This window comes from Kribbella sp. NBC_01484 (assembly GCF_036227145.1).
Lineage (GTDB): Bacteria > Actinomycetota > Actinomycetes > Propionibacteriales > Kribbellaceae > Kribbella.
This window is the reverse complement of the sequence record NZ_CP109437.1, coordinates 7427829-7483428: the sequence shown is the minus strand read 5'-3', so window position 1 is coordinate 7483428 and position 55600 is coordinate 7427829. Positions and strand designations below refer to the sequence as shown.

At 69.0% G+C, this 55600-nt stretch carries 57 protein-coding genes (2 of these 57 only partly in view); 32 read left to right on the top strand and 25 right to left on the bottom strand.

Annotated features, from left to right (window positions below; translation table 11 throughout):
* Together OG555_RS36125 and OG555_RS36120 are read right to left on the bottom strand one after the other, a co-directional pair.
* Positions 1-246: the 5' portion of a vitamin K epoxide reductase family protein gene (locus OG555_RS36125; RefSeq protein WP_329477438.1), read on the bottom strand. The gene continues 231 nt to the left of window position 1, outside the view; the window shows 246 of its 477 coding nt (coding positions 1-246); its start codon is at positions 244-246; the stop codon falls past the left edge of the window.
* Between the two features lie 3 nt (positions 247-249).
* Positions 250-1152 (bottom strand): DUF929 family protein, encoded by a 903-nt coding sequence (locus OG555_RS36120; protein ID WP_329477436.1) that lies wholly within the window; start codon positions 1150-1152, stop codon positions 250-252.
* A gap of 114 nt (positions 1153-1266) precedes the next feature.
* On the opposite strand from OG555_RS36120, the gene OG555_RS36115 reads away from it, so the two are divergent.
* Together OG555_RS36115 and OG555_RS36110 are read left to right on the top strand one after the other, a co-directional pair.
* Positions 1267-1953: a class I SAM-dependent methyltransferase family protein gene (locus OG555_RS36115; protein ID WP_329477434.1), complete on the top strand. Its 687-nt coding sequence runs from the start codon at positions 1267-1269 to the stop codon at positions 1951-1953.
* A gap of 312 nt (positions 1954-2265) precedes the next feature.
* Positions 2266-3927, top strand: coding sequence for a hypothetical protein (locus tag OG555_RS36110; protein ID WP_329477432.1), 1662 nt, complete (start codon positions 2266-2268; stop codon positions 3925-3927).
* A gap of 517 nt (positions 3928-4444) precedes the next feature.
* On the opposite strand, the gene sigJ is transcribed toward OG555_RS36110, so the two are convergent.
* Positions 4445-5344 (bottom strand): RNA polymerase sigma factor SigJ, encoded by a 900-nt coding sequence (sigJ, locus tag OG555_RS36105; RefSeq protein WP_329477430.1) that lies wholly within the window; start codon positions 5342-5344, stop codon positions 4445-4447.
* 101 nt (positions 5345-5445) lie between these two features.
* On the opposite strand from sigJ, the gene OG555_RS36100 reads away from it, so the two are divergent.
* On the top strand, positions 5446-5886 hold the full coding sequence (locus tag OG555_RS36100) for a YybH family protein (protein WP_329477428.1): 441 nt from the start codon (positions 5446-5448) through the stop codon (positions 5884-5886).
* Here OG555_RS36100 and OG555_RS36095 read toward each other — a convergent pair.
* On the bottom strand, positions 5876-6655 hold the full coding sequence (locus OG555_RS36095) for a serine/threonine protein kinase (protein WP_329477426.1): 780 nt from the start codon (positions 6653-6655) through the stop codon (positions 5876-5878). The genes OG555_RS36100 and OG555_RS36095 overlap by 11 nt on opposite strands.
* A 149-nt stretch (positions 6656-6804) precedes the next feature.
* The gene (locus tag OG555_RS36090; protein WP_329477424.1) at positions 6805-8481 is read right to left on the bottom strand and encodes an ABC transporter ATP-binding protein; all 1677 of its coding nucleotides are present in this window, start codon (positions 8479-8481) and stop codon (positions 6805-6807) included.
* A 105-nt stretch (positions 8482-8586) separates the two neighbouring features.
* Here OG555_RS36090 and OG555_RS36085 point away from each other — a divergent pair, with 105 nt between their 5' ends.
* Genes OG555_RS36085 through OG555_RS36075 form a run of 3 tightly spaced genes read left to right on the top strand, consistent with a single transcriptional unit; the run spans position 8587 to position 11070 of the window.
* On the top strand, positions 8587-9912 hold the full coding sequence (locus OG555_RS36085) for a sensor histidine kinase (RefSeq protein ID WP_329477422.1): 1326 nt from the start codon (positions 8587-8589) through the stop codon (positions 9910-9912).
* Complete coding sequence (locus tag OG555_RS36080) at positions 9909-10532, top strand: response regulator transcription factor (RefSeq protein ID WP_329477420.1); 624 nt, start codon at positions 9909-9911, stop codon at positions 10530-10532. Before OG555_RS36085 ends, OG555_RS36080 begins: the two co-directional genes overlap by 4 nt.
* A gap of 55 nt (positions 10533-10587) precedes the next feature.
* On the top strand, positions 10588-11070 hold the full coding sequence (locus OG555_RS36075; RefSeq protein ID WP_329477419.1) for a hypothetical protein: 483 nt from the start codon (positions 10588-10590) through the stop codon (positions 11068-11070).
* A 2-nt stretch (positions 11071-11072) separates the two neighbouring features.
* Here the strand turns inward: OG555_RS36075 and OG555_RS36070 are convergent, their stop codons facing one another.
* The 3 genes from OG555_RS36070 to OG555_RS36060 form a co-directional block, all read right to left on the bottom strand.
* A complete protein-coding gene (locus OG555_RS36070; RefSeq protein ID WP_329477418.1) occupies positions 11073-11993 on the bottom strand; it encodes a carbamate kinase in 921 nt (306 codons plus the stop codon).
* A 78-nt stretch (positions 11994-12071) separates the two neighbouring features.
* Positions 12072-13154, bottom strand: a complete 1083-nt coding sequence (locus OG555_RS36065; protein WP_329477417.1) for a sensor histidine kinase — start codon at positions 13152-13154, stop codon at positions 12072-12074.
* Positions 13151-13618, bottom strand: a complete 468-nt coding sequence (locus tag OG555_RS36060) for a pyridoxamine 5'-phosphate oxidase family protein (RefSeq protein ID WP_329477415.1) — start codon at positions 13616-13618, stop codon at positions 13151-13153. Before OG555_RS36060 ends, OG555_RS36065 begins: the two co-directional genes overlap by 4 nt.
* A gap of 62 nt (positions 13619-13680) precedes the next feature.
* Here OG555_RS36060 and OG555_RS36055 point away from each other — a divergent pair, with 62 nt between their 5' ends.
* Positions 13681-14337: a response regulator transcription factor gene (locus tag OG555_RS36055; protein ID WP_328520961.1), complete on the top strand. Its 657-nt coding sequence runs from the start codon at positions 13681-13683 to the stop codon at positions 14335-14337.
* A 7-nt stretch (positions 14338-14344) separates the two neighbouring features.
* Here the strand turns inward: OG555_RS36055 and OG555_RS36050 are convergent, their stop codons facing one another.
* Complete coding sequence (locus OG555_RS36050; RefSeq protein WP_329477413.1) at positions 14345-14968, bottom strand: pyridoxamine 5'-phosphate oxidase family protein; 624 nt, start codon at positions 14966-14968, stop codon at positions 14345-14347.
* 189 nt (positions 14969-15157) lie between these two features.
* Here OG555_RS36050 and OG555_RS36045 point away from each other — a divergent pair, with 189 nt between their 5' ends.
* Both OG555_RS36045 and OG555_RS36040 read left to right on the top strand, forming a co-directional pair.
* The gene (locus OG555_RS36045; RefSeq protein WP_329477411.1) at positions 15158-15502 is read left to right on the top strand and encodes a YciI family protein; all 345 of its coding nucleotides are present in this window, start codon (positions 15158-15160) and stop codon (positions 15500-15502) included.
* Positions 15499-16689 (top strand): RNA polymerase sigma factor, encoded by a 1191-nt coding sequence (locus OG555_RS36040; RefSeq protein ID WP_329477409.1) that lies wholly within the window; start codon positions 15499-15501, stop codon positions 16687-16689. The genes OG555_RS36045 and OG555_RS36040 overlap by 4 nt, the downstream gene beginning before the upstream one ends.
* 17 nt (positions 16690-16706) lie before the next feature.
* Here OG555_RS36040 and lexA read toward each other — a convergent pair whose 3' ends face one another.
* A complete protein-coding gene (gene lexA, locus OG555_RS36035) occupies positions 16707-17357 on the bottom strand; it encodes a transcriptional repressor LexA (protein ID WP_329477407.1) in 651 nt (216 codons plus the stop codon).
* Between the two features lie 127 nt (positions 17358-17484).
* Here lexA and OG555_RS36030 point away from each other — a divergent pair, with 127 nt between their 5' ends.
* From OG555_RS36030 to ctaD, 5 genes are all read left to right on the top strand, one after another.
* Positions 17485-18681 carry an MFS transporter gene (locus tag OG555_RS36030; RefSeq protein WP_329477405.1) on the top strand — a complete coding sequence of 399 codons (1197 nt, stop codon included), beginning with the start codon at positions 17485-17487 and terminating at the stop codon, positions 18679-18681.
* Positions 18682-18709: 28 nt separating this feature from the next.
* Positions 18710-19513: a TIGR02569 family protein gene (locus OG555_RS36025; protein WP_329477403.1), complete on the top strand. Its 804-nt coding sequence runs from the start codon at positions 18710-18712 to the stop codon at positions 19511-19513.
* A gap of 100 nt (positions 19514-19613) precedes the next feature.
* Positions 19614-20435, top strand: coding sequence for an alpha/beta fold hydrolase (locus OG555_RS36020; RefSeq protein WP_329477401.1), 822 nt, complete (start codon positions 19614-19616; stop codon positions 20433-20435).
* Positions 20435-21235 carry an LLM class flavin-dependent oxidoreductase gene (locus OG555_RS36015; RefSeq protein WP_329477399.1) on the top strand — a complete coding sequence of 267 codons (801 nt, stop codon included), beginning with the start codon at positions 20435-20437 and terminating at the stop codon, positions 21233-21235. The genes OG555_RS36020 and OG555_RS36015 overlap by 1 nt, the downstream gene beginning before the upstream one ends.
* 88 nt (positions 21236-21323) lie before the next feature.
* A complete protein-coding gene (ctaD, locus tag OG555_RS36010; protein WP_329477397.1) occupies positions 21324-23021 on the top strand; it encodes an aa3-type cytochrome oxidase subunit I in 1698 nt (565 codons plus the stop codon).
* A 269-nt stretch (positions 23022-23290) separates the two neighbouring features.
* Here the strand turns inward: ctaD and OG555_RS36005 are convergent, their stop codons facing one another.
* The 4 genes from OG555_RS36005 to OG555_RS35990 form a co-directional block, all read right to left on the bottom strand.
* On the bottom strand, positions 23291-24160 hold the full coding sequence (locus OG555_RS36005) for a helix-turn-helix domain-containing protein (RefSeq protein WP_328520949.1): 870 nt from the start codon (positions 24158-24160) through the stop codon (positions 23291-23293).
* Between the two features lie 283 nt (positions 24161-24443).
* Positions 24444-25118 carry a class I SAM-dependent methyltransferase gene (locus OG555_RS36000; protein WP_329477395.1) on the bottom strand — a complete coding sequence of 225 codons (675 nt, stop codon included), beginning with the start codon at positions 25116-25118 and terminating at the stop codon, positions 24444-24446.
* Positions 25111-26685: an ATP-dependent DNA ligase gene (locus OG555_RS35995; protein WP_329477393.1), complete on the bottom strand. Its 1575-nt coding sequence runs from the start codon at positions 26683-26685 to the stop codon at positions 25111-25113. The genes OG555_RS36000 and OG555_RS35995 overlap by 8 nt, the downstream gene beginning before the upstream one ends.
* Positions 26686-26738: 53 nt before the next feature.
* Positions 26739-27707, bottom strand: a complete 969-nt coding sequence (locus tag OG555_RS35990; RefSeq protein WP_329477391.1) for a Dyp-type peroxidase — start codon at positions 27705-27707, stop codon at positions 26739-26741.
* Positions 27708-27755: 48 nt separating this feature from the next.
* Between OG555_RS35990 and OG555_RS35985 the strand changes: the two genes are divergently transcribed.
* Positions 27756-28961, top strand: coding sequence for a CPBP family intramembrane glutamic endopeptidase (locus tag OG555_RS35985; RefSeq protein WP_329477389.1), 1206 nt, complete (start codon positions 27756-27758; stop codon positions 28959-28961).
* Positions 28962-29004: 43 nt separating this feature from the next.
* Positions 29005-29721, top strand: coding sequence for an HAD family hydrolase (locus OG555_RS35980; RefSeq protein ID WP_329477387.1), 717 nt, complete (start codon positions 29005-29007; stop codon positions 29719-29721).
* 65 nt (positions 29722-29786) lie between these two features.
* On the opposite strand, the gene OG555_RS35975 is transcribed toward OG555_RS35980, so the two are convergent.
* The 5 genes from OG555_RS35975 to OG555_RS35955 all read right to left on the bottom strand — a co-directional run bounded on the left by OG555_RS35975 (position 29787) and on the right by OG555_RS35955 (position 35526).
* On the bottom strand, positions 29787-30746 hold the full coding sequence (locus tag OG555_RS35975) for a sigma-70 family RNA polymerase sigma factor (RefSeq protein ID WP_328520942.1): 960 nt from the start codon (positions 30744-30746) through the stop codon (positions 29787-29789).
* A gap of 324 nt (positions 30747-31070) precedes the next feature.
* Positions 31071-33155: a S9 family peptidase gene (locus tag OG555_RS35970; RefSeq protein WP_329477385.1), complete on the bottom strand. Its 2085-nt coding sequence runs from the start codon at positions 33153-33155 to the stop codon at positions 31071-31073.
* A gap of 31 nt (positions 33156-33186) precedes the next feature.
* Positions 33187-33900 (bottom strand): alpha/beta hydrolase family protein, encoded by a 714-nt coding sequence (locus OG555_RS35965; protein ID WP_329477383.1) that lies wholly within the window; start codon positions 33898-33900, stop codon positions 33187-33189.
* Positions 33901-33949: 49 nt separating this feature from the next.
* Positions 33950-34753, bottom strand: coding sequence for an exodeoxyribonuclease III (locus OG555_RS35960; RefSeq protein WP_329477381.1), 804 nt, complete (start codon positions 34751-34753; stop codon positions 33950-33952).
* Between the two features lie 182 nt (positions 34754-34935).
* Positions 34936-35526 carry a TetR/AcrR family transcriptional regulator gene (locus tag OG555_RS35955; RefSeq protein WP_329477379.1) on the bottom strand — a complete coding sequence of 197 codons (591 nt, stop codon included), beginning with the start codon at positions 35524-35526 and terminating at the stop codon, positions 34936-34938.
* A 73-nt stretch (positions 35527-35599) separates the two neighbouring features.
* Between OG555_RS35955 and OG555_RS35950 the strand changes: the two genes are divergently transcribed.
* The 4 genes from OG555_RS35950 (at position 35600) to OG555_RS35935 (ending at position 38859) form a co-directional block, all read left to right on the top strand.
* Entirely contained in the window at positions 35600-36493 is an 894-nt protein-coding gene (locus OG555_RS35950; RefSeq protein WP_329477378.1) for an SDR family oxidoreductase, read from the top strand.
* Entirely contained in the window at positions 36490-37626 is a 1137-nt protein-coding gene (locus OG555_RS35945; protein WP_329477377.1) for a saccharopine dehydrogenase family protein, read from the top strand. Before OG555_RS35950 ends, OG555_RS35945 begins: the two co-directional genes overlap by 4 nt.
* A gap of 112 nt (positions 37627-37738) precedes the next feature.
* A complete protein-coding gene (locus tag OG555_RS35940) occupies positions 37739-38131 on the top strand; it encodes a YccF domain-containing protein (protein WP_329477375.1) in 393 nt (130 codons plus the stop codon).
* A complete protein-coding gene (locus OG555_RS35935) occupies positions 38128-38859 on the top strand; it encodes an MBL fold metallo-hydrolase (RefSeq protein ID WP_329477373.1) in 732 nt (243 codons plus the stop codon). Before OG555_RS35940 ends, OG555_RS35935 begins: the two co-directional genes overlap by 4 nt.
* A gap of 55 nt (positions 38860-38914) precedes the next feature.
* On the opposite strand, the gene OG555_RS35930 is transcribed toward OG555_RS35935, so the two are convergent.
* On the bottom strand, positions 38915-39427 hold the full coding sequence (locus OG555_RS35930; RefSeq protein WP_329477371.1) for a hemerythrin domain-containing protein: 513 nt from the start codon (positions 39425-39427) through the stop codon (positions 38915-38917).
* A gap of 48 nt (positions 39428-39475) precedes the next feature.
* On the opposite strand from OG555_RS35930, the gene ddaH reads away from it, so the two are divergent.
* On the top strand, positions 39476-40237 hold the full coding sequence (gene ddaH, locus OG555_RS35925; protein WP_329477369.1) for a dimethylargininase: 762 nt from the start codon (positions 39476-39478) through the stop codon (positions 40235-40237).
* Here the strand turns inward: ddaH and OG555_RS35920 are convergent.
* Positions 40206-41156, bottom strand: a complete 951-nt coding sequence (locus OG555_RS35920; protein ID WP_329477367.1) for a tetratricopeptide repeat protein — start codon at positions 41154-41156, stop codon at positions 40206-40208. The two genes, ddaH and OG555_RS35920, sit on opposite strands and share 32 nt — an antisense overlap.
* Positions 41149-42504 carry a DNA polymerase IV gene (locus tag OG555_RS35915; protein WP_329477365.1) on the bottom strand — a complete coding sequence of 452 codons (1356 nt, stop codon included), beginning with the start codon at positions 42502-42504 and terminating at the stop codon, positions 41149-41151. The genes OG555_RS35920 and OG555_RS35915 overlap by 8 nt, the downstream gene beginning before the upstream one ends.
* 36 nt (positions 42505-42540) lie before the next feature.
* Between OG555_RS35915 and OG555_RS35910 the strand changes: the two genes are divergently transcribed.
* The 10 genes from OG555_RS35910 (at position 42541) to OG555_RS35865 (ending at position 52011) form a co-directional block, all read left to right on the top strand.
* Entirely contained in the window at positions 42541-43302 is a 762-nt protein-coding gene (locus OG555_RS35910) for an MBL fold metallo-hydrolase (protein WP_329477363.1), read from the top strand.
* 87 nt (positions 43303-43389) lie between these two features.
* Positions 43390-44868, top strand: a complete 1479-nt coding sequence (locus OG555_RS35905; protein WP_329477361.1) for a glutamate--cysteine ligase — start codon at positions 43390-43392, stop codon at positions 44866-44868.
* A gap of 422 nt (positions 44869-45290) precedes the next feature.
* Complete coding sequence (locus OG555_RS35900; protein ID WP_329477359.1) at positions 45291-45704, top strand: universal stress protein; 414 nt, start codon at positions 45291-45293, stop codon at positions 45702-45704.
* 1 nt (position 45705) lies between these two features.
* Positions 45706-46326, top strand: coding sequence for an HhH-GPD-type base excision DNA repair protein (locus OG555_RS35895; protein ID WP_328520927.1), 621 nt, complete (start codon positions 45706-45708; stop codon positions 46324-46326).
* A gap of 249 nt (positions 46327-46575) precedes the next feature.
* A complete protein-coding gene (locus OG555_RS35890) occupies positions 46576-47901 on the top strand; it encodes an RNA polymerase sigma factor (RefSeq protein WP_329477357.1) in 1326 nt (441 codons plus the stop codon).
* On the top strand, positions 47901-48161 hold the full coding sequence (locus OG555_RS35885) for a DUF6412 domain-containing protein (RefSeq protein WP_329477355.1): 261 nt from the start codon (positions 47901-47903) through the stop codon (positions 48159-48161). The genes OG555_RS35890 and OG555_RS35885 overlap by 1 nt, the downstream gene beginning before the upstream one ends.
* 45 nt (positions 48162-48206) lie before the next feature.
* Complete coding sequence (locus OG555_RS35880; protein ID WP_329477353.1) at positions 48207-48884, top strand: YidC/Oxa1 family membrane protein insertase; 678 nt, start codon at positions 48207-48209, stop codon at positions 48882-48884.
* 91 nt (positions 48885-48975) lie between these two features.
* Positions 48976-50115: an ROK family transcriptional regulator gene (locus OG555_RS35875; protein WP_329477351.1), complete on the top strand. Its 1140-nt coding sequence runs from the start codon at positions 48976-48978 to the stop codon at positions 50113-50115.
* Positions 50112-50954, top strand: coding sequence for a sugar phosphate isomerase/epimerase family protein (locus tag OG555_RS35870; protein ID WP_329477350.1), 843 nt, complete (start codon positions 50112-50114; stop codon positions 50952-50954). Before OG555_RS35875 ends, OG555_RS35870 begins: the two co-directional genes overlap by 4 nt.
* 1 nt (position 50955) lies before the next feature.
* Positions 50956-52011 (top strand): Gfo/Idh/MocA family protein, encoded by a 1056-nt coding sequence (locus OG555_RS35865; RefSeq protein ID WP_329477348.1) that lies wholly within the window; start codon positions 50956-50958, stop codon positions 52009-52011.
* Between the two features lie 219 nt (positions 52012-52230).
* Here OG555_RS35865 and OG555_RS35860 read toward each other — a convergent pair whose 3' ends face one another.
* Positions 52231-53040 carry a phosphotransferase gene (locus OG555_RS35860; RefSeq protein WP_329477346.1) on the bottom strand — a complete coding sequence of 270 codons (810 nt, stop codon included), beginning with the start codon at positions 53038-53040 and terminating at the stop codon, positions 52231-52233.
* 68 nt (positions 53041-53108) lie between these two features.
* On the opposite strand from OG555_RS35860, the gene ppk2 reads away from it, so the two are divergent.
* The gene (gene ppk2, locus OG555_RS35855) at positions 53109-54017 is read left to right on the top strand and encodes a polyphosphate kinase 2 (protein ID WP_329477344.1); all 909 of its coding nucleotides are present in this window, start codon (positions 53109-53111) and stop codon (positions 54015-54017) included.
* On the opposite strand, the gene OG555_RS35850 is transcribed toward ppk2, so the two are convergent.
* Positions 53992-55527, bottom strand: a complete 1536-nt coding sequence (locus OG555_RS35850) for a sensor histidine kinase (RefSeq protein ID WP_329477342.1) — start codon at positions 55525-55527, stop codon at positions 53992-53994. The genes ppk2 and OG555_RS35850 overlap by 26 nt on opposite strands.
* On the bottom strand, positions 55527-55600 hold the final stretch of the coding sequence (locus OG555_RS35845; protein ID WP_328520914.1) for a response regulator transcription factor. Its footprint extends 628 nt past the window's final position; the window shows 74 of its 702 coding nt (coding positions 629-702); its start codon lies beyond the right edge, outside the window — the gene reads right to left on this strand; the stop codon is at positions 55527-55529. Before OG555_RS35845 ends, OG555_RS35850 begins: the two co-directional genes overlap by 1 nt.

The following is a 55600-nucleotide window of genomic DNA, read 5'->3' as shown; positions in this document are numbered from 1 at the left end:
GGCGAAGAAGGCCAGGCCGAGAAGGGCGACCGGAATGCCGAAGACCTTGGAGTACTGACTGCTGGTGACCTTCGCGCAGTTGACCACCCCGGTGTTGGGGCAGGCCAGCGTGGTGCCGGCGGTGAAGTGCTCATAGGTCAGGTACGACGCGACCGCGAGACCGGCGATCGAGAGGGCCAGGATGGTCCACGGGATCCAGCCGAGCCCGGTCGTCGCCTTCTCGGAGCGCTGTGTGGTGCCGCTCATCGCTCAGCTGCTCCCGAGCTTGGCCGCGGCCGCGGTCACCGGCTCGGTCGAGCAGACGTTGGCCGGCTGATTGTTGGTCATCTTGCAGATCGCGGCGGTGTAGACGTTGGCGGACCCGATGACGGCCTTCGCGATCGGGTTGGACGGGTCCTTGAGCGCGTCCGCGACCTCGGCCTGGGTCTTCCCGGCCAGGATCTCGGGGCTGTACGTCGCGCCCGACGACACGAACTTCCCGCCGAGATCGATGAACGGGATCGAGCCACCGGTCTTCACGTACGGCGGCGCGTTGTAGGTGTCGAACGTCTTCTGATCCTCGGCCGTCGGGGTGTCGAGCGGCGCGTACTGGCCGTTGACCTGCTCGTTCGTGGTGGTTTCGACGCCGGTGAAGGCGAGGTACTGACTGGTGAAGGTGGAGCCGTGGAACGACAGGGTCGGGGTGTTCGGATACACGTCGCTTCCGGAGGAGTGCGTCGTACCGAGCTTGCTGAAGGTGCCGAACCGGGACAGTGCGACCGTGACCGGCCACCGCTCGGCCGCGCAGAACGGGCAGTACTCGGCGCCGATGTAGAGGACCTTCGGCTTGCCGCCCGACGTCAGGGGCGGGGCGGTGATGGGCGACGGTGCGGCCTGGACGCCGGCCGAGCCGACCGCGGCGAAGGTCGACTCCGGGATGGAGGACAGTGCGGTCACGATCTGGCTGTCGGCGGCACCCGACGGTCCGGTCGTGGTCTTCTTGCCGCCACCGGCCAGGCGGACGGCGACCAGGCCGCCGACGATGACGATGACGACCACGACGGCCCCGACCGCCAGCAGAAGCCGCCGGCGTCGCTCCGCCCGCTGCTGAGCGGCCAGTTGCGCCGCGATCCGCTCGCGGGCCTTGGCCTTCTGCTCGACACGCCTACTCATGACACTCCTTCGCTCACCACACCTGGTCGCATTAGGCGCCCATCAAGACAACTGCTGATCGCCCGCGGAAGTTCCTACCTGTCCGTCACCGGGAGATTACAGAACGCGGCTACGATGGCAGGTAGGTGGTCAAGACTGTCCGGACCCACCGCTAGGTTTGCCGCCGTGGATTGGCAGAGATGGCATAACGAGTATGACCGGCCCGGGTCGGGGCTGGCACGGCGGCTCTCAGCGGTTCAGGGGCAGGTGCGGGCCGCTTTGGACCGCGCGCCGGCTGGGGCGGTGCGGGTGATCAGTCTTTGCGCTGGGCAAGGACGGGACGTGCTGGATGTGATGGCCGGGCATCCGCGGCGTGCCGACGTCCGGGCCAGGCTCGTCGAACTGGACCCGCGCCTCTCGTCGTTCGCCGAGGAGAGGGCACGACAGCTCGGGCTGCAGGACCAGGTGGAAGTGGTGACGGGGGACGCCGCGCTGATCGATCAGTACGGCGGGATGGTGCCAGCGGACATGGTGTTGGTGTGCGGCGTGTTCGGCAACATCTCGGACGAGGACATCGCGGCCACGATCGACACCTGTCCACAACTGTGTGAGACCGGCGCAACGCTCATCTGGACCCGCCACCGCGGGGAGCCGGACCTGGTCCCGCAGATCTGCGAGTGGTTCGAGGCGCGCGGCTTCGAGCGGGTCTGGGTGTCCGACCCGGATGCGGGCTTCGGTGTCGGCGTCCATCGCTTCACCGGCGAACCACAACCGCTGATCCCGGGTCGAACCTTGTTCAGCTTCGTCAGCGGCGGAGTCTGACGCTTGACCACGTCGGCGGGCTGGTGCGGTTCGGGGTCGCGCCGGACCATCCGCGGATCGAGCGCATCAGAGCTGCTGGTTGGGGATCCCGGGTGAGGAGGCAGCCTGCACCACGGAGGACTTCGTTGCCTGGTACAACCGCCGGTCCGGCGCGGTACCGCCGGTCGTCCCCGCGGCCAGGCGGGGCCGGCGGCAGGGCTTGATGGCCGCTTGCGTATCTCCAAACGCACCCAGGGTTGTGCGATCGGTGCCCGGGAAGCAGACTGTGAAAGACCGGCGGCCCGGTCCGATGGTCGGGCGGGGGAGAGTCGCATGATCGGTGTCACGGGGTGTGTCTCTTCCTCCACGAAGATCGATATCTTCTGGCTCAACGCGGGAAACGGGATCGGCCACACCACCGGGACCGGGACCGCGTGGGGCGTGCCGGGAGAGGAACTGGGCGGCGAATTTCTCACCGTCCCCGCAGCCGCCGCTACCAACTCCCCTCAGCTCGGCTATCCGGAGCTGGTGGATGTTTTCGCGGTCGGGCCTGACTTCGCCATGTACAACAAGCAGTCCGCCCACGGCACCTGGACGGCCGACTGGCTCGATCTGCAGGGTGACTTCGCGAGCGCTCCCGGTGTGATCAGCCGTGCCGACGGGCGGCTCGACGTCTTTGCCGTCGGTAACGACTACGCCATGTACCACCGCTTTCGGACCGGACTGGGTTCCAAAACTCGCTGGTCGCCAGGCTGGGAGTACCTCGGCGGCCGTTTCAGCAGCACCGCCGGCGTCGTCTCCCGGGACGGGGTCAGCATCGATGTCTTCGCCCGGGGTGCCGACTTCACCTTGCGGCATCGTAGGAACGTCCAGGGCACGTGGTCCAGCGACTGGCAGAACCTCGGTGGCTCGCTCGCCTCTCCGCCCGCCGCCGTGTCATGGGGCCCTGCGCGGATGGACGTCTTTGCGGTCGGCACCGACCGCGCGCTCTGGCACCGCTGGTGGGACGGGGAGATCTGGAGCGACTGGGAGTCGCTCGGTGGTGCCCTGACCGACACGCCGTCGGTGACGTCCTGGGGACCCGGGCGACTGGACGTGTTCGGCCTCGGTCTCGACGGCAGGATCGTCCACTACTGGTTCGACGACCAGGCGTGGAGCGGCAGGGAATCCCTCTCCGGCGTCATAGCCGGAGAACTGTCATCCGGGCCCGTGGCGCTCGCACCCGCATACAACCTGCTCAACATCGCCGTGAGCGGCGCCGGCGCCGCTTGGGGCAAGATCTGGGACGGCGTCGATTGGACGCCAACGAATTTCGACCAGGTCGGCTTCGGGGTGCGGCTGCCGACGACCTACCGCTTCTCGGTCGACCGCGTCCAAGTCACCAACACGCGCTCGTTGAACTCCGACACGGACGCCGCAGTGGCCGCAGTCGCCGCTGGGAACTGGCCGATCCGTACCGCCACGCAGCGGACCGGCGACATCGGAGGCGTGTCGGATCCGCAGGGGATGCAGCTCGACAGACTCTCCTTCGAGCCCGTGACGGTCGAGCTCTGCGAGGCTTCGCTCTTCAACTACCTAATCCTCAACAACGGACATGCGGACGCGAAGGTACTGGACGATGCGCTCGTCAAGGCCGCCGGCAGCATCACGTCTGACGGGGTACAGGGCCTCTCGAAGGGGATCGGGGCTGGTCTGGGCGCGATCGTCGGCATCGAGCTCATCGGCACCGCGATCCTCGCGCCGGTGATAGGCAGCCTTCTTGGCTCGTTGGTCGACTACCTGCTCAGCAAGGTGGGCACGGTGGTATTTGCCGACTGCGACGGCCTCGTCGCGGCAGAAAGCGTTGCGTTGTCCGGGCGGGACTTGTTCCTCAAGACGAAGGACGCCGGGCTCACGGTGACGACGACCCACCACGGTACCGACTCCGCGGACGGCTGCGGCGCGAACTCGGTGTACGACGTGACCTGGACGATCGACAGGATCGCCGCCGGCTGACTCCTCCTGTCGCCGCGGGGCTCGTTCGCTCGCTGGCCAGGGCCGGGCGTGGACCGGAACCCGTGGACCGGAACCCGTGGGCTGGGACAGGTCGTGGTGGGTTGTGACAGGTGGGGTGGGGCCGGAGGCGGTGGGTTGGGACGGGTCGTGGTGGGTTAGGACAAGGAATTGCCTGTCTCAAGCCACCACGACCTGTCCGAGGCCGCCAGATGTGGACCGATCCGTGCACAACACGCGCCAACGGCTACATGCTGATGCTGGCCGCCCTGCCCACCGGAACCGCCTCGCCCAGCCTCGGCACACCCTCCACTCTTGCCCACCCCGGACATCGCCCCCGACCAGCACAGCCGGCCGACGATCACCCATATCGGGCAAGAGAGCTGGAGAACCTCGCGGATGCACCCTTGCCCACTGCATATCCGGAGTGAAGGGCAGGGTTGACCACGCATCAGGCCGCCGGGGCCAGCTTCGGAGGTGGTAACGCCGGATTACGTCGCCAACCTTGCTTGGCGCGGCGCTAGCTCGTCCAGGGGCGCAGCTTCTCCGGGTTGCGGACCGCCCAGATGTTCGTGATCCGGTCCGCGGCGATGTCGAACGCGATCACCGTCTCGGTGACGCCTTCGAACTCGATCACCAGACCCGGCTGGCCGTTGACGGTCCGCTCCACCAGCGTGCGGCCGTAGTCCAGGATCGGCAGGCCGCTGAAGTACTGCGCAACGTTCGCGCCACCATGGACCGGCTCGAGCGCGGCGATCACGACGCCGCCACCATCGGCGACCGCGGTGACGTCGGGGTCGAGCAGATTGACGAGGGTCGCGATGTCGGTGGCCTCCCACGCCTCCTTGAACTGGCGAATGAGCTCGGCGCGCCGGGCCGTCGGCGGTGCGGGGGTCTGCGCCTCACTGATCCGGCGCCGGGCCGAGGACGCCAGCTGACGGCACGCCGCAGGGGTCCGGCCGACGATCTCGGCCACTTCGGGGAACGGGTACCGGAAGACGTCGTGCAGGATGAACGCGACCCGCTCGGCCGGCGTCATCGCGTCGAGGACGACGAGGAACGCCATGCCCACCGACTCGTCCAGCGTGACCCGATCGGCCGGGTCGGTGCCCGCCTGCCAGTCGGCGTTCTCCGGCAGGGGCTCCGGGATCCATTCGCCGACATACCGTTCGCGCCGGACCCGGGCCGAGCGCAGCAGGTCGAGGCAGATCCGGCTGGCGACCTTGGTCAGCCAGGCGCCGGGGGAGTCGATCGCCTCCTGTTCGCGGCTCGGCATCGCGTACCAGCGCGCGTACGTCTCCTGGACGACGTCCTCCGCGTCGGCAAGCGAGCCGAGGAGCCGGTAGGCGAGGTTGATCAGCTGCCGCCGCTCGCTCATGATCGCGCTCAGGCCCGGCTCGACCTGGTCGTCCCCGGTCATGGTGCTTCCCTTCGTCGGTTCCACCTCTCCTCGGTACGACGAGACGCCGTACCGAAGTGTGAGGTCATCACAGTCCGGCCGACCGTTCCGTCGTACTGATCATGACTACTCAACACGCAACAGACGAAGCCGACATCCGGGACCGGATCAACACGCTGGTCGGTGCTATCCGGACCGGTGACATGGGGGCCGTCAAGACGATCTTCGCGCCGCACGTGGTCTCGTTCGACATCGAAGCGCCGCTGCGGCATCTGGGCGCGGAGGCGAAGTGGCGGAACTGGGAGAAGGTCTTCACGATCTATCAGCTGCCGATCGACTACGAGGTCCGCGACCTCACGGTGCTCGTGGACGGCGACCTTGCGGTCGTGTTCGCCGTCAACCGGATCAGCGGCACGGTGGTGAACGGTCCCAAGACCAACCAATGGGTCCGTTGGACCGCGGCCTGGCAGCGGATCGACGGCCAGTGGATGGTCGTCCACGACCAGGTCTCGGTGCCGACCTACTTCCCCGAGGGTCGCGCGGCGCTGGACCTCACGCCCTGAGCCAGGCAGGCCACGGGCGGAGCGCGCCGGCGGTTTCGGCCAGGGCCGTCAGTGCCTCGGCCGTGGTGAGCCGCCGGCCCGCCTGCGGCACGAGCAGTCCCTGGAGGCTCGCGGGCAGCTCGGCGCCCGCCTCGGCGAGGGTCTGGCCGAGGCTGTAGAGATCCATCGCGACGGACACCGGCTCGCACGCCTCCTGCTCGGGGGAGGCGTACCCGACGGTCCCGACCGGGTGACCCGGCGGTTGCTCGCTGCCGATCCGGCGAGCGCTGCCGAAGTCGATCAGGACCGGGCGGGCGTCGCGAAGGACGATGTTGTCCGGCTTGACGTCCAAGTGGGCCAGACCGCGGTTGTGGAGCGCCATCAGGGCCGGGAGCAGTTGCGCGCCGAGCAGCGCGGTCTCTTCGGCGGTCAGTACGCCGTTCTCCTCCAGCTCCTCGGTCAGCGTCGGGCCGTCGACGTACTCGAGCAGGACGTGTGGGATCGGGTCGCCGGTGCCGTCGGCCAGCAGACGTGGGAGAGACGGGTGGCTGTTGCCCGCCAGGGCGACGGTCTCCCGCTGGAGCGACTTCATCGCGCGGGGATGGTGGATCTGATGCGGACGGGCGGCCTTGAGTACGGCGGGGGACCACAACGCGACCGACCAGACCAGCCAGGTCTCGCACCGGTGGCCGACGCCGAGGCGCTCCAGCGCGAGGCTTCCACCCGGCAGCTCGCAACCCTCGGCCCAATCCCAGACGGCCAGTCCGTCCTCGGTGTCGACATTCATCATTCGGCCTCCAAGCGGTGAAGCCTGCCGCCGGCTAGGCCGGCGGCAGGCTGGTGGTCAGCCGCGGGAGCGGCTGCGGCTGCGGGAGCGCGAGCGGCTGCGGGACCGTCCGTGGCCGTGGTGCATGACCGGCTTGATGCGGAGCATGGTGGTCACCTCCTTCCACTGAGTTGGTGTTCGTGCAGGGTGACGACCCGGTCGGCGATGGCCGCCAGGTCGCGATCGTGGGTGACCAGCAGGACCGTGCGCCGCGCGGTCGTGGTCCGGATGGCCTCGATCACCGCGGCGGCCGAGACCGGATCGAGGGACGCGGTCGGCTCGTCCAGCAGGACCATCGGCGCGGATGACACGGCGGCCCGGGCCAGTGCGACCCGGCGGCGCTGACCGCCGGACAGCCGGACACCGCTCTCGCCCAGCGGCGTGTCGTACCCGTACGCCAGCCGTCCGGTGAACTCGTCCACCAGGGCCGCCTGCCCGGCTGCGATGACACCCGCGCGGGTCGCATTCTGGTTGCCGAAGGCAATGTTCTCGGCGACCGTCGCGTCCAGCAGCCACGGGTCCTGCGGGACGAACGCGAACCGGTCCCGCAGGCTGCGCTGGTCGCAGTCCCGGACGTCCACGCCGTCGATCAGGATCCGTCCGGCGTCCACGTCGTACAGGCGGAGCAGGAGGTGCAGCACTGTGCTCTTGCCGATCCCACTCGGTCCGAGCAGGCAGACGGTCTCGCCGGCTGCGATGTCGAGGTCGAAGTGATCGAGCACCGGCTGACCGTTCTCATAGCCGAACGAGACCCGCTCGAACCGTACGCCGGACCGCAGTGCCGGTGCCGACCGAGCGTCGTACCGATCCTCGACCGCCTCGTCGCAGTGCAGGATCTCGCGGACCCGCGCCGCGCTGGCGCCGGCCTTCGCGAGTACGACGGACAGCCGGGTCAGGCCGCGCACCGGAGAGTAAAGGTCTCGCAGGTAGGCGAGTACGACGAGCAACTGACCGACCGTGAGCGCTCCGGACAGCACGTGCCGTCCGCCGATCACCAGCACCAGGGCGGCGCCGATCGCCAGCACGACATCGGCCATCGGGGTCCAGCGCGCGTCCACCTCGATCGCTCGCAGCTCGACATCGAGTACGGCGCGATTCCGGGTGCCGAAGATCGCGGCGGCCCTGTCGATGCGCCCGAAGGCCTGAACGGCGCGGACGTTCCGCAACAGGTCGGTCGTTGCCCCGGCCAACCGTCCCGACTCGGTCCTCGCATCCTGCTGTGCCACTCGGATGAGCCGCCGCTGCCGGACAGCCAGTGCACCGAGGACCGGTGCGACGGCCAGGCCGATCAGGGCGAGCTCGGGGTCGAACGCGAACAACAGCGCGAGGACGCCGGCGAGCATCACCGCATCGGGCAGGAACGACGTGGTCACCGCGACCACCGCGTCGAGGACCCGGCCGACATCCGTGGTCAGGCGGGACACCAGTTCGCCGCTGCGCATGCGGTCGTGCCACCGCAACGACCGCGTCATCGTGCGCTGGAACATCGTCGCGCGGAGTGAGGCGCCGATCCGCTCGGCCGCACCCTCGACGGTGCGCAGACTCGCCATGTCGAGCAATCCGATGATTGCCGACAATCCGACGCTGCCAACGGCCGCCAGTCCGAGGACGACGACCGGATCCGCCGCGGGATCCGGCCCGAGGGCGTGATCGACCGCGAGGGCCAGCGGCCATGGACGGACGAGAACCGCGCCGACTCGCAGTACGACGAACCCGGCCGCGACGGCGAGCGCAGGGAACTGCACTCGGGCGGCGGGCCCGGCGACGGCGAGTGAGAGCGGAAGCTTCATGCCGACAACCGTCGTCGCCGGCCGGTCGGCTTCGGTAGTGCACCTTGGTACTACGACTGTCGTCGGGCTGCCGCGCGGCGCCGGGCAACCCCTACGATCCCAGGCATGGTGAGACTGCGACGCTCGCGCACGGACCGTGGGCCGATCTCGACGGTCGGGCTGCTGGTGCGATTCACCGCGGCCGGACTGATCGTGCTGCTGTCCCTGGCCGCGCTGATCGCGGTCGTGGCCCGCCAGGCGGGCGTCGAGCAGGCAAGGGAGTCGGCTCGGCAGGTGGCCTTTGTGACCGCGCGTGGGGTGGTCGAGCCGCGCCTGGACGCGGGCGTGATCGCCGGACAGCCGCTCGCCTTGCAGTCGTTCGACACGGCGATGCGCAAGTACGTGCTGCAGGGATCGCTTGTACGGGTGAAGGTGTGGAATGCCGACGGCCGGATTGTCTACTCCGACGAGCCCCGCCTGATCGGTCAGCAGTTCCCGCTGGGCCCGGAAGAGGAGGCGGCCCTGCGGCAGCAGGGGAGCAGCGCGTCGGAAGTGAGCGACCTGAGCCGGCCGGAAAACCGGTTCGAGATCCCGTACAAGAAGCTGCTCGAGGTGTACGTCGGGATCCGGGGGCCGCAGGGGGAACCCACGCTGTTCGAGGCGTACTTCCAGTACCAGGCGGTGACTGACGCCGGCAAGGCTGCCTGGCAGCGGTTCGCACCGCCTGCGCTGGGTGCGCTGCTCGTGCTGGAGCTGGTCCAGATTCCGTTCGCCTGGTCGCTGGCCCGGCGGGTGCAGCGGCAACAGCGGGAGCGGGAGCGGCTGCTGCAGCACGCGGTCGACGCCTCGGACGCCGAGCGTCGGCGGATCGCGGGGGAGTTGCACGATGGCGTCGTACAGGAGTTGACCGGGCTGAACTACGCGTTGGATGCGATGCGGCTGGGGAATCCGAGCGAGGGGCAGCGAGCGGACTTGATCGCGGAGAGTGCGGGGAGGTTGCGCGCGAGCATCGGGTCGCTTCGGTCGTTGCTGGTGGACATCTATCCGCCGAACCTCGCCGAGGAAGGGCTCACATCGGCGTTGGCCGAGTTGGCGGCGGGGCTCGAGCGGGCGGGGGTCGACGTACGGCTCGAGACCGATGGGGTGGAGGAGTTGCCGCCGGCGGCCGCGGCGTTGTTGTTCCGGGCGGCGCAGGAAGTCGTGCGCAACGTGGCCGCGCACAGCGGCGCGCGTGAAGTGCTGATCAAGGCGCAGCGGATCGACGGTCGGGGAGTGCTGATCGTCGACGATGACGGCCGCGGGTTCGACGAATCGCGACTCGATGAGCGGAGTAGCAACGGACACCTCGGGCTACGCTCGATCGGCGACCTGCTCGCCGAGTCGGGTGGCACGCTGACGGTCCGGGCCGCTCCCGGGCAGGGGACACGGGTGGAAGCCGAGGTGCCGGTGTGATCCGGGTGCTGATTGTCGACGATCATGCGATCGTCCGGACGGGTCTGTCCCAGCTCCTCGGTACTGCGGACGACATCGAGTTGGTCGGGGCTGCGAGTGACGGTGCCGAGGCAGTGACGATGGCGGCCGAGTTGCGGCCGGACGTCGTACTGATGGATCTGTCGATGCCCGGGACGGACGGGATCTCGGCGACCGGGCAGATCGTCGCGGCCGACCCAGGTGTGCATGTGCTCGTGCTGACGTCGTTCAGCGATCAGGCTCGGATCCTGGACGCGCTGCAGGCGGGGGCTGAGGGGTATCTGCTGAAGCACAGCGAGCCCGAGGTGATCCTGGCCGGGGTGCGGGAGATCGTCGCCGGCGGATCGCCGCTGGATCCGAAAGCGGCGCGTGTCCTGCTGACGAACCGGCGCAGCCCAGGTCCGGAGACGAAGCTGACCGATCGTGAGCAGGAGGTGCTCGATATGGTCGGCGCCGGCCTGCCGAACAAGACGATCGCCCGCCGGCTCGGAATCAGCGAGCGCACGGTGAAGGCGCACCTGACGAACGTGTACCAGCGGCTCGGCGTGACGGACCGCACCCAGGCCGCGCTGTGGGCCCAGCGCCAGCGCCGGGACGACTAGGTACTAGTACCAAGGTCCGATAGCGCCGGCCGGGTAGCTGGGACAGCATCGAGGCATGGACTCGGAAGACCTGCGCCGCCGCCCCGTCGTACTGCGCACCAGTGGAGACGACGCGGAGCCGCAACGCCGCCCGGTGCGCTACCTCCTCTGGGCCGGCACCAGCTTGCTGGGCCTGGTCGCGGCAGCCGGACTGGTCGCTGGAGGTACGGCGGTCTGGTCCGCCTTCGATCCTGGTACACCGGGCCGGTCGCCCGCGCCACTGTGGTTCCCGCCACCGGAGAACATCACTCCCCAGAGCGCAAAGGTCACCCCGACCCCGGACGACCACGCTGGCGACCGCACCCGCACGCCCGGCCCCAGCACGGCGACCACCGAACCCGGAGACGACAAGGGCGGCAACCGGACCGCCACCACCAAGCCGACCTCTGGCAAGTCGAGTTCAGGGTCGCCGACCTCGGGGACGCCGACTTCAGGGAAGAGTGGCTCGGGCAAGTCCGGCTCGGGGGAGTCGTCCGACGACGGCTCCAGCCACCACTGAGGTCAGCTCACCCGTGGACTGCCGGCAACGATCTGGGTCCCCGCGGCCCCCGCGATCACCGCGGCCGCCTCGTCCAGAGAGCCGATGGCGGCCCGGCCCTTGGTCGCTTCCACGTACCGGCCGGCAGCGGTGACCTTCGGCCCCATCGACCCGCTGGGGAAGTGGAGTGCCGCAAGGTCCGCGATCCCGATCTCGTGTAACGGACGCTGGGTCGGCGTCCCGTAGTCGAGATAGACCGTCGGCACATCGGTCAGCATCACCAGCAGATCCGCGCGGAGCTCGGTCGCGATCAGCGCCGCGGTCAGATCCTTGTCCACGACGGCATCGACCCCGGCCAATCTCGCGGCACCTTCGACCACTGGGACGCCTCCGCCGCCGGCCAGGATCACGGTGACGCCGTTGCGGAGGAGGATCTCGGCAGCGTCGAGCTCCACGATCCGGCGCGGCTCGGGTGACGCGACGACGCGGCGCCACTCGACGCCGTCCTGGTGGAAGGTCCAGCCTGTCGTCGATTCGAGCAGGCGCGCGTGGTCCTCGGGATACCCGGTCCCGACGTACTTCGTCGGCGTACCGAACGCTGGATCGTCGGCGGAGACGACGGTCTGCGTCACCAGGGTGACCGCTCGGCCGGGCAGGCCCGCGTTGGTCAGGGCCTGCTGGATCCAGTAGCCGATCACGCCCTGGGTTTCGGCGACCAGGTCGCTGAGCGGATACGGCTTGGTCAGGCCCGGGTCCGCCGTACTCTCCAACGCGAGCAGCCCGACCTGCGGTCCGTTCCCATGCACGATCACCACCTCGTGCTCGGCCGCCACGGTCGCCAGCGCCGGCGCCGCCACGGCCAGATGGGCCACTTGCACCTCTGCGTCCGGCCGTTCCCCGCGCCGCAACAACGCATTCCCCCCGAGCGCGATCACCATCCGCATACCTTCAGCGTGACACGCACACCCAGCGAGCTCGCGCACTCACAGACCGTGTGGGTTGGAATGTGCACGCGAACAGGCTCAGCTGCGCGGCCCGGCGAGTGGCACGCGCAGTTCGAGGACGGTGCCATGCGGCTGGTTCCTCTCCAGCCGCATGGCACCGCCGAGTGCCTCCGCCCGCTCCTGGAGGTTGCGGAGTCCGCTGCGGTGGTCGACCGCGGCCACGCCGACGCCGTTGTCGGCAACCCGGCTGATGACCTCGGTCGCGGTCGCCGTGACGTCGACGGTCACCGCGGTGGCTTCGGCATGGCGTACGACGTTCGAGAGCGACTCGCGGACCGCTGCGAGGATCTCGGGACGGACCTCCAGCGGTACAACGGCATCGAGCGGGCCGGTGCAGGTCAGCTCGGCACGGAAGCCGAGGGGTCCGGTGTACTCGGAGACCAGGGTGTGGAGGTCGGATCGGAGCGAGCGGCGAGCCGGGTGGTGGCGCAGCTCGAAGATCGCCGCGCGCAGGTCGCGGATCGTGGAGTCGATGTCCGCGATGGCGCGATCGATGCGTTCCTGGACCTCGGCGTCCACCATCCGGTGGATGCCCTGCAATTGCAGCCCGGTCGCGAACAGGCGCTGGATCACCAGGTCGTGCAGATCCCGGGCGATCCGGTCGCGGTCCTCCAGGACGGCGATCATCGAGTGTTCCCGCTGTGCCTGCGAGCGATCCAGCGCCAGCCGCGCCTGCGCCGCGAACATCCTGACCAGCTCGTCAGCCTCGTGCACTGCACCACCAGGCTCGGCCGCCACGAAGAACAGCCCGCCCACCGCGGACGACGCCGGCGGCAGCGGAGCGACGAGGGCCGGTCCGAGTGACGCGATCTGGGGTATGTCGACCACACTCACCCGGTCGGCGCGCACCAGGTGATCCAGTCCCGCGACCCGCTTGCCGACGTACTCCTGGAGTTCGGACGGCCCGTCGAGCGCAGCGAACATGAGGTGGTCGTGGTCTGTCAGCAGGACGGCACCGGCGTGCGCGCCGGAGACCTCGCGGGCCCGGCGGGCGATCAGCCGGAGGGCGTCCCGCTCGTCGAAGTCCCCGAGCAGGAACTGTGTGATCTCGGCGGTCACCTCGTACAGGCGCCGCCGGCCGACGTCGTCCTGTTCGCTCACGTGGCCACGGTACGAAGCCCGTGACGGTTTGGGAACGCTTCGGAGCCGTTGCCCTGAGCATCAATAGGCGCGCGCCGGCCGCTGAGCGACTCGACGCCGAGCCGGAACAACGGGCGGCCACCCAGCCCCACCCACGACGGCGCGGTCCGCTCCAGGTCGGCCGCCTCAGCCGCCGGTACGACGGACAGATGGCCGATCGAGGTCACGGTCCACCCGAGTTGCCGGGACGGATCGAGGTCATCCACCTCGAACGCGACCACGTCACCACGATGCGCGGCCTGGAGCCATTCGGGGTCGTCGGACACGAAGACGATCGTGTCCGTGTCGACGAGGAAGTTCACCAGCCGGATGACCGGCAGGCCGCCCTGGGTGAAGACCAGCCGCCCGACCGGGACCGAGCCCAGCAGGCGGAGACATTCGCCGGCGTCGAGAATCTCGCGGGCGGCGCCGTCCTCGCTTCGCATCACAACCTCCGGGGTCGGCTTACTCTGAGCGGGACGGGTGCTGCCGGGGGAAGCGAGACGCGATGACGATCAAGGTGTTCCTGCTCGACGACCACGAGGTCGTCCGGCTCGGGCTGCGGCAACTGCTCGAGAGCGAGCCGGACATCGAGGTGATCGGCGAGGCGTCGACCGCGGCGCACGCCATCGCGCGGATCCCGGCGCTGAGCCCGGATGTCGCCGTCCTGGATGTCCGGCTGGGCGACGGCGACGGGATCACCGTGTGCCGGGAGGTGCGGTCGTCGATGGACACGCCGCCGGCCTGCCTGATGCTGACCTCGTTCTCTGACGAGGAAGCCTTGTTCACCGCGATCATGGCCGGTGCGGCCGGCTACCTGCTCAAGCAGGTCAGCGGCACCGACCTGGTCGGAGCGGTACGGCGTTTGGCCGCGGGGGAGTCGCTGCTCGACCCGGCGATGACCGCCCTGGTCCTGGAGCGCCTGCGGAACCCCGTCGATGTCGAGGACGACCCGCGGTACCAGTCGTTGACGGATCAGGAGCGCCGGATTCTCGACGAGATCGCGGTGGGGAAGACCAACCGGCAGATCGCGCAGAGCATGTTCCTGGCCGAGAAGACCGTGAAGAACTACGTCTCGGCGCTGCTGCGCAAGCTCGACATGGAACGGCGGACCGAGGCGGCCGTGTACGCGGTCGAGCGCGCCAAGCGCCGGCCGAAGACCTGACCCGCCGTCACCAGGCGCGGATGCGGCGGCCACTGATGTGCTCCGGCTCGATCACGACGAGGATCTCCCGTTCGTCGCCCGACTCGTCCGTGAACGGTCGCCACGCGAACATCTCCTGGAGGGAGCCGTGCCGGCAGCGCCCCGATATGAGCACACTCCAGCCATCCCGTGCGACCCCGTCCAGCCGATCGACCTCGAACGCCACCGGACCATCGCCGTACTGCGCGATCGCCGTGGCAGCCCCGGTCCGGAACACGATGAGCCGGTCGTGCAGGGTGTAGGTCACCGTCCGTACCGACAGCCGGCCGGACAGGTCGAACGCGAGCCGGCCACTGCCGCCGGGCGCCAGGAGTGCGAGGCACTCGTCCTCGCGGAGGTGATCGAGGACCGGATGGAGGGCGGCGAGTCCACGGACGGGCGTTGTCCGTGAACCCGTGCGAGCGGAGACGGTGGTGTCCAGCGCACCGGCCAGCCGGATCAGAGCCCCAGCCGTCAGCTGCTGTGGCTCCTCAGACGCGCCGGCATCCGGCCCGGACCGCGCAGACCCCTCCTCCTGCGCTAGTTCGAGCGGGACCATCCGCCGCGACGGGTCTCTCCCCTGCGGAGACCGTGATCGGCCGGACGATGTCATCGAACACTCCTTTCCTGCCGCTTCCTCGATCCAACCGGGGGAGCCCGCCCGACCGGCAGTGCCGGAGGGCCTTTCCGGGCAGGTCCGAAGTCCCCGCCGGGGAAGGCCCCCGCTGTCGGATCCGGCCGGGTCCCGATCGTCCTGGTGGTGTCGAGTGAATGTGAGACTGACCGCAGGAGGTGTGTGCGCGTGAAGTACGTGCTGATGTTCGTGGAGACCAAGGAGTACGCGAAGGAGCTCGAGGCGATGGCGCCGGACGAGCGGGACCGGGCGTATCAGCGGGTGATGCAGTGGTTCGACGACCACCGGGACAAGATCCGGAGCGGGAGCAAGCTGCAGGCGGCGGAGTCCGCGACCACGGTCCGGTTCGGCGGCGGCGTACCGATGACCACCGACGGGCCCTTCATCGAGGGCAAGGAGGTCATCTCCGGGTTCAGCGAGATCGAGGTCGCCGATCTCGACGAGGCGCTGCGGATGGTGAAGACCTGGCCGGCCTGCCCGATCGTCGAGATCCGGCCAGTGCAGCAGCTGTGAACACCGACGACGAGCTGGCCCGCGTGGTGCGTGATCACGCGGGCCGGCTGGCCGGATCGCTGGTGTCGTTGCTCGGCGACTTCTCCGCGGCCGAGGACCTGGTCCAGGACGCTGTCGAGATCGCGCTCCGGCGCTGGCCGGTCGAGGGGATCCCCGAGCGGCCCGACGCGTGGCTGTTCACGGTCGCGCGCCGGCGCGGTCTCGACGTACTGCGAAGGCAGCAGAACTACCGTGCCAAGCTCGCCCAGCTCCAGTGGCCCGTGCAGCCCGCACCGGACGACCGGCTCCGGCTGATCTTCACCTGCTGCCACCCGGCGCTGGCGCGCGAGGCGCAGATCGCCCTCACGTTGCGAGTCGTCTGCGGACTGACGACCGCGCAGATCGCGGCCGCGTTCCTGGCCTCGGAGTCGGCTGTCGCGCAACGGATCACCAGGGCGAAGCGCAAGATCACCGATGCCGGGATCCCGTATCGCATCCCGCGCGACGACGAACTCCAGGAGCGCGTCACAGAGGTGCTGACCGTCATCTACCTGCTGTTCAACGAGGGCTATCTGTCCAGCACGGCCGAGCGCGTCCACTCCCGCGATCTGGTCGACGACGCCGAATGGCTCACCGCGCTCCTGCACGGTCTGCTCCCGAACGAGCCCGAGGTCGCCGGTCTGCTCGCCCTGATCCGTCTCCATCGAGCCCGTACGGCGGCCCGCTTCACCACCACCGGCGACCTTGTCCTGCTCGAGCTCCAGGACCGCGCCCGCTGGGATCACGCCGCCATCGCCGACGCGACGGCCCTGCTGACCCGCACCGCCCGGCGTCACAGAGCTCCCGGTCCCTACCAACTGCAGGCCGCGATCGCCGCCTGCCACAGCGAGGCCCGGACCTGGGCGGCGACGGACTGGGAACAGATCCTCGTGCTCTACGACATGCTCTTGATCGTGCAGCCGACGCCGGTCACTCGCCTGCAGCGCGCGATCGCCTTGTCCTACGTCGAAAACGCCAAGGCCGCGCTCACCGAACTGGATGAGCTCTCGACGGACCTCCAGGCGTATCCGTTGTTCCATGCGACGCACGCCCAGTTCCTCCGCGATCTCGGTCGCGACGCCGAAGCACACGCGGCCGACCGACGGGCCGCCGACCTGACCGCCAATCCCGCCCAACTCGGATTGCTGCAGGAGCGGCTCGCCCAGTAATCGAGTCCTCTTCGGCGTCAAACGCTCCGCAGCACCGACACGACGATCCCGAGGATGACCGCGTTGTCCCCGTCGATGACGTCGTACGCGGGGTTGCGCGGCTCCAGGTACACGTGGCCGTTGCGGCGGCGGTAGACCTTGACGGTCGCCTCGTCGTCGATCATCGCGGCGACGATCTGGCCCGAGTACGCCTCGGACTGCTGCCGGACCACGACGATGTCGCCGTCGCAGATCGCGGCGTCGATCATCGACTCGCCCCGGACCCGCAGGCCGAACACGTTCCCGCGGCCGGTCAGTCCGCGGGGCAGTTGCAGTACGTCGTCCACGTGCTCGACGGCGGAGATCGGCGTACCGGCCGCGATGTCACCGATCACCGGCACCGGCACCGAGTCCTCGGACTCCCGGGCGGTCGGCTCCGGCAGGAACATCCGGACGTCGATCGGCCGCGAGACCGACGGGCTCCGGCGCAGGAAACCCTTGTCCTCCAGGCTGGCCAGGTGCTTCGACACCGACGACGAGGACCGCAGTCCGACCGCGTCACCGATCTGCCGGCTGCTCGGCGGGTACCCGTACCGCGTCACCCAGTCCCGGATCACCACCAGGATGCGCTGCTGCCGCTCGGGGAGCGCGGCGGTGTCGAGGTCCCCGAACAGATCGAGATCAGTCACCACGAGATCCTAGAGCGACCCACCCCAAGGACCTCCGCCCGACCCGCCGCACCGGATCGGCAACATCCGCGGATCGGCTCCGACGTCGCCCCCGAGAGCGTGCAGAGGGCGCGCCGAGGAGGTTGTCATGAACGTCGGACGCGCACGCTGGGCGGTGACCACGGTGTTCTTCGTGAACGGATGCCTGGTGTCCAGCTACCTGTCCCGGATCCCGTCGATCAAGGTCGAGCATCAGCTGACCGAGAGCCAACTCGGCATCGTGCTCACGCTGTTCGGTGCGGCGGCGCTGGTGTCGATGCAGTTCGTGGGCGGTCTGGTCGCCCGAGTGGGCAGCCGGCGCCTGATCACGATCGCGCTCGCGGTCCTTCCTTTGCTGCTGGTCGCCGTCGGCTTGGCACGCAGCGTCGTACAACTCGGCCTTGCGGTGCTGGTGATGGGATTCGTGCACGGTGCGGTCGATGTGGCCATGAACGCCCACGCGGTCGCGGTCGAGCGGCTCCGCGGCCGGCCGATCATGAGTGGTTGCCACGCGGCGTGGAGCGTGAGTGCGGTGCTGACCTCGCTTCTGAGTGCCGTGGCGATCCGTGCGGACGTCGACCTCGGCAATCAGTTCGTGGTCGTGGCTGCCGTGCTGCTCGTGGTGGGACAGGTCGTCACGCGCGGGTTGCTCCCGCCCGCGGCCGACCAGACCGATCGCGTGACGCGATCCGGGTGGACGGTGGGCTGGACCCGGCCGGTGCTGATCTTCGGCGCGATGGGCTTCGTGGTGATGATCGGCGAGGCGGCTGTGATCAGCTGGAGTGGCGTGTTGCTGCACGAGTCGCGCGGCGCGGACCTCGCGACGGCCGGCCTGGCGTTCACCGCCTTCACCGCGTTCCAGGCCGTCGGCCGCTTGATCGGCGATCGGTTGACCGAGCGGTACGGCGCCGCCGCACTGTTCCGGACCTGCGCACTGGTGGCCGTGATCGGGCTGACCGTAGTCGTCGCCGTACCGCTGTGGCGGGTGTCGATCGCCGGCTTCGCGCTGGTCGGGCTCGGCGGATCGGTTCTGCTCCCGTTGGTCTTCAGCGCGGTTGGTCGCACCGGCGGGGTCGAGGCCGCGACCGCGGTGTCCCGGCTCACCACCTTCACGTACGCCGGAGTCCTGATCGGACCGGCGATCGTCGGCTGGTTCGCGGCGGCGGTCGGGTTGGTCTGGACGTTCACCGGGCTGCTGCCGCTGCTCGTCGGCGTGGCGGCGAACAGCCGGTTGCTGTCGGCGCGGCCGGCTATGCGGCAGGTTCCTGCAACGCCCATGACTTCGGGAGAGCAGAGCCGCAGCTAGCCAGACGTTGCGGCCTAAGATCGGGCGGATGAACGGTCCGCCGGAAACTGTCCTGGAAGCGTTCGGCCTGTCCGGCAGCGCCGTACTCCTGCCCGGTGGCCAGGGGGACACGTGGCGTTGCGGGGCTGTCGTGCTGAAGCGTGCGGGGTTGCCGGCGGAGGCCGAGTGGCGGGCCGCCGTGCTGGATCAGCTGCCGGAGTCGACCGCGTTCCGGGTGGCTCGGCCGGTGCGGAGTGCGAGTGGCGCGTGGGTCGCGTTCGGCTGGGAGGCCTCGGAGCTGCTGGCCGGTGCCACGGACGTGAGCCGGCAGGACGAGGTGCTGACGGCCGGTGTCGCCTTCCACGAGACGGTTGCGGGATTGCCGCGCCCGGACTTCGTCGATACGCGGGACGATCCCTGGTCGGACGGCGATCGGGTCGCCTGGGACGAGCGGTCGATCGGCGGGAGTCCGGCGTACGTCGAGTTGGTGTCGCCGCTCGTCGCGGCGCGTCGGCCGGTCGACCTCGTGGCGCAGGCGGTGCACGGGGATCTGCCGGGGAACGTGATGTTCGCCGACGGGTTGCCGCCGGCGATCATCGACTGGCCGGTGTACTGGCGCCCACCCGCATGGGCGTCGGCCGTCGCGGTGGCCGACGCCCTGTGCTGGTACGACGCCGAACCGGAGCTGGCGGCGCGGTGGTCAGAGTTGCCGGAGTGGGGGCAGATGCTGGTGCGGGCGCTGATCTATCGGATGGCGACCGACGAGCTCGCCCACGGCCCGGAGGTCTGGACGCGTGATCGTCGGGCGGTCTATGAACCGGTGATCGAGCTGGCCCTCTCGTACGTGGGCTGACCTGAGTGCGCGACCGGTCTGCGGGCGATCGCCACGGGCGATCAAGATCATCGGGAACAATCGCTTTTCGTGATGGTGTGCGGCTTCTACGGTCGGAGACATGACTTCCGAGACGCTCTATCCGATCAACGGCGCGGAGATCTGTGCGGAGACGTTCGGTGATGCCGCCGATCCGGCGGTCCTGCTGATCCACGGCGGTTCGGCCTCGATGCTCTGGTGGGACAGCGAGTTGTGCGGGAAGCTCGCGGTCCGCGGGCGGTATGTGATCCGCTACGACCAGCGTGACACCGGGCGATCGACGTCGTACCCCGTCGGCCGGCCGCCGTACTCGATGCGGGACCTGGCCGCGGATGCGATCGGCCTGCTGGATGCCTTGGGCATCGATCGTGCGCACGTGGTCGGGCAGTCGATGTCCGGCGGCACGGCGCTCACGCTCGGTGTCGACTACCCGTCGCGGGTTGCGTCGGTGACCTTCGTGTCGACGAGCACGGGCGCGGACGGCCTGCCGCCTCCGTCGCTGCCGCACCTGGAGCGGCCCGACTTCGACGACCCGGCCGCGGTCGAGGAGTACGTCGTACGGTCGATCGAGGCCGAGTCAGCCGGGTACTTCGACGAGGCCGCGGCGCGTGATCTCGTCCGTCGCGACATGGCGCGAGCCCGGGACTATGAGGCGTCGCTGACGAACCACTACGCGATGGCATTCGACGGACCCGTGAACGGTGGGTTCGCTGACCTCTCGATGCCGGTGCTGGTGGTGCACGGCTCGGTGGATCCGGTCTTTCCGCCGGCGCACGGGGAGACTCTGCGCGCGGCCGTTCCCGATGGTCGCCTGGTCGTTCTCGAGGGTGCGGGGCACGGGGTTCCACCCGAGCTGTGGGATGTCCTTGCCGACGCCCTCAGCGAGCACACCGCGAGCCGGTGATGCGCTTCGCGGTGTGGGTGCCGCTGTTCGACGAACTGGCGGATCCACTGACGGTTGCGCGATTGGCGGCCGCCGCGGAGGACGCCGGGTGGGACGGGATGTTCGTGTGGGACCAGCTGGGGTGGCGGGCGCCGGTCACCGCTGTCGCCGATCCGTGGATCGTGCCGGCCGCCGTGGCCGCGTCGACCGAACGGCTGCGGATCGGGCCGATGGTGACACCGGTCGCCCGCCGGCGCCCGGTCAAACTGTTGTGCGAGGCAACAACGCTGGATCGGCTGTCCGGTGGACGTCTGAAGCTCGGTGTCGGTCTGGGGAGCGATCGGTTCGCGGGCGAGTTCTCCCGCTCGGGGGAGGAGGTCGACGATCGCGTCCGCGCCGGGCAACTCGACGAGTCCCTCGAGATCCTGAAGGCCGGCTGGACCGGTGAACCTGTCTGTCACCATGGCAAGCACTACACCGTCGACTCGGTGCGCTTCCTGCCACGGCCCGTGGCGGGCCGGATCCCGATCTGGGTGGCAGGCTTCCCCGGGAATGCGAGGCCGCTGCGCCGGACTGTCCGCCACGACGGTTTCTTCCCGGTCAACCTGACCTCGCCGAACCAGTTGGACGATGTCGTGGCGACCGTGCAGTCCCTGCGCGGATCCCTCACCGGGTATGACATCACCGTCGCCGTGTCACCGTCGACCGACGTACGCCCGTACGCGACCGCCGGCGCAACGTGGTGCCTGACCGACTTCGACCCGGCCACCCTGCGGCCGGCCGACGTACGCGCGGTGATCGACGCCGGACCGGCGCGCTGAGGCCGGGCTTCTTCCTGCGACGCCCGTTCGGGTGTGTAATCGGAGGAATGTGGGTTCCGCGCAGGCGGGATCGTCCACGGGAGGACGCATGGCGAGTGTCAGCGAACACACCGGGGTAACTGAACGCACCGGTCCGGTCGCCGTCGGGCCGGCTCGGCGGCCGCTCGGGGTGGTGATCGGACGGTTGCTGTCGACGACCGATCACAAGGTGATCGGCCAGTTGTACCTGATCACCTCGTTCGCCTTCTTCCTCGTCGGCGGAATCATGGCGCTGATCATCCGCGCCGAGCTCGCCGAACCTGGGCTGCAGATCGTGAACGAAGAGGTCTACAACCAGCTCTTCACCATGCACGGCACGATCATGCTGCTGCTGTTCGCGACCCCGCTGTTCGTCGGCTTCGCCAACGTGATCATGCCGGTGCAGATCGGCGCGCCGGACGTGGCGTTCCCGCGGCTGAACATGTTCAGTTACTGGCTGTTCCTGTTCGGCGGGTTGATCACGCTGTCCTCGTTCCTGACTCCGGGTGGCGCGGCCGACTTCGGCTGGACGGCGTACTCGCCGCTCTCGAACGTTGTGCGCTCGCCGAGTGTCGGTGGCGACCTGTGGATCATGGGTCTGTGGATGGCCGGTCTCGGCACCATCCTCGGTGGCGTCAACTTCATCACCACGATCATCACGATGCGGGCGCCCGGTATGACGATGTTCCGGATGCCGATCTTCTGCTGGAACATCCTGGTCACGTCGATCCTCGTCCTGATCGCGTTCCCGATCCTGGCCGCGGCCCTGCTGGTGCTGGAGGCGGATCGGCGGCTGGGGGCGCATGTGTTCGATGCGGCGAACGGTGGTGCGTTGTTGTGGCAGCACCTGTTCTGGTTCTTCGGGCATCCCGAGGTGTACATCATCGCGCTGCCGTTCTTCGGCATCATCACCGAGGTCCTGCCGGTGTTCAGCCGCAAGCCGGTCTTCGGCTACATCGGCCTGGTCGCGGCGACGATTTCGATCGGCGCGCTCTCGATCGCGGTGTGGGCGCACCACATGTTCGTGACCGGTGGCGTGAATCTGCCGTTCTTCTCGTTCATGACGTTCTTGATAGCGGTCCCGACCGGGGTGAAGTTCTTCAACTGGATCGGCACGATGTGGGGCGGATCGGTGTCGCTGGACACGCCGATGCTGTGGTCGCTCGGCTTCCTGGTGACGTTCCTGCTGGGCGGTCTGACCGGCATCATCCTGGCCTCGCCCGTGCTCGACTACCAGCTGAACGACTCGTACTTCGTGGTCGCGCACTTCCACTACGTCGTGTTCGGCACCGTCGTGTTCGCGATGTTCGCCGGGTTCTACTTCTGGTGGCCGAAGATGACCGGGCGGATGCTCGACGAACGCCTCGGCAAGGTGCACTTCTGGCTGCTGTTCATCGGCTTCCACACCACGTTCCTGGTGCAGCACTGGCTCGGTGTCGAGGGCATGCCCCGGCGCTACGCGTCGTACGGCGCGCACGAGGGCTTCACCACGCTGAACCAGGTGTCCAGCGTCGGCGCCTTCATCCTCGGCCTCTCGACGCTGCCGTTCTTCTACAACGTCTACAAGTCCCGCCGGAACCCGCTCGTGGGCGTCAACGACCCGTGGGGCTGGGGCCGTTCGCTGGAGTGGGCGACCAGTTGCCCACCCCCACGCCACAACTTCGACCGCCTGCCCCGAATCCGCTCCGACAGCCCCGCCTTCGACGCCAACCACCCAGAACTGGTCACCACCACCCCCGCCCAGAACCTCCTGACCCCAGACGACTAACCCCGCGCACGCCAAGCCCGACAGCCGCGCGGGTGTTGCTCGTGGCTGCGCCGGCGCGAGTTCCTTCGGGCAGCACGCTCCCGGGCGCTCCCGCGCGCGTGACCGCCGCCACCGGAGCCGTCCCCCTCCCGCGCTCAGCCATCAACCCACGGGGAAGGACGCGTGGCCCCACCTCCCGCGTGCACCTTCAGGCAGCGGGCGTTCAGCATCAGCGACCACAGCGGCCGGGTGCTGTGCGCGCGCAAGCTTCCCGGGATGTGCGGGGAGGGCTAGGGGAGTTGGTTGCGGAGGGTGGTGAGGAGAGCGGCGGTTTGGTGGGGTGGAGGGCTGGTGGCGGCTAGGAGGTCCAGGGCCTGGGTGTAGGTCTCGACGTCGTCGCGTTTGTCGAGGTAGAGGGCGCTGGTGAGGTGCTCGAGGTAGACGATGTCGGGGAGGTCGTGCTGGGGGAAGCGGAGGAGGGTGAAGGCTCCTCCGGTGGCGGCGTGGCCGGCGCTGTCCAGCGGGATGATTTGCAGAGTGACGTTGGGGTGGGCGACGGCCTCGCTGAGCGCGTCGAGTTGGTTGCGGAGGACGTCGGGACCGCCGATCGGGCGGTGCAGGACGGACTCCTCGATCACGGCCCAGAGCTTGAGCGGCGGCTCGCGGTCCAGCGCGCGTTGCCGCCTGGTGCGGAGAGCGACGATGCGCTCCACCTCGTCGTCGGCTCGCGCGTTACCCGGCGTCAGCCGTGCCACCGCGCGCGCGTAGTCAGCGGTCTGTAGCAATCCCGGCACGAACTGGATCTCGTAGGTCCGGATCAGCTCAGCAGCCGCCTCCAGCCCGAGGTAGGCATCGAACCAGTCCGGCGTGACATCGCCGTACCGATGCCACCAGCCGCGATCGTTCGCCTCACGCGCCAGTTGGAGCAGCCGATCCCGCTCGCGCGCATCGGTCACGCCGTACAGGCTGAGCAGGTCCTCGACGTCGCGCTCCTTGAAGCCGACCCGCCCGAGCTCCAGCCGGCTGATCTTCGACTCCGACCCGCGGATCGCCCAGCCGGCGTCCGTCCGGCTCACCCCGGCGCGCTCCCGCAGCCGCCGCAGATGACTGCCCAGCATCATCCGCAACGCCGTCGGCCCCACCACGCCCTGCCCCGCCATGCGCCCAGTCTACAGCATTATCGAACATATGTTCCCCTGCGTTCGAAAGCCGGATCACCCCATCCGAGTCCCCACCGGCAGCGAATTCCGCAAGGCTCAGGAACAGCCGGCAACACCTCCACCGACGTGACGTCCAGCCTGCTGGTACGCCGGGATGTGCCCGCCCGCGTCAGTCAGCTGGCGCCGAGTCAGCGGGACCCCGACCTCGGCCGCCGCCTGAGGCGCTCTCACCACCAGCGGCGGCAACTCCTGCATGCCACCCCGGCCTGCAGATGGGGGTGGGTTAGTCGCGGAGGTATTCGGCTCGCCAGCGGTTGATGGTGGGGTCTACCGGGCTGGGGGATCGCGACAGCTGGATCAGGTGGAGGTCGGGGGTGGTGAAGGAGTCGATGGCGGCGCGGGTGAGGGGCCAGGGCGGCCCCTCGACGGCCTCGTCGGCCTCGTCGTCAGCACGGGCGGCGGCGATGACGAGGAGGGTGCCGCCGGGGGCGACGAGCTCGGTGACCTGGATGATGGCGGCCGGCTGGACCGGGATCGGGAGGGCTTGGACCGTGTAGATCTCGACGACCAGGTCGAAGGCGCGGTGCCAGTCGGCGGGTGGTGCGAGGAGGTCGGCGGTCATGTAGTGCGCCTTCGAGTCCGGGTGGTTCCGGTGCGCGGTCGCGATCGCGGTGGGGGAGATGTCGAAGGCGGTCGTGTCGTAGCCGCAGTCGACGATCCGCTCCGCGTCCCAGCCCGTCCCGGCCCCGACGACCAGCGCGGTCTTCCCGGCCCCGTCCGGGTCCGCTTCGTCGATCCACTCGATCAGCAGCGGATGCGCCGTACCGCGATCCCAAGGTACGACGGCGGCGCCGTCCGCCGCGGCCGAGTAGAGCTGCTCGAACCAGCCGGTCGGGTCGTCGCGGTCCAGCGACTCCCGGGCGATCCGTCGCGATACGACATCGGGGTCCTCAGCCATCGGACGCACCTTCCTCCTCGACGCCGGGGCCGACGTGGATCGCCCGGACGGTTTGCACCGTATCAACGTCGGAAGGTCGTTTGTCCTCGCGATATCGCAGCACTCGGGCGAACCGCAACGCCATCCCGGCCGGGTACCGCGGCGAGGTCTGCACTCCGTCGAAGGCGATCTCGACCACCACCTCCGGCCGCAGGTACACGACCCAGTCGTCGCGCCGCACCGCCAGCTCCTGGAACCGCTCGGTCTGCCACCGCAGCAGCTCGTCCGTCAGCCCCTTGAACGTCTTCCCGAGCATCACGAACTCGCCGGTCTCCTCGTCCCGCGCTCCCAGGTGCAGGTTGGACAACCATCCGGTACGACGCCCGTGCCCCCACTCCGCCGCGAGCACGAGCAGGTCGAGCGTGTGCGTCTGCTTGACCTTCACCCACCCGGATCCGCGCCGGCCCGCCTCATACGGCACGGTCAACGACTTCACCATCACGCCCTCATGGCCCCGCCGCACCGCATCCACGAAGAACGACTGCCCGGCATCCGCATCGGAGGTCACCAGCCGCGGAATCCGCCGCTCCTCGGGCACGAGCTTCGACAACCGCTCATGCCGAGCGGCTCCGTCGAGCCCGAGCAGGTCCTCCCCGTCCTGATGCAGGATGTCGAAGAAGTACGGCGTCAACGGCACCGATTCCGGTCCGGTCGCCGCACGAGTCGCCGTCCGCGATCCCGTCACCTGAAACGGCTCGGGTCGCCCGTCCGGCCGCAGCGCGATCAGCTCACCGTCGAGCACGACCTGCTGCGCATCGAGCTCGAGTACTGCGCTGACCACCTCAGGCACCCGAGTCGTGATGTCGTCGAGCGTCCGCGTGTAGACCACGACCTTGTCGCCGTCGCGGTGCGCCTGGATCCGGATGCCGTCCAGCTTCCACTCGAGGGCGGCCGGCGTGCCCGTCTTGGACAAGGCCTCGGCGACGCTGGTCGCGGACTGGGCGAGCATCGGCTGCACACCGCGCCCGACCTCCAGCCCGAACTGCGCCAGCCCCGCCTCACCCTCGGTCAGTACGGCGACGGCCACCGGAGCCGCCGCACCCCGCAGCATCGTGGCGGCCCGGATCTTGTCCAACGGGATCCCGGTGGCGCGCGCGACGGCGTCAGCCATCACCCCGTCCAGCGCGCCCTGCCGCAGTTCACCACCCACGAGTTGCCGCAGGAACCACTGCTCATCGGCGGTCGCCCGGCCGAACAACGCGTCGATCGCCTCCCGCCGCCGGGCCTGCACCCCCGCGCCGCCCATCTCGGCCAGCTCCGCGAAGGCCCGGTCGACCTCCTCGACGGTCAACGACGGCTCCGCGGCGGGCTCCGGCGCGTCGGCCAGCGTCCGCCAGCCCACGCCGGTCCGACGCTGGCGGAGCTCACCGGACAGGTACGTCACGACGATCTCGGTGTCGTCCGGTTCGGTGGCCTTCGACAACAATCCGGCGATGAACTCGGCCTTCTTCAGGCGCGACCGCGTCCCGGCCAGCGCGGCCGACGTCTCCACCACCTCGGTCAGCAACATGATCCCAGTCTCACCCATCCTGCCGACACTTTCCGGAGACGACTTTCGTCACCGACCGGAGTGACGCGGGCTCAGGGAGCAGGCGGGAGGTCGTCGAGGAAGTCCGACGGTGGCGTGAAGAAGAGAGTGCCGGTGACCGCGGTCGAGAAGTCGAGCAGGCGGTCGTGGTTGCCCTCGGGCTCGCCGATGAACATCCGGCGCAGCATCAGCTCGATCACCGACGGAGTCTTGGCGTACCCGATGAAGTAGGTGCCGAACTCCTGGGTCCCGACGGTGCCGAACGGCATGTTGTCGCGCACGATCTGCAGCTCGTTGCCGTCCTCGTCCTCGATCACGTTCAGCGCGATGTGGGCGTTGCTCGGCTTGACGTCGTCGGCCATCTCGATATCCTCGAGCTTGCTCCGGCCGACCGCACGTTCCTGCTGCTCGACAGTCAGCGCGTTCCACGCCTTCAGGTCGTGCAGGTACTTCTGCACGATCACATAGCTGCCGCCCGCGAAGCCGGGGTCCTCGTCGCCGATCAGTACGGCGTCCTGTGCCTCGGAGCCGGTCGGGTTCTCGGTGCCGTCGACGAATCCGAGCAGATCGCGCATCTCGAAGTACTTGAAGCCGTGCACCTCGTCGACGACCGTGGCGGCGCCGTCGAGGACGTTCATGATCTGGCTGGCGAGCTCGAAGCACTGGTCCTGGTGGGCGGCGCGGATGTGGAAGAGCAGGTCGCCCGGTGTGGAGACAGCGTGGTGCGTGCGGCCCTTCAGCTCGATGAACGGGTGCAGCTCGGCCGGGCGCGGGCCGCTGAACAAGCGGTCCCACACGTCCGACCCGATGCTGGTGACGCAGGACAGGCTGCCGGACGGCACCCGGAAGCCGACGGAGCGGACCAGACCGCTCATCCGCTCGAGCAGGTCGCGGGCCGTCGCCTCGCCGCCCGGGTCGATCGTCACGACCAAGAAGATCGCCGAACCCGTCAACGGCATCAGAACCGACTGCGGCAGCGCCCGCGTCGACGCGGGCGGTCCAGGTGTCGGATCAGTCACCACCGTGCTCTCCCTCCACTCACGCTTGCCCTGATCTTCTAGAGTCCAGTCATGGACCCGCAAGAACCCGGGCCGCCCTCACAACCGGGCCCATACTCGCAGCCGGGGCAGTACCCACCGCCCCCACCCCACCCAGAAGGCGGCTACCCGCCCCCGGGTCCATACCCCGCGCCCGGGACTTACCCACCGCCGGGCACTTACCCACCGCCCGGCACCTACCCACCGCCAGGTCCGTACCCGCGGCAATGGGGTGCGCCGCCGCCGTACCCCGGTCAGTTCGCCTCCCGCGAGCCCCGGATCGTCCCGGCGCCGGCGGGTACGCCGTTCCACCGCCTGGCCCGAACGGCGAAGAACGCGTGGTGGCGCCCGATCCTCGGCACCCTCTTCCTCGGCGCCGGCGTCCTGTTCATCACCGCGGGCGTCCTGGTCGGCTGGGAGATCGTCCACGGCCTGATCACCGGCGAGTTCTCCCAGCCGCAGGGCAACAACATCTTCCCGAGTGACACCGAGAACCTCGCCGTCACGTTGGTGATGCTCGGCGTGCTCACGCCGTTGGTGATGTTCACCGCCTGGCTGGTCCAGCGCCGCCCGTTCTGGAGCGTCGCGTCCGTCGTGAATCGGATCCGCTGGCGCTGGTTGCTGTTGTGCTGTGTGCCCGCGCTGGGCTACCTCGCGCTGTCGTACGGCCTCGGCCTGCTGGTCGACGCGATCTTCCCCGGTCAGGATTCGGCCACCGCCGGCGACGGCGGGTCCTGGGTCGGCTTCGGTGCGTTCGTCGTACCGGCGCTGGTGATCATCTGCCTGGTGCCGTTCCAGTCCGCGGCGGAGGAGTTTCTCTTCCGTGGGTGGTTGATCCAGGCGGTCGGCGCCTACGGGCCGGACCAGAAGGAAGGCCGCGGCCGGTGGGTCCGGGCGGTGTTCCGCTCGCCGTGGCCCGGGATCGTGGTCGCCGGCGCGGCGTTCGTGGCCGGGCACGGGTACACCGGCTGGGCGATGGTCGACATCTTCCTGTTCGCGCTCACCGTCGGCTGGCTGGCCGTCCGGACCGGCGGACTGGAGGCGGGCATCGCGCTGCACGTGCTGAACAATCTGCTCGCATTCTTGTTGCCAGCGGCAATTGGTCAGCTGTCCGGCTGGGACGATCAGGGCGGCGCGCCGTGGACGCTGCTGCTCTCGGACATCCCCAGCCTGGCGTTCTACGCCGCGGCCGTGGTCTGGCTCTCGCGGCGCCGGGAGATCGCGCGGCTCAGCAGCTGAAAATCAGGCGAGGACTGTCGGCGGTGTCTGGCAGGGTATCCGCGTGACGAACGCGAAGATCGAAGCCGTCCTGTTCGACTGGGGCGGCACGCTGGCAACCTGGCACACGATTGACCTGCTGGCCGCCTGGCGCCCGGTGGCGGCGCTGCTCGACGAGGCCCGGGCCGACGAGCTGGCCGCCCGGCTCGTGACCGCGGAGAACGCCGTCTGGCGGCGCTCCCGGGACGAGCACCGCAGCGGCACCTTCGAGGAGGTGTGCCTGCTCGCCGACACCGTGATGACACCGGCCGCCCTGGCGGAGTACGAGCGGCAGTGGGACCCGCACACCGAGCTCGAGCCGGACGCCATCGACACGCTCCGCGCGATCCGGGCCGAGGGGCTGAAGGTCGGCGTGCTGTCGAACACGATCTGGTCGCGCCGGCGGCACGAGGACATCTTCGCGCGGGACGGCGTGCTCGAGCTGCTCGACGGCGCCGTCTACACCAGCGAGATCCCGTACACGAAGCCGCACCCGGAGGCGTTCCTGGCCGCGATGCGGGCGGTCGGGGTGTCGGAGCCGTCGCGGTGCCTGTTCGTCGGGGACCGGCTCTTCGACGACGTGTGGGGCGCGCAGAACGTCGGCATGCGTGCGGCGCACGTCCCGCACAGCGCGATCCCGGTGGAGCAGGTCGGCCACACCGAGGGCACGCCCGACGCCACGGTCCAGCGCCTGTCCGAGCTCCCGTCCCTGATCGACAGCTGGAACACGGCCGCCGCCTGACAGACGAGAAGAACCCCGAGCCGGGTGGTCGGCTCGGGGTCCTTCGAGGGGTTTCGGGTGGGGTGTTACGCGGCCAGCGTCGGATCTGCCAGCAGGCGGAGGCGGCCCAGGGCCTCACGCTCGATCTGGCGGACGCGCTCGGCGGAGATGCCGTGCACCGCGCCGATGTCGGCGAGCTTGGCCTGGCGGCCGTCGTGCAGGCCGTACCGGCGCCGGATCACGTCCGCCGACCGCGGGTCGAGCTGGTCGACCAGGCTGAACAGGCCCGAGCGGTCCGACGCGTCGGCGACCAGCTGGTCCGGGCCCGGCGCGGTCTCGGCCGCGATCAGGTCACCCAGCGAGGTCTCACCCTCGTCGTCGATCGGGTTGTCCAGGCTGATGTGGTCCCGGCCGATACGGATCAGTTCCGTGACCCGCTCCACGTCCAGGTCCAGCTCCGCCGCGATCTCGTCAAGCTCCGGCTCCCGCCCGAGCTTGCGCTCCAGCGTGCGCCGCGCCGAGCCGATCTGGTTCAGCTGCTCCACCACGTGCACCGGCAGCCGGACCACACGGGCCTGCTGCGCGATACCGCGGGTGATCGCCTGCCGCACCCACCAGGTCGCGTACGTCGAGAACTTGAATCCCTTGCGGTAGTCGAACTTCTCCACCGCCCGGATCAGCCCCGTGTTGCCCTCCTGGACCAGGTCCAGCAGCGGCATCTGGGAACGTCCGTAGCGGCGCGCGATAGAAACCACCAGCCGGAGGTTTGCGGTCACGAACCGCTGCTGCGCGCGCTGGCCCTCTTCGGCCAGCCACTCCAGCTCGTCCTCCGTCGCATATTTGGGCGCTCCGCCCTTCTTGCGTCCAACCCGCCCCTCGGCCAGCAGTTGCTCCGCCAGGAGTCCTGCCTCGACCGTCTCAGCGAGCTCGACTTCTTCCTCTGCGGTGAGCAGGGGCGTACGCGCGATCTCTTCGAGGTAGAGACCAACGCTGTCCTTGCCGTCGATACCGTCGTCCGTGCTGCGGACACGAGCCATGCGAGCCACCGAAACTCCCTTCGTCGTTACATGGAGAGCAACGCTCGAGTGAGGTTCAAGATTCCAGGACCAGTGTGTAAACAGCCTGAACGTTCCCTGAGAGTTCCCGGCAGCGATCCGCGCCGGAAACCGGTGTCCAGGAACCTCCCGGAACCGCTGCCCGGACGGGTTTGCGCCGGGCATCCCGAATTCCCGTGACAACCAAGGGAATTCGGTACCGCCTGTCCAGTGGCACACCGGCCACCGAACCTGAGAATCTCGTCAGAATCAGACGCTCCAGTGCCCCCCGATGTGTTGCACAACACACGGGGGGCCGGAGAAATTCCGCTCGGGTCAGGCCAGGCCGAGCGTGTCGAGCTCCCAGGCGAGCGTGAAGGCCACCTCGTGCCAGGCGTCGTACCGGCCGCTGCGGCCGCCATGCCCGGCTTCCATCTCGGTTTTCAGCAGGACGTCGACCTCGCCGGTCGCGGTCGCCCGGAGTTTCGCCACCCACTTCGCGGGCTCGACGAAGAACACCCGGGTGTCGTTCAGGCTGGTGATCGCCAGGATGCGCGGATACCCCTGCGCGCTGACGTTTTCGTACGGCGAGTAGGACTTCATGTACTCGTAGACGGCCTTGTCCTCGAGCGGATTACCCCATTCCTCCCACTCGATCACGGTCAACGGCAGCGACGGGTCGAGGATCGTGGTCAGCGCGTCCACGAACGGCACCTCCGCGACGATCCCACCGAACGCCTTCGGCGCCAGATTCGCCACTGCGCCCATCAGCAGACCGCCGGCGCTGCCACCCTGCGCGACGATCCGCTCCGGCCGGGTCCAGCCGGCCGCGACCAGGTGCTCCGCGGCGGCGATGAAGTCGGTGAAGGTGTTGCGCTTGGTCAGCATCTTCCCGTCGTCGTACCAATGCCGGCCCAGCTCACCCCCGCCGCGGACATGCGCGATCGCGAACACCACGCCGCGGTCCAGCAGCGACAGCCGCGGGATCGAGAACCACGGATCCATGGAGCTCTCGTACGACCCGTAGCCGTAGAGCACGACGGGCGCGTTGCCGTCCTTCACGACGTCCTTGCGCGCGACGATCGAGATCGGCACCTTCGTCCCGTCCGGCGCGGTCGCCCACTCCCGGTACTGCAGGTACTCGCCGAGGTCCACGCCACCGAGCACAGGCTGCTGCTTCAGCAGCCGACGCTCCCCGGTCGCGACATCCACGTCGTACGTCGAACCCGGCGTGACCAGCGACGTGTAGCCGAACCGGTACCGGGTCTCGTGCCACTCGTCGTTGCGTCCGGGGGAGACGGTGTGGATCGGCTCGTCGAACTCGAGCACCTCCGGAGTGCCGAAGCCCTCGGACGTACGGCGCATGATCGCCAGCTCGGTCAGCGCGTCGCGACGGCGGTACAGAACGACGTGGTCGGCGAAGGCGTCCGTGGCGAGCAGGCGGCTGGACTTGTCGCCCTGGATCAGCGTCGTCCAGTCGCCCGGGGAGTCGAGTGGAGCCGTGGCCAGCGAGAAGTTGGCGGCGTCCGCGTTGTGCGTGATCAGGAGCTGGTCGCCGGCGTGCTCGACGTCGTACTCGACGCCCTCCCGGCGCGGGGCGACCACGACCGGCTGACCGGCGGGGTCGCCGGCGTCGAGCAGCCAGACCTCGCTGGTGAGCTTGCTGCCGAGGGCGATCTGGATCGCCTGCTCGTTGCGGCTCAGGTCGACGCCGACCCAGAACCGCTCGTCCGGCTCCTCCATCACCAGGACCTCGTCGGTGCTGCCGAGGGCGTGCCGCCAGACCTGGTACGGCCGCCAGGCGTCGTCGACCTTGGTGTAGAAGATCGTCGAACCGTCGGCGGACCAGGCCGAGCCGTAGTGCACCTCGGGCAGTTCGTCCGGCAGCAGCTCGCCGGTGCTCAGGTCCTTGATCCGCACGGTGAAGCGCTCGTCGCCCTTGAGGTCGACGGAGTACGCGAGCAGGCGACCGTCGGGGGAGATGTCGACGGTGCCGAGCGAGAAGAACTCCGAGTCGCCGGCCACCTCGTTGCCGTCGAGCATCACCTCTTCGCCGGCGATGTCGCCGTCGGTGGCCGGCGGCTGGTCGCCGTCCACCTTGACCCGGCAGTGCAGGGCGTACTGCTTGCCCTCGATCGTGCGCGAGTAGTACCAGTAGTCGCCACGCCGGTTCGGCACGCTCAGGTCGGTCTGCAGGGTGCGGTCCGAGATCTCCTTGTAGATTGCCCCACGCAACGATTCGAGATGCGCCGTGCGGGCCTCGGTGTAGGAGTTCTCGGCGCGCAGGTGCCCCAGCACCTCGTCGTCGGTCTTGTCCCGCAACCACTCGTACTCGTCGACGAACACGTCACCATGATGGCGTCGCTCGACCGGCTTCCGGGCGGCAACCGGGGCCTTCGGGGAAGAATTCAACTCGGACATGCCGCGAGACTACCTGTCGCCCGCGCCGCGGCTAAGCGCGCAATCGTGCCGTCACACTGGACAGAGCGGTGGTCACCGCCCGGCGTGATTCGTCGGTGTGGTCCAGGACGTCGAAGCCATGGCGACCTTCGGGAACCTCGACCACCTCGAGCTCGGCTCCTGCCTCCCGCGCCGCCTCGATGAACGGCGGTTGCGTGGGAGCGACATCGGCAAGCTCCCGGCCCACCACGGTCATCACGATCGGCAACCCACCGGCACCGGCGACCGCCTCGATCGGATGCAGGCCGCGGATCGTGACGAGGTCTGAGTCACCTAGCACCGGATAGGTCAGCGCCACGCACCGCAGCCACTCGGGCGGGTGCTGCAGGTACGTCGCAGCCAGTGGCGCACTGCCGGAGAAGAACCACAGCCCGACCCGGTTGCCGTTCACCCGCGGATGGGTTCGGACGGCCGAGATCGCGGCGCTCAGGGCAGCGGTGGACCGGTCGTCGTCCGGCAGTCCATCGGGACTGTGGTCGACGACCGTCGCCACGCAGCCAAGGTCGGCCAGCTGACTCCCGTATCCCTGGTAGATCGGCCACGCACTCGGCACTGGCCGGCCCTCGGCGGTGTAGGGCACACCGTGGACCAGGATCACCGCCGGAGCCTGCTCGGATGCCACAGGGAGGTACAGCTCGAATCCCTCGTGCCGCGTGCGCTGCACGTCCGGTGTGGGCAGCACGAACGCAGGCTGGGAGTCAGGCATGCCGCCCACGGTATTCGCGCCCAGTGTCAGAGCCGGTGGAGCGTCAGACCTACACGTCGTACGTCGCGACGACTGGGGCGTGGTCGCTCCAGCGGGCGGCGTAGGTCGAGGCGCGGTGGACGACGCAAGTCGTGGCTGCGGTGGCGAGGGCGGGGGAGGCGATCTGGTAGTCGATGCGCCAGCCGGCGTCGTTGTCGAAGGCCTTGCCGCGCCAGGACCACCAGGAGTACGGGCCTGGGCCCTCGCCACCGAAGCGGCGGCCGAGGTCGACCCAGCCGGCGTCGAACAAACGATCCATCCAGGCCCGCTCCTCGGGCAGGAAGCCGCTCTTCTTCCGGTTCGCCTTCCAGGCCTTCAGGTCGACCTCGCGGTGGGCGATGTTCAGGTCGCCGCACATCAGCACGTGCCGCCCGTCGGCGCGCAGCTCGGTCAACCGGGCGGTGATCGCCTCCAGGAACGCGTACTTCTCCTCCTGCCGCGGCGGCGTCTCGAACTCGCCCGTGAACACGTACGTGCTCACGGCGGTCAGCGTCGTACCGTCATCGAGGACCACGTCGGCCTCGACCCACCGCCCGCACCCGGCGAACCGCGACGGCCCGATCTCGCCTCGCTCGTCCTTGATCGGCCGCCGGCTCGCCACCGCGACCCCCGCGCGGCCCTTGTGCCCGTCGATCGACGGCTCGGCATGCGCGATGTTCCAGTCCCCGCCGAGCAGTTCCCGCAGTACGTCGTCCGTCGCCCGGACTTCCTGCATCAGCAACAGGTCGGGGTCCGTCTGCTCCAGCCACGCCCCCATCCCGCGCCGGAACGCGGCCCTGACCCCATTCACATTCACCGTGGCAACCGTCAGCACGGCAAAACCCTAACGCCCGGCCTGAGATCTGACCGGTGTGGTGCAGCTCGACAGGACGTATATGCCGGGCCCCCGGCCCGGCCGGCCTGTTTCACGCCTGACCGACCAGCCGCCGCCTCCTCAGTGGAGGCATACGTCCTGTCGATCTGCACCACCCCGGTCAGCCCCATCACGGAGTCCGCTCAGTCGGTGGTCGTGGTGAGGAGCGCGTCGAGGGAGTGCTCGCAGAGGTGCTCGAGGGCCTCGGCGGAGATCGTCGGGTGGTCGATCCAGGTGAGCAGGATCTGCTCGACGTACCCCTGCCAGCCGTGACAGGCGAGCTCGACGGTCGGGGTGATCTCGATGCCACGCTCGGCGACGGCGCTGATCACCCATCGGCCGAAGACCTGCCGGATCTCGGAATGCAACGCCCGTACGTCGGGATCGCCGGCGGCTGACATCAGGAGGGTCGCGCGGTAGAGCTGGGGTGCCTCGAGGACGGCGCGGACGAACGCACGAATGCCGGAGCGCAGCCGCTCGTCCGGGGGAAGGGACGGATCCGGAGCGGTGCGGAGCATGACCTCCGCGGCCGCCTCTTCGATCACGGCGTACTGGAACTTCTTCTTTGACCCGAAGTAGTGGAACAGCAGGGCGGGGGAGACCTTGGCCTCGGCGGCGACGAGCTCGACGGTCAGCTCCCGGTGCGGATCCGCGAGCAGCACGCGGCGGGCGGCCGCCAGGATCTGCGCCCGCCGTTCGTCGGGCCGCAGCCGGGCAGACGAGGTCTGGGTCATACCGGCAGTTTATTGAGTAAGTGGTCAACAAGCACTTATTGTTGAGTATCCACTCAACAAGCTGGAGGTTCAGATGCGCCCGTTGACCGGTCAAGTCGTCCTCGTCACCGGCGCCTCCCGGGGGATCGGGGCCGCGGTCGCGCGGAAGCTGGCCCGCGAGGGCGCCACGCTTGCCCTGGTCGGCCTGGAGCCGGACGAGCTGAAGAAAGTCGCGGAGGACTGCGGCCCGGACGCCGGCTGGTGGGAGGCCGATGTCACCGACACCGAGTCCCTGCGGGCCGCGGTGGAGGCCGTGGCCGAGCGCTACGGACGGATCGACGTGGTGATGGCGAACGCCGGGATCGCCGCGCCGGGGTTCAGCCGGAGCATGGACCCGAAGATGTGGGAACGCGTCCTCGACGTCGACCTGTACGGCGTCTGGCGCACCGTCCACCTGACCCTGCCGTATCTGCTGGAGAGTAAGGGCTACCTCCTGCTGGTCTCGTCCCTGGCGGCGATCGTGCACATGCCCGGGCTCGCGGCGTACAACGTGGCGAAGGCCGGCGTGGAGGCGATGGGGGACACCCTGCGGCCCGAGCTGAAGCATCTCGGGGTCCGGGTCGGCGTCGCGCACATGACGTTCGTCGACACCGACATGGTGCGGGGAGTGGACGACCACCCGGTGTTCGGCAAGGTGCGGACCGGCATCCCGCTGGCGAGCAAGGTGTATCCGCTGGACTTCGCCGTGGACAAGTTCGTCGACGGCATCCGGAAACGCTCGCGGACCGTGCACGTGCCTGGTTGGATCGGGGCCATGAAGGTGTTCCGCTGGCTGCTTCCGCACGTGATCGAACTGGGCTCGCGATTCAGCGTGCCGAAGGCCGACCGGGCTGCACTCGCCGACATCCGGGCCCGCGGGGCCGCCGAGTCGTCTCGCGCCACGGGCGCCGGCGGCAGGGCCGACGCGGAGAAGGCCGCGAACAAGTGAGCCGCGCGTACGACGTCGTGCTGCTCGGGGCGAGCGGCTTCACCGGAGCCCTCACCGCGGAGTACCTGGCGAGGAACGCACCGGTCGACCTCAACTGGGCCGTTGCCGGACGCAACCAGAAGAAGCTGGAGGTGTTCGGCAAGGATGTCCTGTACGCGGACGTCACCGACCCGAAGTCCCTCCGGGCCCTGGCGGAGTCGACCAAGGTCGTGGCCACCACAGTCGGTCCTTACATCTATTACGGCGAACCAGTGGTGGCGGCCTGTGCGGAGGCCGGGACGGACTATCTCGACCTGACCGGTGAGCCCGAGTTCGTCGACCGCATGTACGTCCGCTACCACGAGCGCGCCGTCCAGACCGGCGCGCGGATCGTCCACGCGTGCGGCTTCGACTCGATCCCGTACGACCTGGGCGTCCAGTACACCGTCGAGCAACTGCCCGAGCGTGTCCCGCTCAAGGTCGACGGACTGCTCCGGGCCGGCGGCCGACCGTCCGGCGGCACCTTCCACACCGCGATCACCGCGTTCTCCCGGCCGAAGCAGAACGTCGACGCCCACCGCGCCCGTCGCCGGGCCGAACCTCGCCCGGACGGTCGCAAGGCCGGCGCGGTCACCGGCCGGATCCACCGTCAGCAAGGCTTCTGGGCCGTCCCGCTGCCGACGATCGATCCGCAGATCGTCGGCTACTCGGCGCGGCTGCTGGACAGTTACGGCCCCGACTTCCGCTACTCGCACTACGCGGCGATGAGGCGGCTCCCGATGGTTGCCAGCGGCATCGGTACCGTCGGCTTCCTGGTGGCGGCCGCCCAGGTGCCGCCGCTGCGAAACGCGTTGCTGAACCGGCTGAAGCCCGGCGATGGCCCGAGCCCAGAGCGCCGCGCGAAGTCCTGGTTCAACGTCCGTTTTGTCGGCCGCGGTGGCGGCAAGCAGGTGATCACCGAGGTCGCCGGCGGCGATCCCGGGTACGACGAGACCGCGAAGATGCTCGGTGAGAGCGCCCTCTGCCTGGCCTTGGACGACCTGCCGCCGACGGCCGGCCAGACCACGACAGCGGCGGCCATGGGCCCGGCCCTGCGCAACCGTCTCGTCGCAGCGGGGATGACCTTTGCCACCCTCAGCACGGACGATTACTGAGCGGGATCGCCGTCCACGAGATCGCGAAGATGGTCAGGGGTGCCCCGGAACGATCCCGGACTTGTGCCCGGTTGGTACGGGAACACCCCCGCCAGGTGGCAGGCTGGGGGACATGAGGACGCTTCTCAATCTGATCTGGCTGGTGCTGGCCGGGTTCTGGCTGGCGGTCGGTTACGCGATCGCCGGCATCATCTGCTGTGTGCTGATCGTGACGATCCCGTTCGGCATCGCCGCGTTCCGGATCGCCGGGTACACGCTGTGGCCGTTCGGCCGGACGATGGTCGACAAGCCGGGTGCCGGCGCGGGCGCGCTGCTCGGCAACGTGATCTGGATCGTCTTCGCCGGCTGGTGGCTGGCGCTCGGCCACCTCACTACCGGGATCGCGCTGTGCCTGACGATCATCGGCATCCCGCTCGGTGTGGCGAACTTCAAGCTGATCCCGATCTCGCTGGTCCCGCTCGGCAAGGAGATCGTGCCGACCGACCAGCCCTTCGCCGCCCGGTGAGGTCGCTCACCGTCCTCGGCTCGTGCGGCGCCTGGCCCGAGGCCGGCCGTGCGTGCGCCGGCTTCCTGCTCGAATACGACGGCTTTCGCGTGGTCCTCGACCTCGGGTACGCCGCCCTCCCGCGACTGCTCGAGCACCGTCCGAAGGGCGAGGTCGACGCGGTCGTGGTCACGCACCAGCACCCGGACCACTGCGTCGACGTAAGTGCGCTGGCCCGGGTCAGGTACTACGAGGCACCGGACGCACCGCCGATCCCGCTGCACTGCACCCCGGGCGTCCTCGACGTACTGCGAGCCCTCGAGCCGATCCCGGATCCGGCCACCGTCTTCGAGTTCCACGACCTCGCGACCACCGAGCAACTCGGGCCGTTCACTGTCGAGACCGTCGAGTTGCCGCACTACAAGACCAACTTCGGTGTGCGGTTGTCCGCGCCGGGTGTGTCGGTCGCCTACAGCGGCGACAGCGGTCCGTCCCCTGACCTCCGGAAGCTGGCCGAAGGAACGGACCTGTTCATCTCCGACGCGACCCTGCAAGGTCCGTCACCCGAGACGACGCCGCGCTACCTGATGACAGCTGGTGAGGCCGGTCGTGGTGCGCGTGGCGCGCGGCGGCTGCTGTTGACGCATTTCTGGCCGGGCTCGGACCGGACGGTGTCGGTGGCCGAGGCGGAGCAGGAGTTCGACGGCGTGGTCATCGCGGCGGACGAGGGCCTGACCATCACGTTGTGAGAGCGGCCACCGAGCAGCCCGGCCACACCGGAACCCTCTGTGGCCGGGCTGCCGCTCACTTCGCGCGGGCCACGATCTTGCGAACGTTGGCGATGTCGCCGCAGCCGGAGTCGATCAGTCGCGCCCGCTCCTCGGCGAACGCGTCGCCCAGATTCCGCCGTACCTGCTCGGAGACATCCGTCCGCGCCGGGTTGAGAACGTCGCGTTCCTCCTCGTCGAGGTGGTGGGTCAGCGCCTCGGACAACTCGTGGAGCTGCTTGCTGAACTCCTCGCTGTCCGTATCCTCGATCTCCATCAGGTCGAGCAGCGCCTCGTTGCCCTCGTCGTGCTCGTGCTCGGAGTGTTCGACCTCCTCCGCGTCGATCGCATCCTTCGTCCGCAGCGCCGGATAGACCTTCGTCTCCTCGGCCTCCGCATGGGCGATCAGCACGGTCGCCAGATCGGCGAGGACAGCCTCCCGGTCGCTCTGGACGTCACGCAGTTCGCGCAGCGCCTCCTCGAACCACCGGTGGTCCGCGAGGATGATCTCGACCACGTCGCCGCCGGTCGCGGGCAGGATCTTCGGCATCCGTTCCTCCCTTCGTCGAGCCCTCCGGTACCCGGTTAGTCTGCAGTCATGCCGACTGCCCTGGTCCGACGCCCCAGCCCGCGTCTCGCCGACGGACTCGTCACACACATCGAACGGACCCCGGTCGACGCCGAGCTCGCCGTACGGCAATGGCAGGGGTACGTCGGCGCGCTCGAGGCGACCGGGTGGACGACGGTCGAGGTGCCGGCGATCGACGAATGCCCCGACGGTGTGTTCATCGAGGACACCATGGTCGTGTACGGCGCCCTCGCGGTGATCGCACGGTCCGGAGCCGACCAGCGCCGGCCAGAGGCTGCCGCCGCGGAGGAGACGGTCGCGGGCCAGGGGTACCGCATCACGCGCATCACCGGGCCAGGGACGCTCGACGGCGGCGACATCCTGAAGATCGGCTCGACCGTGTACGCCGGGCTCGGCGGGCGGACCAATGACGAAGGCATCCGGCAGTTGCGGGAGGCGCTGGAACCGCTCGGGGCCGACGTACGCGCGGTGCCGGTGCGGAAGGTGCTGCACCTGAAGTCGGCGGTGACCGCACTGCCCGACGGGACCGTGATCGGCTACGAGCCACTCGTCGACGACCAGGCGGCGTTCGACAGCTTCTGTCCGGTCCCTGAGGAAGCGGGGGCGCACATCGTCCTGCTGGGGGAGGACCGGCTGTTGATGGCGGCCTCCGCGCCGAAGACCGCGGCGCTGTTCGCGGAGCTCGGCTACACGCCGGTCGTCGTGGACATCAGCGAGTTCGAGAAGCTCGAGGGCTGTGTCACGTGCTTGTCGGTGCGCCTTCGGCGTTGAGCAACGGCAGGGCCGCCTCAGCCGCCTGCAGGTCCCGCTTCTTGCCACGCGCCTTGGCGACGTCGCACGCCTCCACCAGTGCGGTGCGATAAACCGCGGTGTCCGCGTGGGTCGGGCCGAGTGCGGCCGCGGCGCCACCGACCGCGTGCGCGAGCATCTCGATCGACGCCGCGATCTCCCCACCGGAGAGGAGCGCGCGCCCCAGGGCCGCGCGGTCGCGGAGCAGTTGAGGGTCGTGCTGATCCAGGTCCAGCGTGTCGACGGCGACGATGTCCTGCAGGAGTTGCGCCTCGGAGTGCGGTCCGCCAACCATCAGGCGGGCTCCGGTGACGGCCTCGGTCGCCGTCCGGGTCAGATCGTGATTCGGCCCGAACACGTCCACCAGTTGCGGTGTCACGAGCTCGAACCACGCGATCGCCCGTCCGTAGTTCCCGGTCGCCAGCAGGCCCTGCGCCACCCGCAGCCGGACCCGAAGTGTCGCCGGGTCGTCCGCGGCGAGCACCTTCTCCCGCTCGACCAACGCGGATTGATAGAAGGGCAACGCCTGCCCGGCCTCGCGCTCGTGCCAGTACACCTCGGCCTGCTTGTACGCCGGATCGCCGTCGAGCTCCGGGTGATCGGTGAGCGCCGACACCGGCTCACGCCGTACGACGGTCTGGATCGGCCGGTCGATCACCTTCCGGCCGATGTAGCTGCGGCCGCCGGTCGGGATGATCCGGTACCGGGCGACCTTCGACACCGGGACCCACAGGATCGTGCTGTAAAGCGTGCGTACCGAGGATCCGCAGCTCTCGCAGACGTCCCGGTGGCCGTAGAACCGGCTCCCCATCGGGCCGGCCGTCACGGCCGCGCGCCACGCGATCGACGACGACGCGCACGCGCCACAGAACGGGTAAACCCCCCGCCGTTCCTCATTCACTCGACCTATTCTGGTCGCTTTCGGGCTCGTCGTCTTCCTCTTGCAACCCGATGGTGACCTTTGACAGGGCCGGGTCGTCGGTGGCGAACGTCCGCACCGGTCCCGGCGGGGTGTCCGCGGTCTCGAAGCGGACCGTGACGCGGCCGCGTCCGGAGCCCCACACCCAGCCGTGGCCGTAGTCGGGATGGGCGACGTCCTGGCCCGGGAAGAACCCGATCTGGTCGCGCGGGCGCTCCGGCAGCTCGACCACCTCGACCGGGGCCTCGGCGTACTCGCTCTCGGTGAAGAGGTCGTCCTGGATCCAGTCGGCCAGCGACGACACACCCACCCCGAGCAGCCGGATGCCGCCGCCGATCTCGCTGTCGTCGAGCAACCGGCGGGCGACCCGGGCGATCACGCGGGCATCGTCGGTCGGGCCGGCCAGCGTGGACGAGCGGGTGTGGGTGGTGAAGTCGTGCATGCGGGTCTTCACCGTGACCGTCCGGCCGGAGAGCTGCGCCTTCTGCAGTCGCTCGGAGACGCGGTGGGCCATCCGGTCGCCGATCGCGGCCAGCAGCGAGCGGTCGATGATGTCGGTCTCGAAGGTGTCCTCGACACTGACCGACTTGGTCTCCCGGTCGCTCACCACCGGGCGATCGTCGGCCGCGATCGCGAGCCGGTACAGGCTCGAGCCGTGCGCGGATCCGACCTGACGGATCAGCTCGTCCTCGTCGAGCTGCTGCAGGTCGGCGACCGTGCGGACGCCGGCCATGCTCAGCCGCTGGGCGGTCGCCGGACCGACACCGGGAATCACGGTGACCTGCATCGGCGCGAGGAACTCGGCCTCTGTCCCGGCCGGCACGACGACCACACCGTCCGGCTTGTCGAGATCGCTGGCGATCTTCGCGATCAGCTTCGACGTGCCCGCGCCGACCGACGCGGTGAGTCCGCCGCTGACCTTCCGGATCGCCGCCTTGAGATCGTTCGAGATCGCCTGCACGTCGTCGACCGTGAGCCCGGTCAGGCCGGACGCCGCCAGGTCGATGAACGCCTCGTCCAGCGACAGCGGCTCGACCAGCGGCGACAGCGCCCGCATCTCCGCCATCACCGCTCGGCTGGACTGCCGGTACACCTCGAACCGCGGCCCCAGGTACGCCGCGTGCGGACAGCGGGACCGCGCCTCCGCGGTCGACATCGCGGACCGGACGCCGTACTTGCGGGCCTCGTACGACGCGGTCGACACGACACCGCGGACGCCGACACCGCCGACCACGACGGGCTTGCCCCGCAGCGACGGCTTGTCCCGCTGCTCCACGGCCGCGAAGAACGCGTCCAGATCGACATGCAGCACCGACGGATCCCCACGCACGACCCAAGTGTCCCTGCTATGACCGACAATTGCGTCATGAGCTTCCCCGACCACTGGGACGACGGCACCGATCCGGCCAGTCCCGACCATCAGGTCCATTGGTACGACGAGCGCACGGTGATCATCCGGCAGGCGCTCCGGACCAACTTCGAAGGACCGTTCCTGTACCTCCTGCTCGGCACCGAGCGCGCCCTGCTGCTCGACACGGGCACGGGTCACGTGCAGCTCCGCCCACTGGTCGAGAGCCTGCTGAGCGGACAGGAGCTGATCGTCGCGCACACCCACGCGCACGGCGACCACGTCGGTGGGGACGCCGAGTTCGACAGCGTCGTCGGCCGCTCACCGGAGGAGGTGGCGGCGTACTTCGGGATCACGGACTGGCCGAACGACGTGGTCCAGCTCGATCTCGGCGACCGGGTCCTCGACATCATCCCGATCCCGGGGCACCACGCCTCGCACGTCGCGGTCTACGACCGGGCGACGCGGCTGCTGATCAGTGGCGACTCCCTGTACCCCGGTCGACTGTACGTCTTCGACTGGCCGGCGTTCCGGGCGAGTGTGCGGCGGCTGGCCGACTTCGTTGCCGCGGGCAATCCCGTCGAGTGGATCGCCGGCGCGCACATCGAGCTGACCGACCGGCCCGGCGAGGACTACGAGATGGGGGCCGACCGGCACCCCGGCGAACACGAGTTGCCGCTCGATCCCGCCGTGCTGACCGAGCTCGCCGACGTGCTCGAGGAGGCGGGACCGGAGCCGGTCCGGGTCGTCCGCGACCACTTCATCGTCTACCCGGTCTGATCCACCACGCGATTGCGCCACCCATGGATGGGCACCTTCGGGCAGACTGAGGCCATGCTGTAGCGGGAGCCACCAGGGGAGGCCGAAATGGGTGAGGAAGTCGACCGGGTCGAGTTCACCCGGGCGGACCGGACCGCGTTCCGCAATCAAGTGCATCGCAATCTGGACGCCTTCGCGCGGATGCTGCGCGAGAACCGGTTCGCCCCCGAGCGGCCGATGACCGGGATCGAGATCGAGCTGAACCTGGTCGACGAGCAGTGCGACCCGGCGTTCAAGAACGGCGAGGTGCTGAGCGCGATCGAGGACGACGCGTTCCAGACCGAGCTCGGCCAGTTCAACATCGAGATCAACGTGCCACCCGGGCAGATCGACGGCATCGGCCTGGACACGATGGAGTCCAGCATCCGCGAGAGCCTGAACGCGGCCGAGGAGAAGGCGGCCCGGACCGGGTCGTCGATGGTTGTCGTCGGTATCCTGCCGACACTGCTGACCGAGCACATCCATCGCGAGGCACTGAGCACGAACCCGCGGTATGCCTTGCTCAACGACCAGATCTTCGCCGCGCGGGGCGAGGACGTGCAGATCTCCATCGACGGGATCGAGCGGCTGCAGGTGACCGCCGACAGCATCGTGCCCGAGGCAGCCTGTACGTCGACGCAGTTCCATCTGCAGGTGACACCCGAGGCGTTCCCGCGGTACTGGAACGCCGCGCAGGCGATCTCCGGCGTCCAGCTCGCCGTCGGCGCGAACTCGCCGTTCCTGTTCGGTAAGGAGCTATTGCGGGAAACGCGCATCGCGTTGTTCGAGCAGGCCGCCGACACCCGGACGCACGAACTGAAGACCCAGGGCGTGCGGCCGCGGGTGTGGTTCGGTGAACGCTGGATCACCTCGATCTTCGACCTGTTCGAGGAGAACTCCCGCTACTACCCGGCGCTGCTCCCGGTGACGTCGGACGAGGATCCGATCGCCGTCCTCGATCGCGGCGACACACCGGCCCTTTCGGAGTTGCGGCTGCACAACGGGACGATCTATCGCTGGAACCGGCCCGTGTACGACGTTGTCCGGGAAAAGCCGCATCTGCGGGTGGAGAATCGGGTGCTGCCGGCCGGGCCGACGGTCGTCGACACGATCGCGAACGGCGCCTTCTACTTCGGCCTGGTGCGGGCCCTTGCCGACAGCGAACGGCCGATCTGGTCGCAGATGTCGTTCAGCGCGGCCGAGGAGAACTTCCACGAAGCGGCCAGGAACGGGATCGACGCGGAGGTGTTTTGGCCGGGTATCGGTACGGTGCGTGCGACCGAGCTGGTGCTCAGACGCCTGCTGCCGTTGGCATCCCGGGGACTCGAGGCCTGGGGCGTCGACACCGCCGTACGGGATCGGCTGCTCGGAATCATCGAGCAGCGCTGCCTGACCCACCGCAACGGTGCGTCGTGGCAGGCCGACGAATTCCATCGACTGTATACACAGGGATCGCACGGGCGGCGGGATGCGTTGCGCGGAATGCTGCGCCGCTACCGCGATCACATGCACGAGAACACGCCAGTTCATGAGTGGCCGGTGGACTGAACCGGTTAGTTATTTACGACAACGTTGGACAAGGGAACGCGCGCCTCGCTCCGCCCGGCGCGGGTGCAGCCGCGGAACCGGGGTCCCTCCGGCGGAACCGTGCCGAGCTCCGGCGACCTTGCCCAAGGCAACTGGGTGGACGAGTTCGATAACGACCCGGACTACAGGGGTGGCGCGTTGGGTGACAGCCCTGCAAAGGTGTGGCCACCGGAAGGTTAGAGAGTTTCGTCGCGGGTAGTACTCGGGCACCGGCGTGGCTGCCACCACGGTGGTCCAGCCGGTGGTGGAGTACTACCCGCGTAACGATCAGCCATCCGTCACGGCCGCGACACAGCTGGTGTAAATGCAGCGGATGCCGACCACGGTCGGGAGCAGTATCGTTCGGAACGGGTCGACACGACACCCGGAGGTGAGGCAGGGCGATGACGACCATCGTCGTGGGTTACGTGCCGAAGGCGGAGGGCCGTGCGGCCCTTCGGCGGGCGGCGGAAGAAGCAACGCTTCGGGACGCCAAACTGGTGGTGGTGAACTCGCACCGGGGTGGACGCAGCTTCGACAGCGATGAGGCCGCGGCGAGTGATGCCGCGCTGACGGAGGTACGGGAACAGCTCGACGCGACCGGCGTGCCCTACGAGGTGCGGCAGTTGGTGCGTGGACTCGATCCGGCGGAGGACCTGGTGGCCGTCGCCGAGCAGGTGCACGCGGAGTTCATCGTGATCGGCCTGCGCCGCCGATCTCCCGTCGGCAAACTCATCCTCGGCAGTAACGCCCAGCGGGTGCTGCTCGATGCTCCGTGTCCGGTGCTGGCCGTGAAGGCCGAGGAAGGGGAGGACTGAGGTGACTTCGACACGCAGCAAGAAGCTGTGCCTCGCACAGCAGCCCGACGCCGACGAGATGCTGAGCAGAGATCCGTTCGCCCTGCTGGTGGGGATGTTGCTGGACCAGCAGATCCCGATGGAGCGCGCGTTCGCGGGCCCGGTCGCGATCGCGCAGCGGATGGACGGACCGTTCGACCCGGCCACGGTCGCGCACTACGACCCGGACGCGTTCGTCGAGGTGGTAGCCGGTCCGCCGGCCGTGCACCGGTTCCCGACCGCGATGGCCGCCCGGATCCAGACCCTGGCCAAACACCTCGACGAGGAGTACGGCGGTAACGCTTCGGGGCTCTGGTCCGATGTCAAGTCCGGGGACGACCTGCTGGCCAGGCTGTCGGCCCTGCCGGGGTTCGGCGCGCAGAAGGCGAAGATCTTCGTCGCGCTGCTCGGCAAGCAACTCAAGGTCCGCCCGCGCGGGTGGCGCGAGGCGTCCGAGCCGTACGGCGAGGACGGCGCGTACAAGTCCGTCGCGGACGTGATCGACGTCGCGTCGCTGGTTCGGGTGCGGCAGTTCAAGCAGGAACAACAGGTGGTCCGGCAGCGGGTCGTGGCCCGGCCGCTGCGGCAGACCCGCAACGGGTGACGGCAGACGATATCGAACGTTGACGCGATCAGGCCTCCATCCGGGCGGGAACGCCCGTACGGTGGAGGCCTGCGCATGTCCTTCGGGGGGTCGCGCGGCGCCTGGGCTTGGTTCGCGGATTACAATGTAGTGTTGCCGCCGCCTGACCAGCGAGCAGCGCACACACAGTCATACCCAGAACGTGTCACCACCAGCAGCATCACAACGTCGTACCGCCGTACAAACCCTGCGTCAGACGAGAGGTAATTCGTGTCGTCCAGCTCGTCCGAGAATCTTCCCGCCGAGTCAGCCCGGGCCGTGGCCGCCACCGCCCGCAGCACGGCTCCGAGGACCAGCGCCCGAGTGACCGAGCCCGCTGCCAAGAAGGCGGCCGTGAAGAAGGCCGCGGCCAAGTCTGCCGCCAGCATCAAGGAGGACGGTATCCCCGCCGCGAAGAAGGCCGCCGCCAAGAAGGCGCCGGCGAAGAAGGCCGCAGTTTCCGAGGCGGGTCTGGCGATCGACCCGAAGACCGGCAAGCCCCGCTCGCTGGACGAGGTGGACGAGGCGGACTTCAGCCCCGACGCGGTCAAGCCGCTGGAGAAGGAGCTCACCGAGGACGAGGGCTTCGTCGTCTCCGAGGCCGACGAGACCGACGAGCCCGAGCAGCAGGTGATGGTCGCCGGTGCCACCGCGGACCCGGTCAAGGACTACCTGAAGCAGATCGGCAAGGTCCCGCTGCTGAACGCCGAGCAGGAGGTCGAGCTCGCCAAGCGGATCGAGGCCGGCCTGTTCGCCGAGGAGCAGATCGGCGACGAGGCGAACAAGCTGAAGGAGAAGGTCCGCGACGAGTACGAGTGGATCTCCGAGGACGGGCGCCGGGCGAAGAACCACCTGCTCGAGGCCAACCTGCGCCTGGTGGTGTCGTTGGCCAAGCGCTACACCGGCCGCGGCATGCTGTTCCTGGATCTGATCCAGGAGGGCAACCTCGGTCTGATCCGCGCGGTGGAGAAGTTCGACTACACCAAGGGCTACAAGTTCTCGACGTACGCCACCTGGTGGATCCGGCAGGCGATCACCCGCGCGATGGCCGACCAGGCCCGGACCATCCGGATCCCGGTGCACATGGTCGAGGTCATCAACAAGCTGGCCCGGGTCCAGCGGCAGATGCTGCAGGACCTCGGTCGCGAACCCACTCCGGAAGAGCTCGCCAAGGAGCTCGACATGACCCCGGAGAAGGTCATCGAGGTGCAGAAGTACGGCCGTGAGCCGATCTCGCTGCACACCCCACTCGGTGAGGACGGCGACTCCGAGTTCGGCGACCTGATCGAGGACTCCGAGGCGATCGTGCCGGCCGAGGCGGTGTCGTTCACGCTGCTGCAGGAGCAACTGCACGCCGTCCTGGACACGCTGTCCGAGCGCGAGGCCGGCGTGGTCTCGATGCGCTTCGGCCTGACCGACGGCCAGCCGAAGACGCTGGACGAGATCGGCAAGGTGTACGGCGTGACCCGCGAGCGGATCCGGCAGATCGAGTCGAAGACGATGTCGAAGCTGCGCCACCCGTCGCGTTCGCAGGTCCTCCGGGACTACCTGGACTGATGACAGTGGGTCAGGCGATCGCCGGCGTACTCGCGCTGGTGATGCCTGCCTACGATTCGGCAACCTTGGCCGCCGCCGTGCTCACGGCGGCGGCCATGCTGTTCACGCTTCTTCTCGTCGCGCGCACCTCGGCGCCCCCGGCCGCTCCGCTGCTCGCGCGGGCGACCTCGGTCCGCGATCGTGCGGAGCAGACCGTTTTCCTCCGACTGTGTGATCCGGACGACGCCGGGCGGCCTCGTCCACGAGCACCGGGACGGTAGCGCTCTACCTCGCTACCCGTTCCTTCTCACTCGTGGAGTTGTGCTGTGCCTTCGTTCCTGGAGGCACCGGTCGCCGGTGCCTATCACGTGCTCACGTCCCTCGTCACCGCCATCGAACCGCTCGCCGGCAGCTACGCCGCCGTGATCGCGATCGTCGTCTGTACCCTCGCCGTACGCCTGTGTCTCGTTCCGCTCAGCCTGCGGGCCCATCGCGGGTTGCGCGCCCGCGCGGAGCTGATGCCTGCGTTGAAGAAGCTCAGTGACCGCCACCGTGGCGATCCGGAGCGGCTGCAACGCGAGCTCGCCAAGCTCCAGGCGGAGTCGGGTACGTCGCTGTTCGCCGGGTTCCTGCCCACGCTCGCGCAGATGCCGTTCTTCTGGCTGATGTACACGCTGTTCTCCCGTGCGGTGGTGGCGGGGGAGTCGAACCAGTTGATCAGCGGCAGCCTCCTCGGCGCGCCGCTCGGCCTGCACTGGCCGGTCCTCACCGGGACCCCGGCGTTCCTCGTTCTCGCCGTCCTGCTGGCGGTCGTCGCCTGGTTCTCGGCGCGCCTCGCCCTGCGGCAACTCGACGAGACGGCCACGCCACTGTCCCGCCGGGTGGCCCGCCTGCTGCCGTACGGCACCCTGCTCAGCGCGGCCTTCCTGCCCTTGGCCGCCGGCCTGTACCTGCTCACCACGACCGCCTGGACCGTCGCCGAACGCACCATTCTGCAACGCTGACAGTTGCCTGGAGCAACTATCTGTTGCGATCCATCGCATCATTCTGCTACCGTCTTTAATAAAGCCGGTTGCATAAACGCGATGGAGGGCGATGGATCCCGTACGGTCGGCGAACCAAGTCGCCTGTCTGCGCTTCCTGGCCGATTCCGACGAAGCGCAAACGGTCGGAGTCATCAGCGCGGAGACCGGACTGTCGCGACCCACGGTGCACGCCGTCCTCGACGATCTGCTCGAGGCCGGTCTGGTCGTGTCCACGGACCCGGCGACCGTGGGTCCGGGCCGGCCCGCGCGTGCCTTTCAGTTCGCCCGGGAGACAGGGCTGGTGGCCGGCGTCGATCTTGGCCCGCGCGGGGCTCGAGCCGTCATCTGTGACCTGTCCGGCCGCCGGGTCGGCTACACCGAACTGCAGCGGGACCGGCGGGCCGGTGTCTCCCTGATCCAGCGCGCGATCGACGCCGCGGCGGAGCAGGGCGCGGTCGACGCCGGACGACTTCGTGCGGTCGGCTTGGCGCTGCCCGGTGTGATCGAGGCGAACGGTCACCTGCGCGCCAGTCTCGCGTTGCCCGAGCTGGTCGGCCTCCCGATCGTGGAGACCGTGTCGCAGGACCTGGGCCTTCCGGTTGCCATCGACAACGACATCAAGCTGGCGGCGCTCGCCGAGCAGCGCGGCGGTGCGGGGCGCGGGTACTCCGACGTGGTCTACCTCCAGATAGGTCATCGGCTGTCCGTGTCGATCGTCCTGAACGGAGTCATCCGGCAAGGACGCCATCGGCTCGCCGGGGAGCTCGGAGCGCAGCGCGGCATGCGCTGGACGCGGAACGCGCAGCGCGGGCAGTTGATCTGGACCTCTCACCCGAGCGGCGAAGCGGTGCTGAGCGCGGCTGCCGCCGGCGACGCGGCCGCCCAGGCGGAGATCGCGGACTTCTGCGCGCAGATCGCCGGCCGGATCGCCACCGTGTTGCTGGTCGTCGATCCAGAAGTCGTGGTCGTGCGGGGCTGGCTGGCGCAGGACAGTGACGCGCTGCTTCGTCCGCTCGAGGCCGCGGTCGAGAAGGAGTTGCTCTTCCCCGAGCGCCCACCGTTCGTCGCCTCGGCCCTGGGGCGTGAGGCCGTGGTGCTCGGGGCGGTCGGCACCGCGTTCGACCAGTTCAGTTCAGACATCTATGGGATTCACGGCTACCCGAGTCCGTGGAGCCGGATCACTCACGACGTGGAGAGGACCAGCACGTGAAGCTAGGAGTCAGCTCGTACTGCTTCCGAGGGCTCATGAACAGCGGCGAGATGGACCTGATCGGGGTCCTGGATTGGGTCGCGTCATCACCTGCCGGGCATCTGGAGATCGCCGCGATGGACGGCGAGTACTACCTGGAGAACGACGGCGTCGTCCGCGACGCGGCCAAGCACTCCGACGATGTCGGCGTACCGATCGTGAACTACCTCGTCAGCGGCGACCTGCGGACGGCGGAGGACAAGGAGATCGACCGCCTCCGCCGGCAACTGGATGTCGCGCACCGTTTCGGCGCTCGCGTCTTCCGGCACGACGTCGCCCCGTGGGCATGGCGTGAACAGGACCCGGGGGAGTTCGAGTCGACGTTCGAGCGGGTCGTGGAAGGTTGCCGTGCCGTCGCCGACCATGCCGCGGAACTGGGCATCGTCTCGACGATCGAGAACCACGGCTTCTTCATGAACGGCAGCGATCGGCTGGCCCGGCTCGTGTACGCCGTGGACCGCCCGAACTTCCGGGTCACGCTCGACCTCGGCAACGGCCTGTGCGTCGGCGAGGTGCCCGGCAAGACCGCCGCCGGACTGATCGACCTCGCGGCCTCCGTGGGCGTGAAGGACTTCCACATCCGCCGGTCGGCGGGCGACGGCTGGCTCAGGACGCTGGCCGGGGACTACCTGCTCGGCACGATCTCGGGGCACGGAGATCTCGACCTGGCGGGCCTGCTCGCCCTGGTCGCCACCAAGCCCGACGTACCGGTGAGCCTCGAGTTCGAGGGTCTGGAGTCGACTCCGGACGCCATCGAGCGCTCGCTCAACAACATCCTCCGACTGGCGGGAGCTGCCTGACATGACGACCCGAATTGCTGTCATCGGTGTGGGCGCCATCGCGACCCAGCACCTGATCTCGTACCAGAAGAACCCGCAGGCCGAGCTGGTGGCCGTCTGTGACATCGACCGGACGCGAGCGAAGGCCCGAGCCGACGAGTTCGGCGTACCGCGGGCAACCGATGTCGTCGACGAGGTCCTGGCCGACCCCGGTGTCGACGCCGTCAGCATCTGCGTGCCGAACCTTCTGCACGCCAAGATCGCGGAAGCGGCGCTGCGGGCCGGCAAGGACGTGCTGGTCGAGAAGCCGATGTCCGTGACGGTCGCCGAGGCGGAGTCGCTGGTCCGGGCGACGCAGGAGACCGGTCAGGCCCTGCAGATCGGCTACGTACGGCGCTTCGCCCCGAATGCCCTGGTCACGAAGCGTTTCCTGGACGAGGGCGAGTTCGGCGACATCTACGCCGCGCGGGCCACGATCATCCGGGCCGCCGGCAACCCCGGTGGATGGTTCGGCGACGTCGACATCTCCGGTGGCGGCCCGCTGATCGACCTGGGTGTGCACATCATCGACCTGTGCTGGTACCTGATGGGCATGCCGACCCCGGTCTCGGTGTCGGGGGCGACGTTCTCGCCACTCGGTGCCCGGGACAACATCCAGCACCTGACCCGGTACCGGGCCGCGTCCGAGACGCGGGTCAACAACGTCGAGGACTACGCGACGGCGCAGGTCCGCTTCGAGAACGGGGCGGTTCTCGACGTGGACACGTCGTACTCGCTGCACGCGCGGAACTCGACGAGTGTGAAGATCCACGGCGACAAGGGCGGCGCGGAGATCGAGCCGGAGCTGCTGATGGTCACCGAGCGGCACGACACCCTGTTGCACGTCCAGCCGCAGATCGACTCGCTCGGGTTCGACTTCGCGGTCGGGTTCGCCAACCAGATCGACAACTTCCTGAAGATCTGCCGCCGGGAGATCCCGGCCGACGCGACGGCGGAGCAAGGCCTCGAGATGGCGCGCATCCTGTCGGCGATCTACGAGTCCGCCCGGATCGGATCCGAGGTGAAGATCACTCGGTGACCGGGTCCGGCTTCCGTCGGGTGGTCGTGGCGGCCTCGGTCGAGGCGTTGCCGATCACGTATCCGAGCACTGTCTTGGAGGCGTGGTCGGCTTCGGCCGGTTCGAAGCCGGCGGTCAGGTAGAGGCCGAGCAGCTCGTCCGAAGACGCGCAGCAGGTTCGGGCCGAGTTAGTTCATGCCGGCCCTTGAACGATGTGCAGGACTTGATCACCGTTCAATATCAGCTGATCAGGGCAGCGGTGAGGGAGTCGGCGTTCTTCTCGAGCCAGACCTGGCGATGCTTGATCGTGTCGCCGACTCCCTCACTCCACATCCGCTGCCATCCGCCGCCGAGGGTCTCCGCGCGGTACTTCATCAGGTGCCAGCCCCGCTCACCCAGTCCGATGGCCAGGCCGATCAACCGCTTGCGGTCCGCCAGGGACAGGTCGTAGGCATCAGCGATCAGCCGGCACCGCCGGGCGCGGTCCAGTCCGCGCATGGCCGGGTCGAGATCGGCGTCCGCGCCGAACGGCGCCCACCACAGCATCAGGTTGACGACCTCGCGGGCACGGCTGACCGGCCGCGCGAGGTCGAAGTCGATCAAGGCGTACGCGCGGCCGTCGCGGAAGACGACGTTCTCCGGGGTGATGTCCTGATGCCCCACGAGCTCCGCTGGATCGGCGAGGTCCGGAAGCCCCGGCGGCTCGATCGGCGGCGGGAGATCCGTCGGGATCCCGAACCCTTCGACCGCGTCGTCGTACGCGCGGACCAGCCGGGTGACCGAGAGCATCCGGTCCTCGTCGGCGATCCAGACCGGCCACGGGCGGCCGGCCACCTCGCCCTCGATGTAGGACAGCGCGTGACGGCCGGCGGAGTCGACTCCGAGGAATCGCGGTGCACCCTCGAACCCGACCGACTCGAGGTGCAGCAGCACATCCCTGACGAGCTCGGCGCGCTCACCGGGCGGTCGTCGTACCGTGTCGCCGACCCGGACCAGTCCTTCGGTCACGTCGCCGCCGAGCAGGGGAACTTCGTCACCTTCGTCGATCACAGTGGCTCATTCTGCCGGAGGAACGACCTGTTTACCTGGATGACACTGGCGGCGCAGACTCTTGAGACATGAGCACCCCTGATCTGGTCCAAGAGCTTGGCTTCCGTGTCCTCGACGATGAGGACGACGATCCGGTGCTGTTGCGTGCCGACGGTACGCCGGTCGACACCTGGCGCGAGGGCTATCCGTACGGCGAACGGCTGCCGCGCGAGATCTACGACCGGGACAAGCGGCTGCTGCAGATCGAGTTGCTCAAGCTGCAGTACTGGGTGAAGCGGTCGGGGCAGCGGCTGGTGATCGTGTTCGAGGGGCGCGACGCGGCCGGTAAGGGCGGCACGATCAAGCGCTTCATGGAGCACCTGAACCCGCGCGGCGCGAGCATCGTCGCGCTGGAGAAGCCCACCGAGCGCGAGCAGACCCAGTGGTACTTCCAGCGGTACGTCGAGCAACTGCCGGCCGCGAAGGAGATGGTGCTGTTCGACCGGTCCTGGTACAACCGGGCCTGTGTCGAGCGGGTGATGGGGTTCTGCACGAACGACCAGTACGAGGAGTTCCTGCGGCAGGCGCCGGAGTTCGAGCGGATGCTGGTGCGCTCGGGCATCCTGCTGATCAAGCTGTGGTTCTCGGTGTCGCAGGCCGAGCAGCAGACCCGCTTCACGATCCGGCAGATCGACCCGGTGCGGCAGTGGAAGTTGTCGCCGACCGACCTCGCGTCGCTGGACAAGTGGGCCGACTACACCGAGGCCAAGGAGGCGATGTTCCACTACACGGACACGCTGCACGCGCCCTGGACCGTGGTGAAGAGCAACGACAAGAAGCGCGCCCGGCTCGAGGCCATGCGGCACGTGCTCAGCCGCTACGACTACACCGACAAGGACGTCGAACTGGTCGGCAGCCCGGACCCGAAGATCCTCGGCCCGGCCGCCCAGGTCCTCGAGCACGGCGAGTCCGCTACCCGCGCCTTCCCGCCTCTGTGAGCGGCAGGTGGACGGTGAAGGTGGCGCCGCTCGGGGTGGAGTCGGTGACGGTGACGCGGCCGCGGTGGGCGGCGACCAGGGCGGCGACGATGGAGAGGCCTAGTCCGGAGCCGCCGGTGGTGCGGGTGCGGGCCGAGTCGGCGCGGTAGAAGCGCTCGAAGACCTTGGCCTTCTGCTCATCGCTCAGGCCCGGGCCGGTGTCGCTGACCTCGAGGATCGCCTCGTCCCCGCGGGTGCCGACGGAGACAGTGATCGGGGCCTCGAGCGGGGTGTGGTGGAGCGCGTTGCTGACCAGGTTCCCGAGCACCTGACGCAGGCGAGCCTCGTCGCCCTCGACCACCGGCGCTTCGGAGTCCTGCAGGATCTTGAGCGAGATGTTGCGCCCCGGCTGCACGGCCTGGGCGTTGTGCAGCGCGTCGGCGGCGATCGGCAGCAGATCCACCGATTCCATCTTCAGTGGCCGCTGTTGATCGAGCCGCGCGAGCAGTAGCAGGTCGTCGACGAGCAGGCCCATCCGCTTGGCCTCGTCCTCGATCCGCCGCATCGTGTCCGGATCCGTGGTGTCACCGCGCTGCCGGGAAAGCTCCGCGAAGCCACGGATCGAGGTCAACGGCGTCCGCAATTCGTGGGACGCGTCCGCCACGAACCGCCGCATCCGGTCCTCCGACTGGCGGGCCGCTTCCTCCGACTGTCGCGCGGCCTCCTCGGACTCCCGGGCGGTCTCCTCGGAGTGCCGGGCGGCCAGTTCGGACGCGGTCCGCTGCGCGAACGCGGTCTCGATCTGCCCGAGCATCTGGTTGAGCGCGAGCGACAACCGGCCGACCTCGGTCCTGGGATCCCGCTGCGGCACCCGCTGGCTCAGGTCGCCGCCGGCGATCGCGACCGCGGTGTGCTCGACGTCCTCGAGTCCGCGCAGGCTTCGCCGTACGACGTAGGTCCCGATGCCGGCCAGCAACACCAGGAGGATGATGCCGGCGGCCGCCTGGATGCCGACCAGGCGCTGGATCGTGTGGTCGATGTCCTTCAGGCTCTGCGCGACCATCACCGAGCCCGAGCCATTGTCCAGCGGGATGGCGACGACTCGCCACGTCGCGCCGCCGGAGACGGCGTCGACGTTGAAGGACTTCCCGTCGAGCGCCCGCACCTGGTTGAGATTCAGCGTCGGCAGCTTCGGCAGCGGCTCGGTCTCGGCCAGCCGGGCACCGATCGGACCGCCGTCGCTGGTGCCTTCGGAGTCGTTGAACTGGACGACGAACTCACTCGGCAGTGGACGACGGCCCAGCTCGCCGGTGCCGGGTGGCTGCGGGCGCCGGTCCGGCGGGATCCGCTGGACTTGCATCACGGTCTGGTGCAACTGCGCGTCGACACGGTCGACGAGGTAGCCGCGCATGATCGTGGTCGCCACCACGCCGGAGGCGGCAAGAGCAAGCGCCACCAACGTCAGCAGGACGACGACGATGGTGACGCGCAGGGGGTACCGGTCCGCGAAGCGCCGGTGGGTCAGTTGCATCAGTTGGGGCCTCGCGGGGTGCGCAGGACATACCCGACCCCGCGGACGGTGTGGAGCAGCTTCTGGTCGCCGG

Coding starts and splice junctions, on each gene's coding strand:
- OG555_RS36070 (WP_329477418.1), bottom strand. CDS start 11,993: ATGCGGATGGTGATCGCGCTCGGGGGGAATGCGTTGTTGCGGCGCGGG.
- ddaH (WP_329477369.1), top strand. CDS start 39,476: ATGCCGACTGCCCTGGTCCGACGCCCCAGCCCGCGTCTCGCCGACGGA.
- OG555_RS35900 (WP_329477359.1), top strand. CDS start 45,291: ATGACGACCATCGTCGTGGGTTACGTGCCGAAGGCGGAGGGCCGTGCG.
- OG555_RS36005 (WP_328520949.1), bottom strand. CDS start 24,160: ATGGCGGGGCAGGGCGTGGTGGGGCCGACGGCGTTGCGGATGATGCTG.
- OG555_RS35910 (WP_329477363.1), top strand. CDS start 42,541: ATGAGCTTCCCCGACCACTGGGACGACGGCACCGATCCGGCCAGTCCC.
- OG555_RS36095 (WP_329477426.1), bottom strand. CDS start 6,655: ATGATGAATGTCGACACCGAGGACGGACTGGCCGTCTGGGATTGGGCC.
- OG555_RS36025 (WP_329477403.1), top strand. CDS start 18,710: ATGAACGGTCCGCCGGAAACTGTCCTGGAAGCGTTCGGCCTGTCCGGC.
- OG555_RS36030 (WP_329477405.1), top strand. CDS start 17,485: ATGAACGTCGGACGCGCACGCTGGGCGGTGACCACGGTGTTCTTCGTG.
- OG555_RS36015 (WP_329477399.1), top strand. CDS start 20,435: ATGCGCTTCGCGGTGTGGGTGCCGCTGTTCGACGAACTGGCGGATCCA.
- OG555_RS36000 (WP_329477395.1), bottom strand. CDS start 25,118: ATGGCTGAGGACCCCGATGTCGTATCGCGACGGATCGCCCGGGAGTCG.
- sigJ (WP_329477430.1), bottom strand. CDS start 5,344: ATGACCGGGGACGACCAGGTCGAGCCGGGCCTGAGCGCGATCATGAGC.
- OG555_RS36100 (WP_329477428.1), top strand. CDS start 5,446: ATGACTACTCAACACGCAACAGACGAAGCCGACATCCGGGACCGGATC.
- OG555_RS35950 (WP_329477378.1), top strand. CDS start 35,600: ATGCGCCCGTTGACCGGTCAAGTCGTCCTCGTCACCGGCGCCTCCCGG.
- OG555_RS35985 (WP_329477389.1), top strand. CDS start 27,756: ATGGACCCGCAAGAACCCGGGCCGCCCTCACAACCGGGCCCATACTCG.
- OG555_RS35905 (WP_329477361.1), top strand. CDS start 43,390: ATGGGTGAGGAAGTCGACCGGGTCGAGTTCACCCGGGCGGACCGGACC.
- OG555_RS35995 (WP_329477393.1), bottom strand. CDS start 26,685: ATGGGTGAGACTGGGATCATGTTGCTGACCGAGGTGGTGGAGACGTCG.
- ctaD (WP_329477397.1), top strand. CDS start 21,324: ATGGCGAGTGTCAGCGAACACACCGGGGTAACTGAACGCACCGGTCCG.
- OG555_RS36085 (WP_329477422.1), top strand. CDS start 8,587: ATGGTGAGACTGCGACGCTCGCGCACGGACCGTGGGCCGATCTCGACG.
- ppk2 (WP_329477344.1), top strand. CDS start 53,109: ATGAGCACCCCTGATCTGGTCCAAGAGCTTGGCTTCCGTGTCCTCGAC.
- OG555_RS35965 (WP_329477383.1), bottom strand. CDS start 33,900: ATGCCTGACTCCCAGCCTGCGTTCGTGCTGCCCACACCGGACGTGCAG.
- OG555_RS35885 (WP_329477355.1), top strand. CDS start 47,901: ATGACAGTGGGTCAGGCGATCGCCGGCGTACTCGCGCTGGTGATGCCT.
- OG555_RS36020 (WP_329477401.1), top strand. CDS start 19,614: ATGACTTCCGAGACGCTCTATCCGATCAACGGCGCGGAGATCTGTGCG.
- OG555_RS36115 (WP_329477434.1), top strand. CDS start 1,267: ATGGCAGGTAGGTGGTCAAGACTGTCCGGACCCACCGCTAGGTTTGCC.
- OG555_RS35970 (WP_329477385.1), bottom strand. CDS start 33,155: ATGTCCGAGTTGAATTCTTCCCCGAAGGCCCCGGTTGCCGCCCGGAAG.
- OG555_RS36090 (WP_329477424.1), bottom strand. CDS start 8,481: ATGAAGCTTCCGCTCTCACTCGCCGTCGCCGGGCCCGCCGCCCGAGTG.
- OG555_RS36060 (WP_329477415.1), bottom strand. CDS start 13,618: ATGCGAAGCGAGGACGGCGCCGCCCGCGAGATTCTCGACGCCGGCGAA.
- OG555_RS36055 (WP_328520961.1), top strand. CDS start 13,681: ATGACGATCAAGGTGTTCCTGCTCGACGACCACGAGGTCGTCCGGCTC.
- OG555_RS35865 (WP_329477348.1), top strand. CDS start 50,956: ATGACGACCCGAATTGCTGTCATCGGTGTGGGCGCCATCGCGACCCAG.
- OG555_RS36110 (WP_329477432.1), top strand. CDS start 2,266: ATGATCGGTGTCACGGGGTGTGTCTCTTCCTCCACGAAGATCGATATC.
- OG555_RS35955 (WP_329477379.1), bottom strand. CDS start 35,526: ATGACCCAGACCTCGTCTGCCCGGCTGCGGCCCGACGAACGGCGGGCG.
- OG555_RS36120 (WP_329477436.1), bottom strand. CDS start 1,152: ATGAGTAGGCGTGTCGAGCAGAAGGCCAAGGCCCGCGAGCGGATCGCG.
- OG555_RS35940 (WP_329477375.1), top strand. CDS start 37,739: ATGAGGACGCTTCTCAATCTGATCTGGCTGGTGCTGGCCGGGTTCTGG.
- OG555_RS35875 (WP_329477351.1), top strand. CDS start 48,976: ATGGATCCCGTACGGTCGGCGAACCAAGTCGCCTGTCTGCGCTTCCTG.
- OG555_RS36050 (WP_329477413.1), bottom strand. CDS start 14,968: ATGACATCGTCCGGCCGATCACGGTCTCCGCAGGGGAGAGACCCGTCG.
- OG555_RS36075 (WP_329477419.1), top strand. CDS start 10,588: ATGGACTCGGAAGACCTGCGCCGCCGCCCCGTCGTACTGCGCACCAGT.
- OG555_RS35850 (WP_329477342.1), bottom strand. CDS start 55,527: ATGCAACTGACCCACCGGCGCTTCGCGGACCGGTACCCCCTGCGCGTC.
- OG555_RS35930 (WP_329477371.1), bottom strand. CDS start 39,427: ATGCCGAAGATCCTGCCCGCGACCGGCGGCGACGTGGTCGAGATCATC.